The following is a 50,654-nucleotide window of genomic DNA, read 5'->3' on the forward strand; positions in this document are numbered from 1 at the left end:
GATGCCAAGTTGCGGGCTAGGTTCGAGCCCATAACGGCAAGACCAACGACACCAATATTTGCTTTGTCTGACATGAAATTCCTTTAGAAACGGGGTGGGAAGTACTCAGGCTACGCGCGCAACAATGGGCGGAAATTTCTATTAGGTTACCCTACTTTGGCGAGCCAGAGGCTGGTATTTGGCGCAAGCTGTTAGTTTTGCCCAAGCATGCAAAAACAAACCAAATCCCTTCTGCTGGCCATTTCAATTTTGATTGTGGCGCTATTTCCAACGCCCGCTCACGCCACCGGCTGCACGCCAGAAAAGCAGCTTGCATCAAGCAATATCAAGCAGCTTCACGTTGAGGTCATCAACGCATCCAGCGGTCAAACGCTTTTCTCTAAGAACGAGCAGCAGCCAGCCAGAACCGCATCGGTCATGAAGGTGCTCACCGCCGCTGTTGCCCTAGATGTTTTGGGGCCGGACTACCGGATCACCACCAGCGTGATGGTCAGCCCAACTGAACCGGGAAAGATCTACCTGGTAGGGGCCGGAGACATCACGCTTTCGCGGATGCCGGGAAACATAACTTCTTACTATGCCAAGGCGCCAAAGCTGGACTCTATGACCAAGCAAATAGCGGCCTGGGCCAAAGCCAGCTCGGTTTCCATCTCTGCTGTCTCGGTTGACTCTTCGCTGTTTGGTGGCGATAAGGAGTGGCACCCTACCTGGAGCAAGCTCGGTTTGACCTCTGGCTACATGGCTCCGGTTTCCGCGCTGCAGATTGATGCCGCGAGACTCACCAGCACCCGCTATCCAAACAGTTGGCTAGCTCAGCGGACCGCGACTCCTGTGAAGCAAGCCGGAGACCTTTTTGTTGCATCCCTGAATAAGCAGGGCATTGCATCCGGGCTGAAAGCCACCATTGCAAAAGCACCTAGCAACTCGGTTGTTATCGCGAGCGTGCAATCACGTCCGGTTAGTGAACTTATTGCCAACATGTTGCGGGTCTCAGACAACTCCCTCGCTGAGGCATTAGGCCGGGTGGCGAGCATCAAGTACGGCCTCGATGGCAGCATGGCCTCGCTAAACACGCTCTACAAGAAAGTTCTCAAGGCCCGCGGTTTAGATGTTTCGCAGATCTCCATCGTCGATGGCTCGGGACTCTCGAAACTCAATCAGGTGCCAGCTGCATTGATAAATGACCTGCTGGTTCTGGTCAACCAAGGAGTCGGTGACTACGAAGCACTTGAGGCAGGGCTTCCCGTCTCAGGCCAGAGCGGTTCACTCAAATCTCGCTTTGCTACCGGAAGCAAGGTAGACACCAAGGGCAAGGTCTTTGCTAAAACCGGCTACATCCGCTCCGGTTATTCGCTGGCCGGATTCTTGATTGCTAAAGACGGCACCGAGCTAATCTTTACTGTTTACAACCTGGCGGATAGGGCAAACGCCAACCACCGTTTGGCAATGGACAACCTTGTTTACCGCTTCTACCAGTGTGGAGCTAGCCTCAGTAACTAACCCAGGGCTGCGCGGGTTTTATCCAGTGAGCGCATGATTTCGAGGCTAAAGGAGTGAGTGTGCTGGCGGTTCTCAATTTCACCGGCAAGCACTGAGTTTCTCACCGCTTCAATCATGTGAACGTAGCCCGCACCCTTGCGCGGTCTGGAGATGCTCTCGACTTTTGCCACATCGCTGTTTGGCTCATAGGTTTTGATCACGGCGTCGGTGGTGTGCCAGAACGCCTCGTGAATCTCAATGATTCCAAGATCACCAACCAGCCTGGCTGCCAGTCCAAGTGCTGTTGAAAGTGAGGAATTGCCTCGGCCCGTTACTCCATTTGCAAATTCAAAACTGGTCATTGCCAGCGCATCAACACCATTGGGGTAGTTATAGCCAGTGGTGGTTTGGTGTCGTATTGGGCTATCGGCAAACCAGCGATTTAGCGTTGTGGTGTAGACGCCCTGATCCAAACTCGACCCACCACCAAGTTCTTTATTGAACAATCGGTGGTTGTTGTCAAAGGTTCGCAAGAAACCAAAGTCGGCTTCGATCAAACGCAGTTGTCCAATACGACCGGACTTCACGATTTCAATGAGCTCATTGTGCAGCGGCAGGAACTTGGTCCACATCGCTTCCATGGAGAAGAGGTGCTTTTGCCGAGCAAGTGCATAAATCTCTTCGGCCTCTTCGGCCGAATTCATAAATGACTTCTCGACCAAAATGTGCTTGCCGGCCTCAAGAGCTGCCTTCGCCATCCAAAAGTGTTCGGAGTGAGGAGAGGCGATGTAGATAAGGTCAATTTCAGGGTGAGCAATTGCCTGCTCAAAGGAAAGACTCAGTGCGCTGATTCCAACTTCGGCTAGCTTCTGATCTGCTTTGGAGGAGTCTCTTGAAACCAGGGCAACCAGCTCGGTGTTTTCACTTAGGGGAAAGTCTCGAAGAATCAGATCGGCCATCAAGCCGGTACCAACCATTGCCCAGCGAATCTTTGCCATCTGTAACCAACTAACTTATTTAGGAGCCTTTGGTTACTTTATTGGACCCTGCCAGTGAGCGGGCCATCGATGGGAAAACCAACCCGTGCATTGGCCAAACGGCCCACCAGTAGATCTGACCAAATAGGCCCTTTGGAGCATAGATTGCCACCTGGGTCAAAATCGTTCCACCGGTTGCGGCATCGACTTCTAGGTCAAATTCCAACCATGCCAAACCAGGCAGTTTCATCTCGGCACGCAGTCGCAATAGCTGCTGCGGGATGACCTGCTCAACTCGCCAGAAATCCAGTGCATCGCCAACCTCTAGGTGGTTGGGGTCGCGTCTGCCTCGTCGAAGCCCAACTCCTCCCACAAGCCGGTCCATAATGCCGCGCAGTTCCCAAGCCCAGCTTGCGGTTGAGTAGCCGTTGTCGCCGCCAATTGCCTCAACCCGCTTCCAGACTTCTTCGATGGAGTCGTTGGTGTGGGAGATGCGGACATCTTTATAGAGCGAGCCACCTGCCCAATCGGGGTCGGTAGGTAGCGGTTCAGATGGGGTTCCAGGGGATGATGCATCTGACCAGCGGGTTTCCACTCTGGCCTCTTTGATCTTCACCAGCGCTAGACCAACCGCTCGTTCAAAGTTGGTGAGCCCTCCCTCAGGGTCGGGAATCAGTTTGCGAATTCGCTGGTCGGTTGCAACCACCTCGTTCTTGAGGCTGTCAACCAAGCGCCTGGCCAGGGTAATTGGAACGGGAGTCACCAACCCAACCCAACCACTTGAGAGTTTTGGAGTCAGCACAGGAAGCGGAATGATGATGCGCTTTCTAAGTCCGGCGACCTTGGCGTAAGCCTGCATCATGTCTGCGTATGTGAAAATCTCTGGGCCTGCGATTTCGTAAACGCCGGCTTGTTTAGAAGTCAGCCCGGCAGTGCCGACCAAATACCGAAGCACGTCTCTAACTGCGATTGGCTGAATGCGATTCTTGACCCACTTCGGGGTGGTCATGATCGGCAGGCGTTCGGTTAGGTAGCGCAGCATTTCAAAAGACGCCGAACCAGAACCGATTACTACTCCAGCTCTTAGTTCAAAAGTTGGAACGCCAGATTCGGCAAGAATTCGACCGGTGTCTTCTCGCGCCTGAAGGTGCGGGGAAGCTTCTTGTCCCGGGGTGATGATGCCACCGAGGTAAATGATTTTGCCGACCTTGTTTCGCTTGGCTGCATCACCAAAGACTTGCGCCATGTTGCGCTCTAGTTGCTCGAAGTCACCTTTGACCAAGAGCGCATGCAATAGGTAGTAAGCCACCGAGACCCCGGCTAGTGCCGAATCTAGCGCTGCCTCATCGTTTGCGTCACCCTCAACTACCTCTACCTGATTGATCCAGGCGTGGGTTGAGAGGCGCTGTGGATTTCTAGCCAGCACTCGAACGCGATAACCGGCTTCAAGAAGCTGAACAATTAGGCGCCCGCCGATATAGCCGGTGGCTCCGGTAACTAAACAGAGCGCGGGCTTACCGCTCTTGTCCTTAAGGATCGTAAGTCCCGCGGTAATTTCTTTTGGCATAGTGTCTAAAACCTAAGGCCTCTCAGAGCGATTCCCGGCTTTGTTCCTGATTCAGCAATTGTTCTAAATCTGTTAGCCGGCGAAGACCAGCCATGGGCTGGCTCATGCGGTGGTTGGATTTCAATCGCTCACTGTTTTTGGATAGGAAGTTCCAGTAACCGGCGGTGAATGGGCAGGCATCCTCACCAACTCGAACAGTTGGTTTGAATTTGCAAGAGCCGCAGTAGTTGCTCATCTTGTTTATGTATGCACCACCTGAGGTGTAGGGCTTGGTGGACATCTTGCCGCCATCGGCATACAGCGACATTCCAATCACGTTTGCAGGCATCACCCAAGGGGTGCCATCGGCAAAGGCATCGATAAACCAATCATTTACCGCCTTGGGGTCAAACCCGCGCTGTAGGGCGGTGTTACCCAGCACCATAAGTCTTGGAATGTGGTGGGTCCAGGCGCGTTCGTTGATATCTTTCAGCGTGCTGGAAAGACAGTTTGCGTCAATCCCCTTGGCAGTTAGGTCTTGCCAGCCCGCCGGAATTTCTGCTGTCGCTCCGAGTTCATTTAGGTTCTGGTAGTCCTGATCAAAGTGCCAGTAAAGCTGCCAAACGTAATCTCGCCAGCCGATGATTTGTCTGACAAATCCCTCAACACTTGCAAGCCGAGCAGCCCCAGATTTGTATGCATCAACCGCTGCATCGACTACTTCACGTGGCGAGAGAAGCCCAAGATTCATCGGGACCGAGAGCATCGAGTGTGCCATAGTCCAATCACGGTTATCCATCGCATCTTCGTATGGCCCAAATAGATCTAGGCGATTCGTAATGAAATCATTTAGCGCAGCCAACGCCTGTTGGCGATCCCCAGGGAAAATCCTTGGGCCATCTAATCCGATGAATGTTGCCTTGCCGCTTTTCTCAAGTGCATCAAGCTCGGCCCTGACCTGATTGTCCAACTCGTCTTCGATTGGGCGATATGGAGATGGCAGACCAAGACCTGGCTTTGGGGGAGGGAGCCTGTTCTCCTCATCAAAGTTCCACTTGCCGCCAACCGGTTCTTTGTGATCCATCAGGATGTCCAGTCGCTGACGCTGCAGGCGATAGAAATCTTCGAGACGCAATCGCCTACCAGCCTTGGAAAGGTAAGCGTTCCAGTTGTCTTGGTTTGAGCAAAAGCCTGGGTTATCTAACTTGGTTAGATTCAGCGAATCGGCTAGAGCGTCAAAGGATCGAGAAGATCCTTTGACCATGCTGGTTATCCCAGAAAAAGTCTTTAGCTCTCGATAATTTTCCAGCCGAACAGTTTCAACATTCGAAGCCTTTGCTCTTGCCAACTGCGCATAGCGAATCAGGTGAGCTTTTTGGCGATGGTAGTTGCGCTTAGAAAATTGGCTGTCGACAATCGGCAGCAGCAGTTTTTCTTCGAGTTCAAAGTGTGGTCCAAGCTGATCGGCGAGTAGCAATTGCATGGCTGGCCTTTCAGCTTGGAGTGGATTGCGAGCTTTAGGTATATGTGAATTTTGGGCTGTTTCATTTCCTAAACCAGTGGCCAAAAATTTGGTTCAAAGAGTTATTCACAAACCCACTAGCTGCCAATTGGTGTTTTTTCAAACATTGTGCGAGAGTGGGTGAACACAAAGGAGTGATACTCGTGTCACAAGTGCATAACCCAAAACACGACCCTGCTGGATACCGAGTGGTGCCTAATACCTCTCGTGAATTGAATCAAGACAGAGTTAAAGAGCTACTCGCCGCAGAGTGGGAGCTATTCAAAAAAACCACAAAACTATCTGGCAAAGAGAACGTTCAAGCCAGCAAGTCCCTACCAATGGGAGTTACATCTAGCTTCCAACACTGGGACCCCTACCCCATTTCAGTAGCAAGCGCTAAAGGCGCTTACGTCAAGGACGTCGACGGCCGCAAGCTTTTGGATCTATCCATGGGCTTTGGCGCAATGATGGTTGGACACCTTCACCCGGGTGTCGTGCGAGCGGTAAAGCGCGCACTAAACAGCGTTGGCACCTTGTTCGTTACCCCTTCTCCAACTGCAACCATCGCCGCTGAAACGTTTAAGAAGCGCTTCAACCTAGACATGATTCGCTTTACCAATTCCGGTACCGAGTCACTGATGTATGCAATTCGAACCGCACGTGCGACCAATGGCAAAAAGGCAATCATCAAACTTGAGGGTGGCTACCACGGTGGTTACGACCCACTGCAAGTTTCGGTAAAGCCAAAGCTTGAGAACATTGGTGATGGCAATGCGCCAACTCCAGATATTCCACCTGAGGTCGAGGCCGGAGAGGTGTTTGTAGTTCCTTACAACAACCTCGAATACCTCGAGAAGATCATGCGTGAAAACTCTCATAAGATCTCGGCATTTGTCCTGGAGCCGGTAATGGAGAACATCTCCATCGTGCTTCCGGACGAGGGCTACCTTCATGCCGTGAGAGCGCTTTGCGATAAGTACGACATTTGCTTGATCTTTGACGAGGTAAAGACTGGACTCACCGCTGGAGAGGCAGGAGCAGCCGGTCGAACCGGTGTCGAGCCTGACCTAATCACCTTGGCCAAGAGCATCGGCGGCGGCCTGCCGGTTGCTGCTTTCGGTGGCAAACAAAAGTACATGGACGCGGTTGTCGATGGTCGCATGGCACACTACGGAACCTACAACGGTAACCCGCTGGTTATGGCAGCTGTCATGGCGGTCGAAAAGCTAGTAACTCCGAAGGCTATGCAAAAGGCCGAGCAAATCAACGTCAATACCCTGAACAAGATCAACGCAATTATTGAAGAGTATGAGCTACCAGCTCACACCATCGGATTGGGACTAAAGGGAGCAATCACCTGGTCTAAGACTCCAGTGCGCAACTACCGCGACTTCAAAAACGTTGACTTTGGAATTGCCGAACTGAGCTGGCTCTGGGGCATCAACCGCGGCATCATAACCCCTCCGGGACTAGATGAGCAGTGGTTGGTTTCGCTAATGCACACTCAGAAGGACATGGACAAGATGGTCGAGCACTTTAGGGAGTTGGCAAAGGCCCTGCGCGCATAAACTCTTGGGGCAACCAAGGGAGTTATGTGAAACCGAAGCAACTTTTCCTAACCTTCGCTAGAGGCGAGGCCATTACCTGGACGCTGCTTATTGCCGCCCTGGTGATTCGCGCGATGGGAGATCCAATCCCAGCGATTGTCACGATTGCCGGAGGCATCCACGGAGCCGTCTTTTTGGGCTTTGCCGTAACCGCACTGTTGGTTGGCATCAACCAGCGCTGGAGCTTTGGGAAGTTGGCCCTGGCGGTGGCGCTGGCGATTGTGCCATTCGCAACCATTCCATTTGAGCGTAGGTTGGTCGCAACCTCGGCGCTTGAGGGATCTTGGAGAACTGAGTCGAGTCAAGACCCCAGAGATAAGGGTTTTATCGATCGACTATTTCGCTGGTTTATAGCTCGCCCATTTGTGCTGCTGGCAGTTTTGCTGATCGCCATTCCGGCGGTGTTCGCATTCCTATTGTTCCTAGGGCCACCAACCGAGTGGTTCAAATAGTAGTTAAAGAAAAACCCCGGGTCCTAGGACCCGGGGTTTCTTTTTAGCTTTAGTAGTTCGCGAATAGCGAAGGGAAGATGGCTCCAAAGATCAACATCGCTGGAAGCATTCCCACTAGCACTAGGGCTTGGACAACGTCCCAATCAATCTTTTTCATTGGAGTCATGAACCTTTCTATTAGTCCTTGAACTCGGTCTTTGCGAAGCTAGCGTCTTCCTCAGTGCTCTTGATGCGAGCGATGGTGAAGATAACTAGGCCGAATAGACACTTAGCCAAGATGTCAGCCACGGTGTAGCCAACCTCGCGTAGTACGAATCCACCCTCGTCGAAACCAGTTGCGTTCATGTTTGCGATGAAAGCTAGTGGGTAAACACCCCAGGTTGCTAGAAGAAGTAGACGTAGTTCCTTGATCTTGCGCTGAACAGCAGCGGACTGCTTGTCTAGGGACTTGCCTAGCTCAACGAATAGTACGTACAAGATGTATAGGAATGGAAGGGTTGATAGCAGACCCCAGACCGAAGGCGCGATGCCTGCGATGTTTAGGCCTGCGTCACCTGGGTAACCAAGACCGATCATCAGTGCAGCTGCTGGTACTAGGCGAACTAGTAGTGAGCTCTGTACTGCGCGGGCTAGGCCAAGAACTGCAATGGTCTCAACCAATAGAAGTGGAACGGTTAGGAACCAGTCCACGTAGCGGTAGCCCACGTTGTAGACAGCGCCTTCAATTGCATCTGGACCGAATGCGTGCTCGAAGCTCTCAAACATTCTGAAGTAGTGGTAAGCAGCGATACCGGTTACGGTTGCCGAAACCATTACTGCCATGCGGTAACGAGGTAGTACGCGGTCCTTTGCCATCACCAAGAAGATGGTGGTGAAAAGCATCGCTGCAATACCCAAAGAGAGCATGTTGAATACGATGTTGTATCCGCCCTCGCTGATCAATGATTCCATTTCGAAAGTCCTTTCAATGACTTTTGTTTAGGTACAAGTCAGAAGTCCACTCGTCGAGCTTTGTCGGCTCAGGCGAATCGGCTACATTGCTCGACTCACAGCGATTTAACAGCATGATGGGAGTTGCTCAGCCGTAAAAAAGGTAACGTTTTGGTAACTTGTTGCGGATTTCCTTAGCCGTTGACCAGTCCGAAGGCGTTCAAAATAAACAATCCAGCCAGGAACAGCGCCATAACTATGTAGATCCATTCGATGAGCGGAGCTGGCTTTTTTGCAGCTTTGGCTGCCTTTATCGCTTTTATGCTCTTGGAAACTCTCCAGCCGAAAAACAGCACGGCGGCCACCACAAGTATTCCGTACCAAAAACTATCGAGATTCAGATTCACTGGTCTCCTAACTGATAAAAGTCAAAGGCATAAAGGCTTCGATCATTTTCATATTCGCATCTAGGGCTAAAGATACTGCCCAACCGACAGCTAGATAGAAAAGAAGTCCTAGCCAAAACTCCTATTTCACCAGGTGGACATCCGGTTTCGCGGAGAATTGAAGGTGGTTTTTCCGATGAAAATGAACAATTCGCACGTGTGTTGCTCTGCCAGCGTCAGATGATGGGGGCACGGTAGTAGTTATACAAAAGTTATCTTTTTTTGTGGGTTTCTGCCCGTTTCAACGTCTTTTTCTGAGAATTCGCTGTTACTGTCGTTGAAAATTCGCCATACAGGCAAAAACGGAGAACAACAAGGATGTTGGCAGAAGAGCGAAGACTCAAGTTAGTTGAGTGGACGCGCGTCGAGGGAAAGCTTGATGCAGGCCGCGCCGCTGTGAAACTGGATGTCGCCGTAGAGACCGTCAGAAGAGACCTAGATCTGCTTCAGCGCCGAGGGGCACTTCGTCGGGTGCACGGCGGAGCGATTTCAAACGATCGCTTTGGTCACGAGTACACGATGACCGAAAGACTCGGCCTCAACCCTGACAAAAAACGAATGGTGGCTCAGCTCGCCTCCTCATACATTCCGGAAGAAGGATGCATCTTTGTCGATGGCGGTTCTACAACCGAATGCCTTGCCCCTTACCTCAGAGATAAGCCAAAGCTAATTGTCGTTACCAACAACATCAATCTCGCCTCCAAGCTCGCAGACAGCTCGACCCAAACCGTTGTGCTGGGTGGTCGCATTCGTCCGGCAACCCACAGCTCTGTTGGGGCGAAGACCGCGTCTGAGGTCGCTGACTACAACGCCATCTTGGCCTTCATTGGAACCAACGGCGCATCGTTGGAGGGCGGAATAACAGCCTTCGACACTGATGAGTCCCAGGTGAAGAAGATCATGATGCAGCAATCCAGCGAGCGAATTCTGCTTGCGGACAGCGGAAAGTTTGGGATCGCATATCCCGCCAAGTTTGCAAATTTTGATGACTTTGACCGAGTGGTCACGAATCTGGATATTGAGCAGAAGTATCTAGATAAGTTCTCGAGTGCAGGTGTAGATGTTGTGCTCGCGTAAAGAATTCCTAACGACCCCTCACTCGGGTCTGAGGGATAGGGACGGTGGTCAAGACCTTTGGGCCTCCGAAATAGCTCCAAAAAATCGAAATCACCGACCCGTGAATACAAACCCCCTAAAGGAAGGCAGTACCCATGAGTAATTTTATCCCCGCGGGTGACGGTGGCCACACTGGCTGGCGCGCAGCGGTTCAGAAGCTAGGTGGAAACCTTGCAGGCATGGTAATCCCAAACATCGGAGCATTCATTGCTTGGGGACTCCTAACTGCACTTTTCATCCCGACCGGTTGGACACCTAACGAGCAGCTAGCTGCCATGGTCGGTCCAATGATCGTCAACCTATTGCCGATCCTCATTGGTTACACCGGTGGTCGACTTGTACACGGACAGCGTGGAGCTGTTATCGGTGCAGTGGCAACAGTTGGTGTGATTGTGGGAACTTCAATCCCAATGTTCCTAGGTGCCATGATTATTGGTCCTCTAGCTGCATGGGTTTTGAAGAAGATTGACTCAGTTCTAGACCCAGTTACCCCTCCTGGATTCGAAATGCTGATCGGCAACTTCTCACTAGGTATCTCCGGTTTGCTAATGGCAATCCTTGGATTCCTAGGAATTGGACCAAGCGTAAATGCACTTTCGGACGTCTTGGGCAAGGGCGTGCAAGCGCTTATAGACACTGGATTGTTGCCACTTGCTTCAATCTTGATTGAGCCAGCAAAGGTGCTATTCCTCAATAACGCAATCAACCACGGTGTACTTGCACCGATCGGAGTTGTTCAGTCCGAGGAGCTTGGTAAGTCAATCATGTTCATGCTTGAGACCAACCCTGGTCCTGGTCTTGGAATCTTGGTTGCCTTCTGGCTAGCTGGTCCAAAGATCCTTCGTGGTTCCGCACCTGGAGCAATCATCATCCACTTCCTTGGTGGAATCCACGAGATCTACTTCCCATACGTATTGCTTCGCCCACTAGTTATCCTTGGCGCAATTGCCGGTGGTGCTACTGGTGTTGCAATCTTCTTGGCTACCGGAGTTGGACTAGTTGCAACACCATCTCCAGGATCCATCTTCGCCTACCTTGCAGTTACCCCTCCAGGAAACCACTTCGGTGTGTTTGCAGGAATCTTGCTATCGGCAGCAGTCTCATTCGTAGTCTCCTTCTTGATCCTGAAGGCTTCAAAGGCTGGGAACGACGACCTAGACGCTGCTAGGGCAAAGAGCAAGGCAATGAAGACCGGAGCTGCTGAGTAGCGATGGCAACTATCTCCGGCGCTGACGTCAAGCACATCGTTGTTGCTTGCGAAGCTGGCATGGGTTCATCGGTAATGGTTGCGAGGATGCTTGCAAAGCAGCTGAAGCACACCGGTATCACCGTGAGCCACACCCCCGTCAATCAGCTTGCTGACGAACCTCATGACTTGGTGCTTTGTCACCGTGGTCTCGGGAGTCGCGCAAGGCAAGCTGTGCCTGGCTCGGTGGTGATCGTTTTCGACATGTTCTTGGGTGATTTCAAAATCGCGCAATTGGTGTCAGACCTATCAGAAGGTGCTGAGATCGTTGGTGACTGAGCTAATCACTCAAGCCGGAATCGTGATTGGTGCTACTGCCTCCTCTTCGGAGGAGGCAGTAGCTCAATGCGGAAAGCTCCTGGTCGAACTGGGAGCAGTAAGTCAAGAGTATGCAGATGCCATGTGGGAGAGAGAACAAATTTTTCCATCGGCTATCGGAGTAGGGTTTGCGATTCCCCACGGGACCGACGAATCCCGGAAATACGTATCAAAGGATCAGTTGGTATTTCTTCAACTCAAAACACCGATAGCTTGGGCCGAAGAAGAGGTTCGTTGTGTTTTGGGAATCGCCTCCAGAGGAGATGCCCACGTTGAGCTTTTGGGACAGCTCGCTGAGCTCCTTCAGGTGCCGGAAAATCTAGAGATTTTTTATGGTTCGGATTCAAAAGAAGAAATTCTGAAGCTAATAGCTTCAGGCGCAAGTCTCTGAAGCGTCAAGCTTAGGAAGGGAGACAAACCATGAAAGCAGTGCACTTTGGTGCCGGCAATATCGGCCGTGGCTTTATCGGAGCCGTCCTCCAAGATTCTGGTTATCACGTAGTTTTTGCAGACGTCAACGAAGATGTCATAAGTTCGCTTAATTCGGCTGGTCACTATCGAGTTATTGAGATTGGTGAGGCTGGCAGCACCTCGGACTATCGAAATTTCTCCGCCGTCAACTCCATGCTCGAACCAGAAAAGCTAAGAGACGAACTTGCAACAGCCGACTTGATTACGGCAGCTGTTGGAGTCAACATTTTGCCTCACATCGCACCCGCTATCGCGGAAGCGCTGAAGCTGCGCAAGCTAAGCGCACCAGTTTTGATAATGGCGTGCGAGAACGCGGTTAACGCGACAGACCTTTTGGCCGACGAGATTGCAAAATATGGAATCGATCAGTCCCGGGTGATTTTTTGTAACACTGCGGTAGATCGAATTGTGCCCATGCAAGACGCCAAGCTCTTTCCAGATGTTGAAGTTGAAGTGTTTTCGGAGTGGGTAATTGAAACGAAGAATCTTGAAACTCCACTCAGCATTCCCGCTGTGAAACTCGTTGCAGATCTCCAACCCTTTATTGAACGCAAGCTCTACACCGTAAATACCGGTCACTGCGCCATCGCCTACCTCGGTCAGAAGGCCGGACAGCTAACAATCGCCACAGCCCTGAAGGATCCGGAGATTGAGCGGACGGTTTCGGAAGTGCTGGAAGAGACTTCCAAGGCTTTGATAATCAAGCATGGATTCAGCGCCGCCGAGCAAAGCGAATACGTGCAAAAAACTCTAGACCGCTTGCGGAACCCATTACTTGATGACTTGATTGTTCGAGTTGGCAGAGATCCAATTCGAAAGATTTCTCGCAACGAGAGAATTATTGGACCAGCCTTAATTCTCGCAGAAGCAGGCGAGGAGCCGAAGGCCCTAATGGCCGTGCTAGAGGCAGCGTTGGAATTTGACATTCCAGAGGATCAGGCCAATTTGGATTTGCAGCAGCAACTGCTTTCGCTTACCACTGAGGATTTCGTCACCCTACACATGGGCCTTAGCCCAAGCGACGCCATCTGGACGTATGCACTTAGGGCGACCGGGGATGCCAAGAATAAGCAACGGGTTTAGGTAGCCGGGCTTCTGATTGGCAAGTTCGTTCAATTAGGCTGGAAATCCCCAAGAACAAATCGACCAGTGTGAATATCAATTACCCAGCTGACCTGCCAGTTTCACTTCTTCGCGAGGAGATTATTGAGGCGATTCAAAAAAACCAGGTTGTAGTTATTGCTGGTGCCACGGGTTCGGGTAAGACCACTCAGATTCCAAAGATGTGCTTGGAACTGGGCCGCAAATCAATTGCCCACACCCAACCCCGTCGAATTGCAGCAAGATCCGTAGCAGAGCGCATCGCCGAGGAGCTCAAGGTAGAACTTGGACAAGAGGTTGGATATCAGGTCCGCTTCACGGACACATCGTCTAAAAAGACCCTGGTCAAGGTGATGACCGACGGCATCCTGCTCAACGCGATGCAGAACGATCGAAACCTCACGCAGTACGACACGATAATCATCGACGAAGCTCACGAGCGCAGCCTAAACATTGACTTCCTGCTTGGTTACCTCAAGCAGCTGCTCCCAAAGCGCAAAGACCTCAAGGTGATCATTACCTCGGCAACCATTGACCCACAATCCTTTAGCCGGCACTTTGATGATGCCCCAATCATCGAGGCCAGCGGCCGCACCTTCCCGATAGAGGTTCGCTACCGCCCGGTGGTTTCTGAAAAGCAGGGGGAGTCTGACCCAGATGCCGAGACCACAGCTGACGATTACATCGATGGCGTTGTCTCAGCGATCAAGGAGCTTGAGCGCGAAGAGGCCGGCGATGTCTTGGTCTTTTTATCTGGAGAGTCAGAAATCCGCGATGCCCAGGACGCGATTGTTGGAGCTGCGACCGCAGGTCAGCTAACAAAGCGCATAGAGGTGCTGCCGCTTTATGGACGACTCAGCTCCGCCGAGCAGCATCGAGTCTTTGAGCCTTCAAAGTCAGCAGGTATTCAGCAGCGAGTGATCCTTGCAACAAACGTGGCAGAGACCTCGTTGACGATTCCAAACATCAAGTATGTGATCGATGCCGGAACCGCCCGCATCTCGCGCTACAGCACAAGGCTCAAGGTCCAGCGCTTACCGATTGAGGCGATTAGCCAAGCCAGCGCAAACCAGAGAGCTGGTAGAGCGGGTAGAACATCCCCTGGAACCGTAATCAGGCTTTACTCCCAGGAGGACTTCAATTCCAGACCGGAGTTCACCGACCCAGAAATCCTGCGCACCAACTTGGCATCTGTGATCCTGCAGGCTGCCAACCTTGGCCTTGGCGAACTTGGTAAGTTCCCGTTCCTGCAGGCTCCAGACAATAAGGGTGTCAAAGACGGCAACAATCTGTTGATTGAGCTTGGAGCGTTAGCCCAAGATGAGCAAGGTCAACTCGTTCTCACCGGGTTGGGCAAGCAGTTGGCTCGACTACCGATTGAACCGAGATTCGCCCGAATGCTCTTGGAGTCAGCCAAGAACAACGTCACTCGCGAGGTGATGGTGATTGTTGCGGGACTTACCATTCAGGACCCAAGAGAGCGGCCAATCGAAAAGCGTGAGAAGGCAGATTTGCTGCACGCTCGTTTCACTGACCCAACCTCAGACTTCCTAACCCTTGTCAATCTCTGGAATCACCTGGAGCAGCAACAGGGCAAGCTCTCCTCGAGCGCCTTTAGAAAACTTTGCAAAGCAGAACACCTCAACTTCCTGCGCATTCGTGAGTGGCAGGACCTTGTCAAGCAGCTCAAGCTGGTCTCTAAGCCGCTGGGCTTGGATTATGGACCAGCACGAGTGAACCCCGAGGCAATCCACAAGTCGGTGCTGGCCGGTCTATTGAGCCAGCTGGGGCTGTTGCAGGACCAAAAGCAAAAGTTTGTAAATGGCAAGCCGGTAAAGCAAAAGACATCACGAGAATACTTAGGCTCCAATGGCCGAAGGTTTGTCGTTTTCCCGGGGTCGGCGCTCGCCAAAAAACCACCCGAGGCATTGATGTCGGCGGAACTGGTCGAGACCAGCAGGCTCTTTGCTCGCATGAATGCTGAGGTCAACCCAGCTTGGGCTGCAGAGATTGCAGGAGAGCTATGCAAGCGGCAGATTTCTGAACCGCACTGGGAAAAGAAAATGGGTGCTGCAATTGCCCTTGAGAAGGTAACTCTCTTTGGCTTGGTGATCATCTCGGGTCAAAAGGTGCAGTACTCCCGCATTGACCCGTTGCACGCTAGAGAGCTGTTTATTCGCCATGCGTTAGTTGATGGTGAATGGGATTCCAAGCAAAGTTTCGAGAGAGAAAATCGCAAACTTTTGGAAGAGCTTGAGGCCGAGGCTGAGCGCGCCAGAAAACCAGAACTAATTCCGGATGAGCAAGATCAATACCGCTTTTTCAATAACCGCGTTCCGCTGGATGTTTTCTCAACCCGCTCGTTTGAGGGCTGGTGGCGCAAGGTAAGGGAAGAAAAGCCAAACCTTTTGACCATGACCCGCGAAAACCTCAAAGAGGTTGCGCTGGTAGCTCCCGATGAGAATGAATTCCCATCAAGCTGGATTACCCACGGGCATCAGTTCGACCTGCAGTATCGGTTTGCCCCAGGCGATTTAGAAGACGGCGTGACAATCAGCATTCCGGTGGAAGTTTTGCCAAGCCTTGAGTCCGCAGAGTTTGACTGGCTAGTTCCTGGTCTTCGGTTGGAACTGGTCACCGAGATGATTAGAGCGCTACCAAAAGCCATTAGAAAGTCCGTGGTGCCAGCTAACGATTGGGCAAAAAAGATTGTGGTTGAGCTTCACCCGGCAGGCGGTCTAACTGAAAACTTGGCTCGGACCATTCAATCTATGGCGGGCGTGAAGGTATCGGCATCGGACTTTGATTTGAGCAAGCTATCTGACGGCCTGAAGATGACCTACCGAGTTGTGGATCAAAAGGGTAAGGCTGTTGCAACTTCGACAGACCTGCTTGATCTTCAAAGCAAGTTCAAATCCGAAGGGCAGCGCGCCGTTGCACAGGTTGCCACTCGCCTGCACAAAGACCTCGAGCGACAAGGGCTGAAGTCCTGGGACTTCGATCAGCTCACCGACTTGGTTGAGACGGTCAGCGGCAACAGCAGCATCAAGGCCTACCCAGCCCTTGTGTTAAATGGCAAGTCGGTGGATGTAGAGGTGCTGGCAACCGAGGCTGATCGACTTGCTAGGCACCCCAGGGCAGTTGCTGAACTAGTCAGAATGGCAATACCAACCCCTGCCAAATACATTGAGGCTCATCTCAAGCAGCAGGAGAAACTTGCCCTGGCTTCCCTGCCTTACCAAGGCATTGGTGCATTTGTCGACGATGTGATCGCAGCCCTTGCCATCGAGGAGATCCAGAAAGTCAGAGCTGACGGACTGATCTTTTCTCGCAAAGAGTTTGAGGTAATCCGCGACAGCGTCCAGGCAAGGGTCTTGGAGTTTTGCTTTGAGGTTGTTGCGCTCTCCAGCGAGATTTCCGATGCTGCTCGAGAAGCGACAAAAGCTATTTCGTCAGCAAGTGCGATGGACTTTCTAAACGAACTCAGCGACGAGAAGGCACACATCGCACAGCTGCTAGCAAAGAACTTCATTTCAGCTACGCCGTCAGAGCGACTCAAGCGGTTGCCGGTTTACCTTAGGGCCATAACCATTCGGGTTACCAAGATGCAGGAGAACCCGCTCAAAGATCGCTCTGCGCAAGTTGAGCTTTCGCAAGCAATGCAGGTGTTTGCCAATGCCGGGGGAGAGTTGCCACTACCTCTTTCGGCCGCAGGGAATTTGGTGCGAGCAAGATGGTTGCTGGAAGAGCTCAGAGTTAGTTTGTTTGCTCAAACTCTGGGAACTAAAGATCCAGTATCAGTGCAGCGCATCAAGAAGGCTCTCGAGAGCTAGCTCAGCGAGATTAGATCCGCGTAACCCTGGTTCCAGTGGTCTTCAACGCCATCGGGCAGAATCAAAACTCGCTCTGGGTTTAGCGCTTCAACTGCACCCACGTCGTGGCTAACCAAAACAACGGCTCCCGTGAAAGACGCCAGTGCGCGCAAAATCTCTTCGCGGCTGGCTGGGTCCAAGTTGTTGGTTGGCTCATCCAGTAGCAAAACGTTTGCACTTGAAACAACCAAGGCTGCCAATGCCAGCCTGGTCTTCTCGCCACCGGAAAGCACACCGGCTGGTTTGGAAACATCGTCGCCGGAGAACAGGAACGAACCCAAGACCTTGCGGCAGTCGGCATCATTTAGCTGCGGTGCTGAGGACTGCATGTTCTGCAGCACGGTTTTAGTGACATCAAGGGTTTCGTGCTCCTGAGCGAAGTAGCCAATCTTGAGGCCATGGCCCGGTTCAATTTCTCCAGTGTCTGGCTTATCCACTCCCGCGAGCATGCGCAGCAGGGTGGTCTTTCCGGCACCGTTTAGTCCGATTACAACTACCTTGCTGCCACGGTCAATAGCTAGGTCAACCGCGGTGAAGATCTCGAGCGAGCCATAGCTTTTGGAGAGGTTTGATGCCATTAGAGGCGTCTTTCCACAAGGCGCTGGTTCTGGGAACTTGATCTTGGCAACCCGGTCTTGCTCGCGAACCGCATCCAGACCGCTTAGGAGCTTCTCGGCTCGACGTTGCATCTGGTGCGCAGCAGCTGCCTTGGTTGCCTTGGCACCAAATTTGGCAGCCTGAAGAGTCAAAACGGCGGCCTTCTTTTCGGCTCCCGAGCGCTCACGCTTGCGACGTTCTTCGTCTGCCTCGCGCTGCTTTAGGTAGTTCTTCCAACCCATGTTGTAGATGTCAATTACCTGACGATTGGCATCTAGGTAGAAGACTCGGTTCACGGTCTCTTCCACCAGGTCAACATCGTGGCTGATCACAATCAAGCCACCGGCGTAGTTCTTGAGGAAGTTTCTAAGCCAAACCACACGGTCGGCATCTAAGTGGTTAGTCGGCTCATCAAGCAGCATGGTTTCTGCGTTCGAGAACAGAATGCGGGCAAGTTCAATTCTTCTGCGCTGACCACCTGAGAGGGTTCCAAGTTCTTGGCTTAGGGTCTGTTCACTGATGCCAAGGTTTGATGCGATCGAGGAGGCTTCGGCCTCGGCGGCATAGCCGCCAGCAGAGTTGAATTCCTCCTCGGCGCGGGCATATTTCTTCATGGCAGCATCGTGAATCTTTGGGTCCGTGCTCGCCATGTCTAGTGTGGCCTTGAGCATGCGAGCAGAAATGTCACCAAGCCCGCGGGCATTTAGGATTCTGGTTCGCACCAATTCTTTTGGATCACCCGAACGAGGATCCTGCGGCAGGTAGCCAATTTGACCGTGCACGGACACAGTTCCGAGGGTTGGCTGACCATCTCCAGAGAGAATTTTGGTGAGGGTGGTTTTACCGGCACCGTTGCGACCTACAAGGCCGACCTTGTCACCCTTTTGGATGCGGAAATTCACGCCGGACATCAAAGTCCTGGCACCAATTTGAATTTCGAGGTCTTGAACCGCTATCAATCTAAATCTTTCCTAAGCGGCATGAATCAACAGACCGAGCAACCCAAAGTCTAATCCACTAGCTCTGCTAGCGGGAATGGCTAATCTTGACAAACTAGTTAGGTAAACCTAACCTATTCAGAGAAGTTCGTTTTAGAACTCATTTTTGATAGGAACATTTTGCGCATCAACAAGCTCTTTGCAGTCTCTCTAACCGCCCTCATTGCACTAACCGGTTGCGCAGCTGAACCGGTAACCAGCGAGCAGGATTCGATCGTGGTCTATGCCGGTCGAGACGAAGAGCTCGTGCAGCCGCTCATTGAGATGTTTGAAGAAGAATCCGGAATCCAGGTTGAGGTTCGCTACGCCAGAAGTGCTGAACTTGCGGCACAGTTGTTAGAAGAGGGAGCTAACTCCCCAGCAGATGTCTTTTTTGCCCAGGATGCCGGTGCGCTTGGAGCTGTCTCTAAGGCAGGACTTTTGACCAAGTTGCCTATAGACATTTATGACCTCGTTCCAGCTGCCTACTCGGCAGCTGATGGCATGTGGGTCGGGGTCTCAGGTCGTGTTCGAGTCATGAACTACAACCCAAAAACAGTGAATGAGCTACCGAAGTCTGTTTTCGATCTTTCTGATCCACTATGGAAGGGCAGGGTGGCAATTGCCCCTAGCAATGCCTCATTCCAGGCCTTTGTAACCGCAATGCGCGTGGTTGAAGGCGATGAGAAGACCCTCGAGTGGCTAAAGGCAATGAAGGCAAATGCTGTCATCTTTGAAAAGAATGCCGCAATCTTGGAGGCCGTCGAAGCAGGTCAGGTAGATGTTGGCCTAATCAACCACTACTACTGGTATGCCCTTGCCAAAGAGCAGGGTGTTGAGAACATGAAGTCAAAGATTGCCCAGTTTGAATCCAACGACGTTGGCAATCTAATCAACGCGGCGGGCGTTGGAATCGTCAACGACTCCAATGCGGCAAGAAAGTTCGTTGAATACCTGCTTTCAAAAACCGGCCAGACCTACTTTGCCGAGAGCACCAGAGAATACCCATTGGTTGCGGGCGTGATGCCGGTAGACGACTTGACTCCACTTACGGACATTCCATCGCCGAAGGTTGACCTCAGTGACCTCGATTCATTGGAGCGCACTCTAGAGCTGATTCGTCAAGCCGGGCTGATCTAGGCAAAAATGCAAAAGCCCCCATTCGCAATATCCGCGTTGGGGATTTTCGCTGCCTTGTCGGCTCTGTTGCCACTTGGTTACCTACTGGTTCGACTGGTCGCAGGGTTCGAAAAGGCTCTCGTAGAACTGCTGCGAGTAAGAACTCTGGAGCTTTTGGCAAACACCTTGCTGCTCACTGTTTCGGTGACAATCACAGCGATGCTTCTGGGCTTTTTGCAAGCTTGGCTAACCACCCGAACCAACTTGTTTGGAGCAGCATTTTTTGCAGTGCTCGGAACCTTGCCACTGGCGATCCCAAGCTATGTATTGGCTTTGGCATACACATCAGTCTTTCCGTCCTTCAACGGATTCTTTGCCTCTTGGATCACCTTGTCGCTAGCGAGTGCGCCATATGTCTTTCTAGCTGTTTCCGCTGCGCTGATTCGCTCAAACGTGAACCAGGAAGAAGTGGCACGATCGCTTGGGCTTACTAGCTTTCAGGTTTTGCGCAGGGTGACTTGGCCTCAGGTTCGAACGGCTGCGATGGCGTCAGGATTGTTGGTTGCGCTTTACACACTAAGTGAATTTGGTGCGGTGTCGATTCTTCGTTTTGATACTTTCACTAGGGCTATCTATAACGCCTACCGCGGATCCTTTGACCGCACTGCGGCGGCTGCTCTGGCTGTGGTGTTGGTGCTGCTAACTCTGATTGTGCTGTATTTCGAGAAGCGATATCGAACCAGCTACACCCAGGTCGAAAAGCAGTCCAGGCAACTCAAGATCCAACTCGGTCGTTGGAAGTTCTTGGCTGGGGCAGTGCTTTTGATTGTGGCAATCGGATCTAGCCTGGTGCCGATTGCGGCATTGATTTCCTGGACACTTTCCGGTGATGCATGGGATGTGTCAGAGATTCTTAGCGCCCTGTCGGCGTCTTTGGGTATGGCCGTAAGTGCGGGGCTAGTGATTGGAATCTTTGCCACCGCGATAGCGATTTGGAACGTGAGATTCCCTAGCCGGTTCGCATCAGGTGTTGAGCTCACGGTGTGGTCTTCCCATGCGCTACCTGCATTGGTGATTGCGCTATCGCTGGTCTTTTTTGGAGCGAACCTGACACCTGGTATTTATCAAACTGTTTGGCTATTGATCTTTGCCTACCTGATTTTGTTTTTGCCAAATGCGCTCTCTGTCATCACCACTCCAATCGCTCAGGTTTCAAAAGCCCAGGAGCAGGTCGCACGCTCACTCGGTCTTGGCAAGCTCGGGGCAATCTTCCGCCTGGTATTACCGATGTCTCAAGCTGGAATTTGGGCTGGAATTGCACTGGCTTCGCTTGCGGTTTTAAAGGAACTACCGGCAACCCTGCTGCTGAGGCCAAACGGAGTTGACACCCTAGCAACCGAGCTTTGGGCCGCTACCGAAACGTTGTCATACTCTCAGGCTGCGCCCTATGCGCTGCTGTTGATTATCATTGCGGGGGTGCCAGCTCTGGTGCTAAATAGCCAGGCCCGCAAATTAATTTCGGAGGTGAATGTCAAATGACTCAGCTTCAAATCAAAAACCTTTCGGTTCAATTTGGCGGGCAACAGATTCTCCATGATGTAAATCTTGCAGTTGAGCAAAAAGAATTGATTGCGGTTCTGGGTTCTAGCGGTGCTGGAAAGTCAACCTTGCTTCGCCTGATTGCAGGCTTTGAAGCACCGAGTGCTGGAGAGATTTGGCTCAGCGGTGAGAAGGTCTCAAGCGTCGATACCCTGACCGCCCCAGAACGCCGAGGCATCGGCATTGTGCCGCAGGATGCGGCACTCTTTCCTCACCTAACGGTTGCAGGCAACATCGAGTTTGGGCTCAAGGGTCTGGGCAAGGCTGAAAAGCAGGCCAGGGTCTTGGAGCTTTTGAAGCTAGTCCGAATGGAAGAGTTTGCGGATCGGAAACCAGATCAACTCTCCGGAGGTCAGGCCCAACGCGTTGCTCTCGCAAGAGCGCTTGCCAATAAGCCGGCACTTGTTTTGCTAGATGAGCCTTTCAGTGCGCTCGATGCCGAATTGCGTGAGGTGTTGCGCCTTGAGGTAAAGGCAGCCCTAAAGGCTGAAGGAGCGACAGCAATCTTGGTGACCCATGATCAGGAAGAAGCGCTTTCTTTGGCTGACCGAGTTGCGATTATGAGATCTGGGACGATCATCCAGGTTGGAACTCCAACCGAGATTTACAACGCACCAGCCGATCTAGGGATTGCAACCTTCCTGGGAGACTCTGTTTTGATTGATGGTGAGGTGGTGGATGGAAAAGTTCACACCAGCCTGGGCAAGCTCACCGCGTTGAACCACGTCGAAGACGGCCAAAAAGGTGTGGTTGCGGTTCGAAGCGAGAACTTCTACCTGCAGCCAAATCCCAATGGCGATTCAGAAGTGATTGGTCGAGTTTTCTTTGGTCACGACGCAGTGGTTGAGGTGCAGACCCCAAGTCAAAAGATTCGCGCTAGATCAAACGGGCCATTTGCGCCAGAGGTTGGAATGCGTGTGACGGTTTGGGTCCGCGGCGCTGTGAACTTCTATCCAAATACCGCGAGGAAGAATTTTCCTCTTTGACTTGCCTGTGACCTATAGGGCTCGCTACCTAGGAGACTTTGCTCTGGCGGACAGTCAGGTTCGCTCCCGATGTCTTTATGACCTGGGAGAAGAACTTGGCTGATTCCTTTGGGATTCGCTCCTGGGTCTCAAAGTCAACGTAGACGATTCCGAAGCGCTTGTCGTAACCCTCTGCCCATTCGAAGTTGTCCATCAGCGACCACTGGAAATAGCCACCAACATTGGCACCGCGACTAATGGCGTCTTGGACGTTGTAGAGGTGATCGTTTAGGTACTCGATGCGCTGTTGGTCATCAATCAGTCCACCTGCATCCGGTCCAGTTTGGTAGGCGCAGCCATTCTCGGTGATGAACATCTGTGGGACCTTGTCGCCATACTCGCGCGTCCAGCGAACCATGAGGTCGCCAATGCCATATGGCGTCACCGGCCAGCCCATGTCGGTCAGTGGCCCCTGCGACTGCGCTTCAACGGCGTAAGGAAGCAGCTGGTCAATTACTCTCGCGCGTGAGAAGTGGTCCTTTGAAACTCGGTGGCCAATGCGCGCGTTGAAGTAGTAGTTGATGCCGAGCCAGTCGTTTTCAACAACCTCAAGATCTCCCGGCTGAACCACTTTCTTTAGGTGATCGTCATAGAGTTCCCAAACAAGGGCTGGGTACTCACCGCGGAAGATGCCATCCATCCAGAACAGGTTCTGTTGGGCGTCCATTGCCTGAGCGGCACGTATTTGCTCAGGGTCAAAAATGTCATCAACGTCAGGCATGGCCTGGTTGAGAACTGGTCCAACCAACGCGGTTGGAACTACCCGCTTGATTGCCTTTAGCGCTGCATTGTGGGCCATCACGGTGTGGTGTGATGCGGCAACGGCCTGGCCAAGATCCTGAATTCCAGGGGCGTGCACACCCATGCCGTAGCCAAGCCAAGAAATCACCCAAGGTTCATTTATTGGCGAGAAGCGCTTTACGCGGTGACCAAATTCTTTGGCAACTTCCTGAGCAAAGTACTCAAAAGCCTTCACGATGTCGCGGTTTGCCCAGCCACCTTTGTCCTGCAACGCCTGCGGCAAATCCCAGTGATACAGAGTGAGTACCGGCTCGATGCCGGCCTGCTCTAGCGCGTCGATGAGCTTGTGGTAAAAAGCAAAGCCACGGTCCTCGCGAACCTCGTCCCCGTTAGGGAAAAGTCTTGGCCAAGAGATCGAGAAGCGGTAGGCCTGAGCCCCAAGAGACTTCATAAGGGCCACGTCATCGGCATAGCGGTGATAGTGATCGTTTGCGATAAGACCGTGGTCGCCGTTGTTTACTCGACCCGGCTCTTCGCAGAAGGTGTCCCAGATTGACTTACCTTTACCATCCTCATAGGCAGCGCCTTCGATTTGGTAGCTAGAGGTTGCAACACCCCAGAGGAAGTCTTTTGGAAACATGTTTTCCCTATCTTGTTTGTCTTCAAGTCTAAGGTTCAAGGAATCCCAATTCCTAACTGGAATGATTCAGCTTGAGTTCAGACAACACCCAGAAATAAGGAATAGGTTTTGGATATGGATCAATCAATAATTAGTTCATCCTTGCTAGACACCTTCGGTGGATTACCAGTCCACCCGCTCGCCGTTCACGGCGCAGTTGTGCTACTACCGCTTTCAGCTTTAGCGCTGGCAATGTTGATTTTTGTCCCGAAGTGGCGCAAAAGCTTTTTCCCACTCACCTTGATTGGTCTTAGTCTCTCGACCGTGTTCACCTACATCGCCAAAGAATCTGGCGAGGCTTTAGGTGAGAGGGTTGGAGAACCTCAGACCCACGAGGCGCTCGGAACTATTCTTTTTCCGGCATCGGTCGGGCTTCTAGCTTTAGGGGTTACGTTCTATTTTCTGCAGCGCAAGGACAGGCCTAAGTGGCAATTGCAGGCTGCAGCAGGCTTAGCGCTTGTTGGCATTATTTCGGTCTCGACCCTGACCTACTTTGTTGGTCACTCGGGAGCCGAGGCAACCTGGGCTAGCCGCATTGCCCCTTACGAGGCAGCGCCAGAAGAATCTTCGCCGAGCACCTCTTCCGAATCTGCCACTGACGGAATTACTTTGGCAGAGATCGCCAACCACGCCACCAGAGAAGACTGCTGGACCGCGATCGACACCACTGTTTATGACTTGACCCCTTACATGCAGAAGCACCCAGGTGGAGCGGGCTCACTTGCCTGGCTCTGCGGTATTGACGGCACCAGTGCATTCAAGTCCCAGCATGGTTCTGAGCAGCGCCCGGCAAGTGAGCTCACAAGCCTGGCCATCGGCGTCTATGCCGGAAATGTCACTCCGAGTGACCCGAGTGCAACTCCAACACCTGACCCGACCGCTACTCCTACCAGCCCTAGTGCTGCCGGCACCTACACCGTTGCCGAGGTTGCAAAGCACAACACTGGAAAGGATTGCTGGTCCGTTGTCAACAAAAACGTTTATGACCTAACCCCTTACGTTTCTTCTCACCCTGGTGGAGCAGGCGTCATCAAGGCGATCTGTGGCAAGGACGGCACTGCAGCTTTCTCTGGTCAACACGGTGGAGCTAAGACGCCAGCGAGCGTTCTGGCCAGCTTCAAGCTCGGTGCTCTCTCAACCACCGCTGCTTCCGGAACTCTCCCACAGGCATCCGTGCCTGCTGGTGAGGGCGAAGAAGGCGAAGAGGACGACGACGACTAAACCAGCTGTGGCTTAGTCTTTAGTCATGAGTGATCTAAATGCGGTTGGCGACCAGGACAACTGGATTTGCTGGCTTTGCGATAAGCCGGTTGACCCTGAACTTTCAGTCAACAACGACCAAGGACCCAGTGTCGATAGCTACGGTGCCATTCGAGTCAAAAAAGGCGCGGACTTCGTTGAGCGCTTAGCTCACCGTCAGTGCAACACCATGAAGGGCAAAATCTCTCCGGTCGTGCCATGGCCAAAAGAGCTCTTGGTAGTTGACCCGTCTCCAATTTTTGAGACCGTTGAAAGACTTCGCAAAAAGGGAGGTCGCGAAATCATTGCTCGCTGTCCTGACCAACAAGACGCTGAGCAAGCTTCTGAGTGGCTGCTTGATCGAATCAGCAGACTTGCTCCCGAGCTAAGCCTCAGCACTCAGATCACCGCAGGTGGCGGTCAGGTTGTACTGGCTCTCAAGCTTGGCTAACAAGCCTTCGCAATCACAGCCAATCAACATCCAGCCGCATTAGATTTAGAGCAATAGTCAGAAGGTAAAGACCGTGGAAAAGATCAAAGCATTCCTTGCCAAGTTGCCTCATCCAGTCAGGTGGGCGCTAACCATGGTTGTTGGTTTTGTGCTTTTGATTCTTGGGCTGATCATGATGGTTACCCCAGGCCCAGGGCTACTTTTTATCTTCTTTGGACTTTCGATTTTGGCACTGGAAATCGAGTGGGCAAGAGAACTGAACAAGCAAGGCCTTCAGGGGCTAGAGCGAATCGTCGCCAAGCTCAAAAGCTTTTTCACCCGTAATCGCGGCTCTAAGTAATTCGCGCCGACAGCGGCCCCTTTTTCGGCCTGCTTGCTAAAGGGTTGATTGTCGGCCCAGGGCATAGTGTTGAGCTAACTTCACTAAGGAGGCCGCCATGGCCAAGAAACAAAAAACAACTTCCCAGCACATCTCTGGGCTTCGTCGCTACAACGTAATTGCGGGATTTCTCCACCTCATCCAAGCGTTAGGTCTTGGTTATGTTTTGACCCTGCTGGATAGCCAAGTGCTGTTCCCTGCAACCATGGACTACCCAACGGGTCCTCCGGGATTTGACCTACCAACCGACCGTGTTGTCTTGTTTGAGATCAACCTCGGCGCTGGTGTGGTTGCGTTCTTAGCGCTTTCGGCACTATTTCACTTCTTGATTTCCTCACCTACGTTCTTCCCCCGCTACAAGGCTGGGCTGGAGAAGAACCACAACTACTTCCGCTGGGTTGAGTACTCACTCTCATCCTCAATCATGATTTGGTTGATTGCTCAGCTAACCGGTGTTTCTGACTTTGCAGCACTGGTTGGAATCTTTGCGGTGAATGCATCGATGATCTTCTTTGGAGCACTTCAGGAGAAGTATGAAACCCCTGGAAATGGCAAGGGATTGCCATTCATCATGGGATCCATCACCGGCATCGTTCCTTGGCTAATCATCGTGCTTTACACCCTGCAGCCGGGTTCGACCAACGCTTCAGAGGTTCCAGGATTCGTATATGGAATCATCGTTGCGCTGTTTATCTTCTTCAACACCTTCGCCTTTAATCAGGCCTTCCAATACAAGAAGATTGGCCCTTGGAAGAACTACCTATTCGGCGAGGCTACCTACATCACCTTGAGCTTGGTCGCCAAGACCTTGCTCGCCTGGCAGGTATTCTCCGGAGCGATAATTCCAGCCATAGTTGGCTAATAAATAGAGAACCCGCCAAGTGATCCTTGGCGGGTTTTCTATTTAATGAAGTCTTACTTGGTGACCAAACGAAGCGTGAGTGGGTATTTGTAGAACTCACCCTGAGCTGCCTTTAATGCGGCGATGATGTGCATGATGGTCCAGTAGATCGGTGGCACCCAAAGAAGTAGCCAACCAACAATCGAGATTGCCAAAACAACCATCACCAAAAGCATCGTGATACCAAAGTTCAAAGACTCACGAACATGGTGAGAGATGAATTGACCCTTGCCATTTAGTGCAAAGTAACCAATCACCGGAGCAAAGAACTCGAACGGGATAGCTAGGACGTGAACCAAGATCGCAAGAACCTTCTCGGTTTCGGGAGTCAGGTCTTTGCCTGCGTATGGGTTGCTGTCAGTCATTTCTCTCCTAGTTTGTTGAGTTGAACAAATTCTGTTTTGGCATTAGACCTGTCCTGTGATGACCACACCACATTACTCTTGTGAACCCGCGAAAAATAACAAATTCTGAACATTCAATAACCCTTGGAATGATTCCAAATCGACTTTGTTTTCTTAGGAATGGAAATCGATCGCAGAACTGTTGTGGCAGGAGCTTTGGCAATTTCCGCTGCAACGCTGATCGGGTTTCCCGCTCACGCGAGCGAGCTCAACCTTGGATCAAGCACCGCTATCAAGGTGGGGTCTAGCAAAGTTTTTTCTTCTGGCTCGAATCGAATCTTGGTTTATCGCCAGAGCACCTCTAAGTTCTTGGCCTACCGCGCCGTCTGCCCAATAGACGCAGCCACATTCGCTGTTAGCAACGTGAAGGGCGCTCGGGTTACTTGTCCTAAAGACAAGATCTCTTTCGGGCTCCTAAACGGCAAAGCCGTTGGCAAGGCAGTGAAGAACTTGGAGAGTATCCAGATTCGGGTGTCCAAAGGTTTTCTAATTGCAACTCTCCCAACTACCCCAATCGCTACAGCGACTCCAGCTCCGACCGAAAGCACCAAGGCCTTGATCTCGGCAGACAAGGTTCCGGTGGCATCTGGTGTTCGAGTTTCCTCAAGCGTCGGTGGCCTGCTGATTGTGCAGACTAGAGAAGGACTTTTCCTGGCATTTTCGGCATCCTGTACTCATGCAGGTTGTGAGGTCACCGACGTTACCGAGACCCAGATGATTTGCACCTGCCACGGCTCCGCGTTTTCGACCAGGGACGGCTCGGTTCTTCAAGGTCCTGCCCGAACGGGGTTGGCTCAGTTCGAGATTGTCAACCGCGACGGATTCTTGTTTTTGGTCTAGCGCAAAGCGCTTCCTTGGAATTGTTTGCAATCTGTGACATTTGTTGGGAACGGTATTGCTGTCCAACCTGTTCTCTACTCAATGGAATTCAAACTAAAGAGCAACTCAGAGTTTGCACAGGTCTATAAAGAGGCCAAGGCCATCGCCCCTGAGGCATTTGGGCAGTCATCGCTAAACAACCTGATTGACGGCCAGTGGGTCTCAATCGGCCAGGCCCAATCCCACTTCACTGCGGTTGACGGTCAGCAGATCATCGGCCCAACCATGCTCAATCTCGAGCAGGTTCAGCACGCGGTCGATCAAGCTGGGAAGCAAGATGTCGAATGGTCTAAGACCCCGCTCGAGGAGCGCAAGGCCAGGGTTGCCAAGGCTATCGAACTGCTGCGCGAGCACAGGGACGCCATCGCCAGGCTAATCATTTGGGAAATCGGTAAGCCTTGGAAGTTAGCTTGTGCAGATGTGGATCGCGCCATCGAGGGCGTCGAGTGGTACCTCGGTGAAATTGATCGCCAGATGCACGGTAGGACTCCACTACCTGGACCTATCTCCAACATCGCAAGCTGGAACTACCCGCTGAGCGTTTTGGTTCACGCAGAACTGGTTCAGCTATTGGCAGGTAACGCAGTTATCGCGAAGACTCCAACCCAGGGCGGTTTTCACGCTCTCACCCTCTCTCACGCACTTATGGCGAGAGCGGGACTGCCGGTGACACTGATTTCTGGTTCCGGTGCAGAATTGGCGCCAGCTTTGGTTAGCTCAGATTCCTTGGGAGCTCTTGCTTTTGTGGGCGGTCGAAACAATGGTCGTGCTGCAGCGAGCTCACTGACATCACTTGCAACCAGACACATTCTGGAGCAGGAGGGCTTGAACTCCTGGGGAGTATGGAACTACTCAAACTGGAGCGAGCTATCTGCGCACCTGGCGAAGGGTTTTGAATACGCCAAGCAGCGCTGCACCGCTTATCCGCGCTATGTGGTTCAACGTGAACTATTTCCAGAATTCCTAGAGATGTACACCGCGATGCTTGGGTCTTTGAAGTTCGGTCACCCGTTGGCAGTTGAAGACCCGAACGATGACTACCCAGATCTCCATTTTGGACCAGTTATTTCTGGCAAAAAGGCTGGAGAGTTGCAGCAGGCTTACCGCGAGGCGGTTGAGCGAGGCGGCATTCCACTAATCCGCGGCTCTTTGGATCGCGGCAGATTCTTAACCGGCCAAGATCGTTCCGCGTATGTTGCACCGATGACGGTGCTAGACCCACCAAAGGCCTGGTCAATCCACCACTCTGAGCCTTTTGGTCCGCTGGACTCAATTGTTTTGGTCGACACCGAGGCCGAGCTTATTTCGGCGATGAATGTGTCTAACGGAAATCTAGTGAGCTCAGTAGCTACCGATGACCTTGCCTTTGCGGAGCGAGTCAAAGAAGAATCTCAGGCATTCAAGTTCGGCGTGAACAAGCCAAGGTCGCGCGGAGATAAGGCAGAGGTCTTCGGAGGGCGTGGAGCCAGCTGGAGAGGCTGCTTTGTTGGTGGCGATTTGCTGGTGCAGTCAGTCACCGAGGGCGATGGACCGCTTTATGGAAACTTCGCCGACGGTTCTAGGTATCCAGCAGTCGTCTAATAACTGCCAGCTCAAGTTCCATTCCTCTATATTCGAGGAATGGAACTTACTACCTGCCTTTGGTTTAACGGCAATGCCCGAGAGGCCGCAACCTTCTACACCAGCATTTTCCCGGATAGCAGCATCTCTAATAACTGGCTAGCGCCGGTTGAGACTCCGGGCAATCGGCAAGGTGAAGAAGTCGTGGTGAACTTCAAGATATTCGGCAAACCATTCATCGGCCTAAACGGTGGCCCGCAGTTTCCTCACACCCAAGCAATCTCATTTCAGATTCCCTGCCAGGACCAAGCAGAGATCGACAAGTATTGGAAACTACTCACCGCCGATGGCGGTAAGGAGAGTCAGTGCGGTTGGCTCTGGGACAAATTTGGTGTTTCTTGGCAGGTCACCTCGCCAAAGATGAATGACTTCCTAGCCGGTTCGGATGCCGCTGGCAGTCAGCGAGCCACAATGGTGATGTTGGCGATGAGGAAGATCGACCTTGCCGCCATGGAGAGCGCCTATCGAGGAACACACAGCTCTTAGATAAGACAAAACCCTCTGATTTCTCAGAGGGTTTTTCACTGTCTCATTAGTGAACAAGCGTTTTCACACTGCGCGGAGAATAGGTGGAACGCACTGTTGGGCTCCTTTCACTTTAAATAAAGGCTTTTTTGATTTCTAAATCATCTTCTACGCCACCTTTCTACGCCATCTGTTTTGTGAATGTTAGTTATTGACCAATCGTTCACTTATTGCTATTCTTGTTCCATGGCAAGACCAAGAGCATTTGATGAGACTGTCGTTTTCTCTCAAGCACGCACCCTGTTCGCGAATCAGGGCTACAACGGGACATCGATTGACGATCTAGTCAAGGCAACTGGATTGCTCCGCGGCAGTCTGTACAAGGCGTTCGGCTCCAAGCGAAACCTTTTCGAACTACTGCTTGCCGAGGTGTCGGCCAACTTTGAAAAGAGTACGGAAAATCTGGACCTTCTTACAGTCGCGTTGAAGGACCTCGCCTATGACGATGCGCAGATAAGGCGACTTTGTTTGACCATTGTTGGCAAAGAGGGTGCTGCCTTCTCAACTCTGCTCGGCACAAACCTTTTGGCAAAAATGAAGGAGATATAAAATGGCCATTGTCACAATCAAAAACGACAGCCTCCACGTCTCGATTGGAGCCTTTGAGGCGGTGCAAGCACTGCAAGTTAGTTTTGCCGTGCCCCTATCTTCTGTAATGGGCGCAACCGAAGACCCGAACTTCATCAGCGCGGGAGGCCTCGGATTCAGGAGTCCAGGAACCGGCCTGCCAGGAGTCATCGCAAGGGGAACATTTAGGAAGCCTGGAGAAAAAACTCTTTCACTCTGGGGTCGAAATCAAGAAATAGTCGTGATTCAGCTCATCAATCACAAATGGGACCGGCTCGTCGTCGGCTGTGACGATGCCAAGTCCCTAGTCACGTTGATCAATCAAGCGCTTTCCAAATAGAAAACGCCCCAGAGAAATCCGGGGCGTTTTCAGCGGAGAATGGGGGATTCGAACAGCCCCTACCGCTTGTACTTAGAAGGAATTTAGGGGAATTCGGGGCATTTTCGGTCCTCCAATGAGACTCACTTGCACAACACTTGCACATCAATGACCTTCTTGGGCCGTTAGTGTCCGCACAACTATTTGCACAAACAATCCTTTTGATATCACCCGGCAAACAGTTTGATAAACGTTCTAGACTTGGGCGTGTCACCAGCGTTTTGGTTTTCCAATTCGGACTAGGTTGACATCGCTCGGTCGCTCACTGGTCGGACCCTTAGATGGGTGCCAGGTAGACAGTATCGGAACTACCACCGTTAAGACCGTTCTAGTTGCGCAAATTCGGGACGCGCCCCCTCCAGAACAATTTTTTTCAAGGACTTAAACTATGAATTCAACTATTTTTGCGGGGGCAGTTAACCTCGCCAGCAACTTCGACTGGGAGGTCCTCCCTGTCCACGGCATAAATGATCGGGGGCAGTGTACCTGCGGCAAAAACCACAGCGATCCGAAAGAGGTCGGCAAGCACCCGGCCGTTACCTCTTGGAACACAGAAGCTACTACTGATACCGACAAGATCAATAAGTGGTGGGAGGATAACCCTGACTATAACGTCGGTGTTTTCTGCAAAGGCTCAGGGTTCTTCGTTATTGATATAGACCCTCGAAACGGTGGAGATGACTCGTTCTTGAAGTTGGAAGAGCGAGCCGCAGGAAACCTACCTCCCACCGTTGAGGCAATCACCGGAGAATACGTCGTAAAAGGTAGAACCGTCAGAGGTCGACACCTAATCTATAAGTGCCACCCCAATGAGAAGTTCATCGGAAACTTCAATAAAGAAGGCCTGCCTGGCATCGACATCAAGCACAACGGGTACATTCTTGTTACTCCGTCTCGCCACTTCTCGGGAGTTTGCTACGAGTGGAAGCCAGGGCACGCCCCCTGGGAGATGGAAATTGCAGAAGCACCAGAAGAGCTGCTAGGAACTTTGCGTGCCAAAGGCCTCAAGACAGGGAGTAGCTCTGCGGGTACAAAGTATCGCTCGGCTGACTTAGAGGTCTTTTCCCACCTTGAAATCATGGGTGAGCGTGTGGACATTGAAAAACTGTTCGAAGAGGGCATCGACGAGGGCAGTCGAGCAACACTGGTGTACAGACTAAGTTGTGCGCTGGCCAACAGAATGGGTACGGATTCCCTGAATGCAACCGCCATAGAAACGATGATGATCCGCCTCAATCACGAGAACATCCGACCCCCTATGGAGCTTGAGGGCAGTAATGGCCTCTTGATGCACGTTCGCCGTGGGATTGAGTTCGTAAAAAACAATCCGTTAGGCCTCGAATTACTGAGCTCGTTAGCTCCGAGCTTGACCGACACAACCGATGCGCGTATTGCGGACTGGCTCAAACTGGAACTAGGGCAGGATTACTGTTGGACACGCTTTCACGGCTGGCTTGCCTACTCAGATGGCGTTTGGGCTTCAGTCAGCGAGGAAGCAATCATTGAGGTTATTCGACTGAGGTTCTTGAAGCTCGCTAGAGAGTTAGATGGGGCAAAACTCGGAGGTCTCCAAGATCAAGTCCGACGGCTGCAGGCTCACTCTAGGATCAAGTCAGCAGAGAGACTAGCCCGTGGCCCACTAGAGCGCGACCCAAGTCTCTTCGACAACCAGAAAGATCTGTTTCCCGCGCAAAACGGAGTTATTGATCTTCGGTCCAAAGCGCTGCTACCCCACTCGCCGGACTACCTGTTCACGCGAAAAAGTCCAGTTAGTTACAAACCTGGTGCAGTTCACCAAGATTGGAACACAGCCCTCAGTTGCGTGACTCCTAATGTCAGGGAGTTTCTTCAGTCCTTCCTTGGTCAGGCTCTCACGGGATACCCAAACGGAAGCGACCTGTCCGTCGTTGCCCAGGGTATCGGTAGTAACGGAAAGTCATTGGTCTTTGGAGCAGTCATGAATGTTTTCGGACCTTTTGGAGTAATCCTGTCGGAGAAAGTGTTGGCCGGGACTGGCGATGAGCACACAACCGAGTTGGCAGATCTTATGGGCATGCGTCTAACCCTGCTCGAAGAGTTTCCATCAAATCGGCCGCTCAACACAAACCGACTTAAGATGCTTGTCGGAACTCAGAAGATCACCGCTCGAAAAATGAGGCGTGACAACGTTTCATTTGTGATGGTAGCCAGCCTGGTAATTACAACCAACGACGACATAATTCTTAGTAGCTCAGGCAGAAGTGTGTGGCGCAGGCTAGTGCAGATTCCTTTTCCTTACTCCTACGTGGCAAATCCAGTAGCTTCAACCGATCGGCCCATCGAGTACGGACTTCGCGAGCGCGTATTGTCAGGTGAATCTGGTCAACTCGAAGCGGCCCTGTCGTGGTTGGTAGACGGGGCGCATGCTTGGTATTCAAACGGGCGGAAACTGAGTCCATTGTCACTTGATCCTAAGGAGAGCCCTGGCACGGAGCTTCTTGATAATCCGGTGGGAAAGTTCCTTTCAGACCAGCTGACTGTGGACCCAAAGAGCTTGGTCTTAACCTCAGAGCTTCACGAGCTCTACCTGGAAAACAACCTTGGTTCAGTTGAGTATGGTGATCTTGCAAGATTTGTGATGGCCGCAAAAGACTCAAGGTTTGTCGACGTCAACAATCTGACCTTCGCAAAAGTCAGGCTGGCTAACAAGTCAGTATCGACAAGGAAAGCTGAAAACACCGAACTCACATCTCAACTGTCATGCCTACTAGGGGTGGCGTTCAAATAAGTGTGCGGGGTGAGCCAGGTCTCTAAGTATTTGTTGAGAAAGTTTTTTATTTTCCGCAGAACCCAGGACTCCTGGCTCACCCGTCTCAGTTTCCGGGGCACTGACTTGGGTAACTTTTAGTACCTTCACCTCAAAAGTTGTTGATCTATAACAACGCCCTGTCAAATGTACATAACCGGCGCTCGCAGACTACTGCTTTTGGTTTCGCAATTGTCGAGTTGACGCAGTCTCTCTAGACGCGGGCAACCCAATCACTTGCGAGATCTGTTTCAGGTGGAAGTTTGTATTGTTTCGTGACCAACCGGTGAACTCCATGATTACCTGCCGCGGAGCTCCCCACGACAGATGGTGGAACCAGTACAGCTGCGCAAGCCGAGAGTACTGATCTTGTTTCCCCTGGGGAGGAAATTTCTCGAACGACTCCTTAGAAGTCCACAATTCGGAATCAGGTATCGCATGAGCTGCCACCGCACTTACAAGTTCCGGAAGTTTGATTTTTATCAAATGCGTCGCATTCAGTCCGCCCTCGTGACTCATCGAGAGTTGGGTAACCCGCAGCCGGTCGCCATCCCAAACACCGCCAATCTCCAAAGAAGGCAGGTCGGCCGTCGTCACGCTGTAGAGAAAATTTGATGGCACTTGAAGTGGCTGGATCACACCAGAGGTTGGCCCAACGGTCAAGTATTTGGCTGGATCTGCCAGGCGGGTGACAACAGCATCTTGATCAATCATGTAGCAATCATCGCACTTTTTTTGAAATAGGGACCATAAATCCCGAAAAGTCGTGCTAGACTGGTACTAACCTTAAAAAGAGTGCGAGTGAGGAACTATGACGCTAGATGAACTTCGGGTTTACCCCAAAGCAGTTTTGACCATCCAGGAGGTGGCAGGAATTTTACGCGTTGATCGAAAGACCATCGGCCGAGCTGTGCGCGAGAAGCGCTTACCTGTTTTGCCATTGGGTGGCCGAAAGAAGCTGATTCTTAAAGATGCCCTTATCCAGCTTTTGGACAGACAAGCGGGGGAGGGTCGAGATGACTAAGCGCCTTGAAGGCAGAGGCACTGTCTTTAGCTACAAAGCCCCCGGTGGGACAGTGTTGTATCGCTGGCAGGCAACTGTGCCGGCTGATCCTGAATTACCAAGTGGCCCTCTCAAGCGAATCTCCAAGAGCGGATACACCTCAAAGAAGCTGGCAGAGCAGGAGCTCGCAACTGCAATGGCACGAACAACGATGGGAGCCCCAGCGCTTGAGTCAAAAACTCGTTTCTCAGCATTTGCAGAGCAGTGGCTGCAGGAGCTGGATGTTGCTGGCTCAACTCTCATGGGGTACCGCAAGATTGTACGAACGCACCTGAAACCCTTCTTCGGCAATCGCGTGATGGCAGAGATTCAACCGGCTGAGGTTCGTCACCTGTACTCAAAGCTGAGAACTTCAGGTCGAAAAGACTCAAAAGCATTTGGCGATTCCTTGTCGGAGACAACTGTCTCCAAGATCCACTTAGTGCTGGCCGCCATCTTTGAGTCAGCCAAGGAACTAGGGCTGATCTTCAACAACCCAGCCAAGCACCGCACAGTAAAAGCACCAAAGCAGGGTAGACGCACTCGCTCTATAACCGCATCAGAGGAGATACTCACCAAGGATCAGCTAAACGACCTTTTGAACTGGATCAGTTCGGAGACAGAAGATGATCTCTACCCGATGTGGCTTCTCATCTCGATGACCGGAATGCGAAGGAGCGAAGCAGTTGCTCTGAAGTGGTCCGACCTAAACTTCGCCACAGCAACCTTGGCTATTCGTCGAGCAGCGGACGTCTCTGCATCGCGTGCGGTGAAGTCTACAAAGACTTACAAATCTCGGTCAGTGATGATTGACGCCATGACCTTGGAGGTTCTGTCCGAATACAAGAAGTTGCGAGCTCTTCTGGGTCAGGAGTTTGTCGCCAACGAGGCATTTATCTTTTCAACCCTGAACAACGAGCTAAGAATCCCGAACGACGTAACTGCACGATGGTCAAGACTCGTCGCTAAAGCTCAGGCAAACATTGGTGATCTCCCCTCGATTACCTTGAAGGGGCTTCGTCACACCCACGCAACTCTGTTGCTTCAGTCCGGCGTAAACCCAAAGGTTGTCCAGGAGAGACTAGGACACTCTGACATCAGCACAACTTTGAACATTTACACTCACGTCACCCCAACCATTCAGAGTGAAGCGCTGCAGCGTTTCACCGAATGGCTGAACTAGTGCGGCATGAGCGGTAACCTGAAAAAAATGACGAGTTTTTCCGGTTTTAGGCAAGACGGAGTCAAAGCCAAGCTTCCTGAGCAAATATTGCACTCCGTTGATTTCATGTCGACTGAATTAGCGAATGCAAATTGGGCGAGAGTGACTGAAGATCTGAATTATGCAAACTTTCACTTAGTTAACAGAGATCAGATAAATCTTGGCCAACTTCGAGCATTTAGAAAAGGGAAAGACAGCCTCTTTGTCATCAAATTGCTGGGCACACCAAATCTGGAAACGGGACTTTTGGACCGCATTTCGGAAATTCATGGATGGGAGCAAGGTTTACTCAAAGGCTTCGAGTTCTTCAGATGGCTTAGAACCACAAGGCATCGTAGGTTAGCTGAACAGGTAGCTCTTTTTCTAGACCCACTTGACGCGCAATTGCTAAAGAGCGGCACGTTTACCAAACCCAATTAGGTCGAGAGCGCAAAGCAGCCTGTTTTTCAGGGGACAGTTTGTCAAAATTCAAACGTTGCGTTCTGAGCCAAGCACCTATGCCAACTCCATCTATCACTATTTCCCGTCCTTCGCGACCAGCAAAGGATAATTCTGGGTTCTGCGCAAAAATCTCATACGCAAGTTGCCAATCATCTTCTTTGGGATTCCAAGTCCATCCAGGGAGATTTTCCAGCGAGCGAACTTTCACGTCGTCTAGTTCGTCCTTGTGTTTCCTCTGATAACTAACCCATGTTCCTAATGGTTGGCCCAAATGGGTAACACCTTGAGGAACTCTTGCGGTTCCGTGTACCGCGCAGAAGTCACGAAGAGTTTCGAACCTCTCCAACCACCTGGACTCAAGAGGGTCCCAGGTCCAACCGTGGAGCTGCTCTAATTCCGCACGCTGAGATTCTTCAAGCTCCCATCGTTTGGATCGAATGTACTTAACCCACATCCCGAGCTCAAAGCCCCTGAACTGCTGGCTCTTTGGAATATTAGAGGTGCCATTCTCAGACACATATGACTGTAAAAGGCCTATTTTGCGATTCCATTCGGAATGTTTTTGAAACTCAGCAATCGACATCAGGCGAGACGATTCCGTAGTTGTCGCACTCGACTCATTTATGGCTCTGCCACTAATACGGTTCCATCCCGGTAAGTTGGCCAAGAGTGTCTTCTTGTCTTCTTCGAGATCCGCAAAGCGACGACGTTGGCGATCCAACCATGCCCCCACTGCGAGCCCTCTGTACTTGACAGATAGCTTGGGAAGCTCTCCCTCGGACTCAACTAAGAACTGCCTAAGGAGTTCAAATTTGCCATACCAATTGTCAGACGAATCCCATGTCCAATTTGGCAAGGACTCTAGGCGAGAAATGCGATTCGGATCTAGGGACCCCCTATTTTTCTTCTGACGAAGCTGCCATTCCCCGAGTCTTTTTCCTTCAAATATCAGACTAGAAGTGACGGAACAATCTGGGTTGTTGACAATCCAACGCTCCAGACTCTTAAAGTTATCTTCCCAGTCGCCTTCAAGGGGTGACCAGGTCCAATCGGGTAGCGATTCCAGATTCTCGATTTTTAGGTTATCGAGCTTTTCACGCTTTCCCCTGAGCTGGGCAAGCCAAGCCCCTAATCTGACTCCTTTATATGTAGTGTTGGCGGGAACTCTTGACGATCCAAATTCCTGAACATATTGCTTTAGTAGGGCGAACTTGGCTTCCCAGTTGTGATCCAGTGGTGCCCAATTCCACCCAGGTAGGGACTCAAGTTTTCCCCTCTGTTCCTGATTCAGGCGGGTAAAGCGATGTTTCCGTTGATAAGTCAGCCATTCTCGAATTTGAGAACGTTGGGGTTCTGTCACCGATTTGAGCGTCAAATCGGATCCATTCAGGAGAATGGTTCTTAGTTCAACGAAACGAGACTCCCACTGATCCTGGAAAGGATTCCACTGCCAGCCCGGGAGGGCATCCAGTTGGGCTCTTCTCTCCGACGTCAGCCTGTGACTCTTGTTTCGATGGAGTCGGATCCAATTGAAAAGATTAACTCCGTCTACCTTATAGTTTCGCGGAACCGTTGAGCTGCCTCCGCTTTCAAGATGCTTTCGAAGTGCAGCGATACCTGCCTCCCATGCTGCATCAAAGGGGTCCCAAGTCCAACCTGTCAGGTTCTCCAGTGACTTACACCTGTCGTCCCGCAGTTGGCCTTTCGAATACAAAGCTCGTTGGGTTGACATCCAGGTATAAAGTGTCGTTAAATCGTTGTCTTTCGAATCGCTCGGTACTTTGATGTGGCCGTTTAGCTGGAAGAATCTCTGTAGGCGGCCAAAATTCTCGTCCCAACTTTGGCTCGCACCACGAATTAGGAAAGTTTGAATTTTCTCAGCAAATTCGCTTGGAATTTCGCTGGGAAGGTCAAGGGTGATTCGAGCCGGAAACCCATTGTCCGTCGTTTGAAGCGCCCCGAGTTTCCGTCTGGCTGAGTCAAGCTCTATTACCAGACCTTCATCATGGGCACGGAGAGCATTTATGACCTCAATTACCGCCTTGAATCGGCCAGCAGGAATCTCACCTGAGCTGATCTCAGATTCGCTAACAAATATTGGTACGACGATATACCCAATGTCCTTATTCTTGGCACCCCTCCGAATCACCCTCCCAATCGCTTGAACTATGTCAATTTGACTGGATTTTGGATCAATGAAGGCAATTCCATCAAGATTCGGGACGTCGACCCCCTCGGTCAAACATCTTGCATTGCTGACTAGCCCAAATTCTGTGCTCTTGAGAGTTGCTAATTTTGAGAGAGTCTGTTTTCTTCTGGCCGACGTATCTGAACCAGTTAAGCAGGTAGAGAGAGACAAATCACCAGTCGCAAAGTACATCGGGTACTCATGGAATAAATCAGAGTGTGTCTCTGCGAAGTCTTGCGCCCTACTGATTCTGGAGTGGAAACTAATCAGGCTCCGGATTCCATAGTCCCTCATTGCCTTTGCCAGCCCAAAATGAGAGGCTAGAAGCTCCCCATCGATTATTGATTCTGCTGCTGAAAACAATCTCCGCTCATGAATCGCGCCGAGCACCTGAGAATCCGTTACAGCAGAAATAATCAATCTATAGTCAGCCAACCGGCCGTCTCTGATTGCAGAAGCAAAACTGTAGGAGTAAGAAACTTTCCCAAATATCTCTGTGTCTGACATTGACACGACTTCGTTGGATTCACCATCTGACCCACTTACGTTGTGAGGCACGAAGTACTTTGGAGTTGCTGTCATGAAGAGATAGCGACTTTTTGTCAGCGACTCGTCTTTGAGTACTCTTCCGAAGGAGTTGGTTTTTGCTCCAACCAACCTATGCGCCTCATCGCAGATAACCATGTCAATTTTTGATTCAACGCTACCGATGGCGGCGGAAATTGCCTCGAAAGACTGGTATGTGGAGAAGATAACCTTTGTGCCGTCCTGTGCCAGAAACTTGGCTATCTCCAAGCTGTCGGTGGTGACGGGAAACGGAAGCTCTACCGTTCTGTGACTGGGCTGATCGATGACCACTGTTTCATCTGAGCAAACCGCAAGCGATTGGAAGTCCTTTTCCCTGTCTTTAAGCCAGTCGAGTCGAGTTTGTTGCAGAAGCAAAAGGGAAGGAACGAGTACCAGGGTGCAACTTGAATTTAATTTCTCGGCAATACGTTGCGCAGTTAGTGTTTTACCGGACCCGCAAGCCATTATCAGTTGAGTGCGTGACGCGCCTTCGAGGTAAGAATTTGTTACCCCTTGGACTGCAGCGGCTTGATGAGGTAAAAGCACTTTAGGTTGTACCTGAGGAATATTTTTGTGACGCGTGAGGAATTCACCCCAAATTTCTGATTGGCTCAAACCTTCAAAGTCCAAAAGCACTACAGGCTTCTCTTGACTCTGCAAGGCCCGAAGGGCATTAGGAGATATTGATGTAGTTGTCGTGATGAGCAATCGCCTCTGAAAAATGGAGGTGTTGGATGCAGATAGGAATTTGTCTATTTCCGATTTAGGAAGGGATCGGTCCTGACTCCAGTTCTTGACCTGTATAGCCCAATTGTTTCCGAATCTGTCACGTGCGGTCAGATCTATCCCGATGTCAACCCCGTCTCGGAGCTCAGATCGTTCCCAGAGCGAGACACTCTGTGGCACCATCAAAGATCCCCAATAAGAATCCTTAGTTAGCCACCACTCGATAGCATGCTCGAAAGCTAAACCCTTGCCCTTCGGGGATGCTGTCAGTTCTGACAGAAACTCATCGAATCTCAAAAATGCACCCCCAAGCGAAAACTTCATCACTACAAATCAAGAGTCTATGCCGAAGGTATGACCTTATTGAATTAGCGTTGCTGTTGAAGCGAGCGCGGTGCTTTATGCAAGAACGGGGGGGCTTTTGAGTCGAATATTGGTGATCACTGGTAACGGCCTCAGTGTTGCCGCTAATCCAAAACTCGAACTCTCTAAATTGACTCAGGAGATCCTTTCCAGGCTGCAAAACCGAAGAACTGCTGGAGCAGAATACGCCAGCGCATTGCTAGCCATAGCAAAGCGCCACTCAAACTCGTCGGAGGCTAATTTCGAGGAGCTAGTTGGTGCCCTGCACCATCAAAATGCCTCTCTAGCAACTCTTCAAGATTTGGCTTCAGTCGTAAAGTCTGGGGACGAGGGCCTTCTTCAGGCGATAAGCGAGACAAACTCATTTGTAAATCGAATGAGCGAAATTGGGATAGCGGTCATCCTGCAGACTATTGATGAATTCGCATCAAATGTCGGATCGGGAATTCAAATCGTAGATGCTTTTCTAAGTACCCTCATGGACACAAACTTCGACAAAATCGACATCGCAAATCTGAATTATGACTCAATACTTCTGACAGCTCTTGTCTCAAATTATCGGCAGCAATTGTTGGACATGGGTGATGGTAGTTTGCCGGTATCAGTCCGTCTCAGGGTGGGAAATTCTCGACTGGCCGGGTACTTGTTGAGAAATGACTGGGAAAATGCGCCTGACCGCCGCATTAGATTGATTCACCTTCACGGATCAACTCTTTTTTGGCGTGCACTCGGTAAGTCTGAAGTTGTTAAGATTCGAAATGCAGATCTCCGAGGGCTCCAACTCTTCGACAAAGTGCTTGCCAAAACTATCAATGCCAAGCCTGTGGTGGTGCTGACCAACACTTCCGATAAGAGTGAATTGATCAAGGAGGAGCCATTCAAGTTTGCCTATCAAACATTTGAGAAGTCACTAGAGGAGGCGAGCCATATACTGATAATTGGCTATTCCTTCAGAGATACTGAGTTGAACAAAAAACTCGCGTTGGAGGTTCTGGGAAGGGGCACTGAAGTGAAAATTCTGGTCGTGACAAAAGGTCGGCAAATTAGCCCGAAGTACATCAGGGACGCGTTATCCAGATCATTACACAACAAGGTAACTCTTAATTTGAACCTAACGATTATCGGAAAAGGAATCCGCGCAATGCCACACTCTGAGAAGTGGCACTCCTTCAAGTCTGGGATTTAGAACGAGCTTCGGACTGGCACAGGCCCATGCCTCAGCATCTTATGCTCCTATTCAATTTTGATGGGCGCTTCCACTAGCAGAACTCCAAGGCCGCCCAGTTGCAAGGATCCAAGGAGGGGATATTGGTTCCAGACCTCGTCACCCGTGGATAGGCGAAATGGTCTCAAAAATCCATCCAGGCTTTGGCCAGACTCTGAAATTACCTTCACAGGGGTGGTGAGATTCTTTGCGGAGGAATCAAGGGGCCTCCCCATGTCGTCTACCAATCGCACATTTTGTAGCAAGTTACCCTCGACGTCATAGGGGAAGATGTTGGTCACAGGAAAGCCGTTGTAAATGAGGCCGGTGGTTCGAAGCGCAGGGTTGCCATTCACCAGCTCGTCGATCGTCGTAACTACGCCGTATGTGATGCCCTGAAACATAATCACCATCGGAATGAATGTCGTTAGCACCGCAAGTGCTCTAACACGACGCAGGAGTGGCCCAAAGTTTACGGATCCCACCCATACCGAACCAAGGATTATCGCAGTCCACAAAAGCCACTCTTCAAGATTGGAGGGAACTCCGAAGTAATGGGTGTCGCCAAGGATGTAGAGCTGGATGAAGCCAAAGGTGCTGATACCGATTGCTATCCAGAACAGCGGCTTGAACGGTCTCAGGAAATTCCGCACGGCTTTTACAACTGGGCTAGCGTCAAGTCGCTCTTGAATTCCCGCAACAAAGTCCTTGAAAACTCTTTTTTGAGGCGCCACAGGATCCAAGCCAGCTGCTTGACGCAAATCATTTGCATACTCCAGTGAGTTAGGTAGAGAAAGCTCTCCGCTTTCATCCTCGGCACGTGCCTCTAGGTTTTCCCTAACCTCTCGGAGGATGTCTTCCCTAAGCTCCGGTCCTAGGTCCTGAAGGTAATTTTGAATTTCAGAAATGAACTTTTCCACTAGGCGGTTTTGAACTTTGTTGGTCATTTTGTAGCCCCCTTCTTGTTTTCTAGCGTTGACTCCGCGAGGAGTGATGTCATGGTCTTAGAGAAATCTGTCCAGGTCTTTTCGGCGCTCGCGAGCTCAATCTGACCCGGCTTTGTAATCGAGTAGTACTTCCTATTTGGGCCATCCTCAGACTCCATGAAGTAGCTCTTTAGTGAGCCTGAACCCTCCAGTCTGCGGAGGGTGCCATAGACCGAAGCATCCCCAATTTCAGTGAAGCCAGAGTCCCTGAGTCGCTTTGCAATCTCATACCCGTACTGGTCCTCGACGCTGATCACGGCAAGAATCGCTAGATCCAAGGCTCCCTTGAGTAGCTGTGTAGTGTCCAAAGAACACCTCCTATGTAATCAAGAGTATTGTGTAATACAGAGTAGTGTCAAGTGAGGTCCGCGTGTCGCGGAATAAGATTTCACCAAGGGGGAAAATGACAACTGGCAGACCTGAGTCGCACCTGCTGCGTGAGCTTCATGTGTTTGCAAGTGCGGTGGTGGTGCTCGTCGGATTTTTGGCTGATCCGTTCATCGTTCAAAAGATCGGACCAATCCAGGTAATTCAATCCTTTGGCATCCTTTTCGTGGCAGGGGCAATAGCTTTTTGGGCTATTGGCTTGATCCTGACTAAAAAGCTCCCCGTTGTGATCAACGTCTGGTCTGTCATCGTTTCGGCTACCGCAAACATGGCAGCGGTTGGCGGATCTTTTCTTGCCTTCAGAATTTGGTACAACAAGTGGCCCTTCAATCTTGAGCCTGTTGAACCCACCGGCTTTGAGGGTCCTGGAGCGCCCCTCTTCATACTGCTTGTGCTCCTAGCCTTCTCGGGATTGGTTTGGCTCCTTGGCCTCCTCGCAGTAGGGGCAACAACAGTCAATCAGGATCTGAAACTAATTGATTGAACTTGGGTCCAGGTGCCATAGTGCGAAATCCAATTTTACCGGCCCAGTTTATGAAAGCCGCAGTTCGTTGGCTTGCAGAATTTCACAAAGTTTCCCAGCAGCTTCACTTGCCCGAACCAACGAGCTTTGAAGTCCTTGCCCCTTAGCGAGCCAGCCGCAAAGGATGCCCGCAAATCTATCTCCCGCACCTGTTGTGTCTTTTATGCTTGACGCTTTCCAGGCTGGCACGAGACCAGAGAAAAGGGGGCCGGCAAAAACTGAACCTTCCGATCCCATAGTTATCACTACAGTCCTATTCTTGGTTGCCAAGTTGTTTGCAACTTCAGTTGCATCAGCCGGGGAGAGGATTTCTCTTCCTGTTAACTCTGAAGCCTCGTGCTTGTTCAGAAGCAGTACAGCGCAGGATTCGATTAGGGAGCTGTCCCCTTCGCGCATCGGAGAGGGGTTCAGGGCAACGCGAATGTTCAATTCCTGGCAGAGCGTCATCACCCTGCTGTTGGCTTTGGAGGAAATTTCGCCTTGAAGCATAACGAGCGGAGGTGCGTGTTTTTTGATACTGCCTTCTAGGAAGTCGAGGGTCAGCATTTGGTTTGCCCCTGGATTTACAATTACGAAATTTTCTCCGGTATGGGAAACGCAAATCCACGCTGAACCAGTTGAATGGGAAGACGGCTGAATCTCGAGAGTCAGGTTGGATAAGTGGCGGGTCGCTTGCTTAATGGAGTCAATGTCATTTGGGTTGGCAGAGCAAACAAGTACAACTCGGGCTCCAGTCATGGCGGCCGCCAGGGCCTGGTTTAGACCCTTCCCCCCAAGCGACACCCTATTCTCATCGCTAGTGCAGGTTTCACCCGGGTTCGGAAAGTGATCTACATAGGTTGTTGTGTCGATGTTGACCGATCCAACTACCAAGATGTCGACCGAGCCTTCGTTCGCTGAGTCTGGAAATTGTGACCTGTTCGTTACCAATAGTGCTCCATTCTCCAACTGCTTGACATTCCAATTAGTCTAGACTCAACACGAATTGCCCAACACGTGTTGACGTAATTTACTAAGAGTAACTTTAAACGAAAGGTAATCATGAAACCAAAGCTTGCCGCCTCGGGATTGAAGTCAGCCGCGATAACCGCACTGATTACCCTATTGGCTGGTTGCACTGCTCCGATGGCTGACGTTGATGCGCAAGGCGAAGGCAATGCCGCGCAGGGCGAAGTCATAACCATGTGGCGTCCGATCACCTCAGATGCCGAGCAAACCTACATCCAGGAGAATTTTGTGGATGCCTACAACGCCACTAATCCGGTAAACCCTGTCGAAGTTAGCTACCGAGACTGGAACACCGCCGCACAGCTTCAGCAGGCTTCTGTTGCAGCAGGTGAAGGCCCCGACATCATCTACACAGCGGGTCCCTCAAACGCCCTTGCTTACATTCAAGCTGGACAGCTGTTGCCTCTCAATAAGTACGCGGAGGAATTTGGCTGGAATGACAAGATTCAACCTTGGGCACTAGAAACAGGTTATTCAGAAGCGAATCTTTATCTGATACCAGAGACCTACGAGACAATGTTGATGCTCTACAGCCCGGAGACTTTTGAGGCAAATGGTTGGTCCGTGGCATCAAATCGTTCAGACTTTGACACCTTTGTACAACAGTCACAGGATGCAGGAATGACTGCCATTGCGACCGGTAACAAGAGCTGGGCACCCACCACCGAACACTTGCTCAGTGTTGTTCTTAATAACGTTGCCGGACCAGAAGCGGTCTATGAGGCTCTGTCTGGAAATAAGTCCTGGACTGATCCTGAGTTTGTGGACGCAATCACAACTATGAAGGGCTGGTTCGACTCAAAGGCGATGGGCGGCGGGTCGGAAATGTACTTCTCAACAACGGTTGAAGAGTTGTACAACTCGATTGCCACTGATACCGCTAGTACCTACTGGACCGGTTCATGGGCGTTCAACAACGTCGGAGAGTACTTTCCTGAAGATGGACAGGGAAAGTCGTGGGACTGGTCTCTAGTGCCACCGCTGTCAGACCGGGTTTCTGAGCCACCAGTTTCGATCGGGATTGGAAGAACAATCGCCGTGAACGCTGCCACCAAGAATCCGGATGGTGCAGCGGCCTACATAAACTGGCTCATCCAGAATCCGAAGGCTCAGCTGGCCAAGACAGCAGCTATCGGTGTGGCACCTATGCCGCTGATGTTCGATGCTGCCGATTTCCCAGCCGACATTGATCCGCGTGTTGCCAGTCTGTATCAGACGATTGCCGATGCAAAAACCATTGGGTACCTAACTTGGACCTTCTGGCCCCCAAAGAGCAATAGATACCTATATGAAGAGATGGATAAAGTCATCGTCGGAGACCTCTCCGTTGAAGACTACCTGGCTGGCCTCGATGCGCTCTTTGCGCAAGAGCTTGCTGAGGGCTTAGTGCCACCAAGGCCTAACCCGAGTAACTAATCGATCCTTAGGGGCCACGTGAGTCCAATCCTCTTGGGTTGGACTCACAGGGCCATGGAGCAAAAACATGCAAAAGAAACAAATTCGAATCGGTTGGTTCTATCTGCTACCGCTGCTTACAGTCAATGGTGTAGTGGTATTCCTGCCAGCCGTGAGCAATGTATTCCTATCCTTCACTTCCTGGTCTGGACTTGGACAACCGAAATGGATCGGAATCGATAACTACATCCGTCTACTCCAAGATGATGTGGTTCATCAGGCCATTCTCAGGAACCTCGTGTGGACACTCATTTTTCTAATAGTGCCAATGGGGCTCGCGCTATTCGGCGCTTACTTGGTCCTTCGAGCGCCAGCAGCGGGGACCTTTTTTCGGTTGGTATTTTTTACCCCGTACATTGTTTCGACTGTGGTGTCTGCCTCAGTTTGGAGTTTTCTTTACTCACCAACGCTCGGTCTTTCCCCACTTCTTTTTGGGGCCGGAGCGGACACACCAAACCTATTGGGCAATGGGGACACCGCTCTTTATGCAGTCGCATTGGCAAACATTTGGCAGTGGTGGGGCTTTCTGATGATGGTCTTTTTTGCTGCCATGCAATCTGTCAATCCAAGCCTTTACGAGGCAGCCGAACTTGATGGTGCTGGCGCCTTCCGAAAACTGATTAGCGTCACACTCCCAGCAATTCGACCAACGATCATGTTTCTTGCGCTCATGACCGTGATCTGGTCATTTCTCATTTTTGATTACATCTTCATCATGACCGGGGGCGGTCCTGCGGGAAAGACCGAAGTGTTGGGGACCCTTCTCTACAAATCGGCCTTTTGGTCGCGAGAAGCTGGTTATGCCGCGTCCATCGGAGTCCTCATGGGGCTAATCAGCCTTTTTGTAGTTGGTATCTATTTGTCGCTCAGAAAGAGGCTCAAGTGGGAAATTTAAAAACAAAAAGGAAGACCCTGAGTCCAAAAAATACCCTCATCGAGGTTGCACGTTTCACGGTTCTGGGTTTGTTAGCTGTCTTTTCAGCTGTGCCATTGCTGGTTACTGTATGGAATTCGCTAAAGACTCAAGTGGAGATTGCAAATAACCCGCTGGGTCTTCCATCGGACCCCAAGTGGCAAAATTATCTTGATGCCTGGACCGTGGGGAATTTCGGTACAGGTTTCGCAAGTTCGGTGGCGGTGGTGGTCGGCAGTGTATTGCTGATCGCGATTGTTTCAACCATGGCCGCCTATGCGCTCTCAAGGTTGGATTTTCCAAAATCCGGAACTTTGATTCTGTATCTATTGGTGCTGAACTCACTGCCAATCCAACTATTTCTCGTTCCGCTGTTTTTCGTTTGGTCCAGACTTGGTCTTTATGACACTCATCTAGGGCTGGTAATTATCTACACTGCCGTGAACGCTCCATTTGCGACTCTCTTACTGCGATCATTCATGATTGGCATTCCGAGAGACTACGAGGATGCAGCCAGAGTTGATGGCGCTGGTGAATTCAAGGTCTTTTTGTCTGTGACGCTACCCCTCGTCTGGAGTGGGATATTAACCATTTCATTGGTGGCATGTCTAGCTGTTTACAACGAGTTCTTCCTTGCATTGATGTTCATTCAAAGCCCGGAACTTATGCCAATTTCAACCAGCCTTTTCAATTTCCGGAATGGGTTCAGCACAAATTTCCCGCTTCAAGCAGCTGCCGGGATGATGATGCTGGCCCCCATGATGCTGGCCTTTCTGGTTCTTCACAAACGATTTGTCAGCGGAATCACTTCCAGCGGATTAGCGGGGTCGTAAGTTTTGATGTATCCATCTTTTCGAGTGTTACGCAAAAATTTTGAGGCACTTGTCAGCTCAAAATCACTTTCGGGTTACGATGTTTCAGGGCTATTGGAGAAGTTGCAGAGCACCCCTGACGATTACCAAAAACTTTTTCAGCTTGGGCAAGAGATAGAACAGCGCCCGCTAAGGGAATCCTGGAAGTACGTCGAACCTAACGCTCTTGATTTGATTCTCCAGCAGAGTAGTTTCGTAAGTTCGGCGCCGGTTCCAGCTTTGTTGGCATCTGACGTTTTTCACCGGGCGAGGGCAGGTTTTCTGTCTTCTGTTGTGGGGTGCGTTTTAGGTAAGCCAGTTGAAGTTCATCTTGATTCAAAATCCCTCATCAACGCTTTGGAAAAGTCGAACCAGTTCCCAATTCAGGGTTACATTTCAAAAACAATTGTGGAGAACGGCGGATTGGATTTCCTGCATAAAGACGCCCCGGTTTCGTTTGCAGAGAACCTCCGAAACGTTCCACCAGATGATGACATCAACTACACCCTCGTCGGCCTTGTTCTTCTTGAAAAGTTCGGACCCGACTTCGCGCAATCCGATCTTGCAGCAATCTGGCGGGATTCACTTCCGCTTGGATTTACCTGGGGGCCGGAAAGGCTTTTTCTGAGTCGCTACGCAATGGAGATGGGGCTCGACGACAATCCTCAAATTGAAGTAGCTGGTTTTGCAGACTCGCTTAATCCAGGTTCTGAACTTTGTGGCGCATTGATCCGATCGCATATCTATGGATATGCATCCCCCGGAGACCCACTTCAGGCGGCAAGCCTGGCCTGGCGGGATGCGACGATGACTCATAGGGGAAATGGTGTGTATGGATCAATGTATCTTGCCTCGGCAATAGCCATAGCCTTTGTTGAAAAGAACCCTGAGGCAATATTCCGCCGCGCTTTAGAGTTCATCCCTCAGAAGTCACGTTTACATGAGGCGATCGCATACGCTATCGACTCCGTCATGAATTCGCCAACTTGGGAATCTGCCTATGAGTTGATTCATGGGAGGTATGGAGACTTCGGTCATTGCAAAATTTTCCAGGAAATTGGAACAGTTGTTAACTCAGTTTGCTTCGCTGGCAGTATTTCAGAAGGGTTGAAAATTCAGTTATACCAAGGCAACGACACAGATAGTTTTGGTTCTGCAGCAGGTGCAATCCTTGGCGTTTATTTCGGCGAAGGGAATTTGGAAGAGAGCTGGATCTCCCCCTTTCAGGACAAACTACATAGCGCGCTTGCGGGTTTTCATGATCTTTCCCTGGACTCCGTTGCCTGGAGAGTGGGAAAAGTGGCGACTCTAGGGCTTGATGTAGACTAAGCAACAAGACCTAACTGATTATCCAATTAGTTTCATAGAGGTGGGCAATTGGTAAAGCGCGCAGACGTTGCTGCCTTGGCCGGAGTATCGCCGTCGGTAGTCAGCTACGTGCTAAACGGAGGCCCGCGTCACGTCTCAGAGCCCACTCGATTAAATGTACTTGCCGCGGTAAAACAGCTCGGCTACACGCCGAATGCTCTTGCTGCTGGCCTAAGGCGAGGGGCAACAAAGACAATCGGAATGATAATGCCCTCGCCGGTCAACCCTTATCTAGCTGAACTTGCTGATCAAATCGAAGAACAAGCAGCGGAACTCGGATATTCGATTCAAATTTCCATATCCCGCAATGATCGTGAACAGGATATCGGAAGCATTCGTGGGCTTCTTGATCGTCAGGTGGATGGATTGATAGTTCTGTCGACCTCCGCCTTCGAGTCTCTGCAAGCCCTAGGAAGAGACCAAGTTCCTATCGTGGTAATTGACCATATTTCCGAGCGGTCGAGAGTTTCGAGTGTTCACGTGAATAACGAACTCGAATCAAGGAAAGCGGTTCACTATCTTCACCAGCTCGGTCACGAAACAATCGCATGCCTATCTGGTCCACAGGAAGTTCCAACCAGTGACGAGCGTATTTCCGGTTGGCGTTTAGCCCAGCAGGAATCTGGGTTTAGTGATTCTGATTCCCTCATTGTGAGAGCTCCCTATACGGCCCAGGGGGGCTGGGACGCAACGGCAGAACTTATTGATATGACGAATTTGAAACCCACCGCTGTTTTCGTTGCTTCGGATGCTCAGGCTCAAGGATTACTTGCTGCACTCTCGGAGAGGGGTATTTCAGTACCCTCCGAAATGTCAGTCATAAGCTTTGATGGCAGTGCTACCTCTCGCTTCACCTCTCCGCCCTTGACTGTAGTGATGCAGCCTGCTCAAGAAATTGTTGAGATTGCCCTAAATGAGCTTCTTAGGAAGATTGCTGAGCCGAACTCCGAACCTGCGCACATTGTCATGAACTGTCAACTCATTGAACGAGCTAGCACGGCAGCACCTGCTAGATAAGTTGGGTGATCAAAATCTGAGGCCTTCAGACTTTGGATCAACAATCGACTACATTTCGCAATTTAGGGTGTCCACGAACATGTCTCAACGGTCTTTGTTTCACTGCAGTTACGGCGCCTGAAATACACATTTCTATTCTGAACCGACCCGTTTCTGGCCTGGTTTGCAAATCCAGGCAACACAAAATCTTGGGAAATCCGGAGAGCAACAGCAGATCAGGTTCGGCTATCCACATCGAAGCAAGCAAGTCGTCCAATACTTGAGCCGACACCAGTGCAAACCTAGTAACCATTTGCACACACACTTGCACAATCAAACAAAAACTCCCTCTCAGAAGTGCCTTCTCAGGCTCTAAATCAAGGGAGTTGCTGGCGGAGAATGGGGGATTCGAACCCCCGAGGGCTTGCACCCAACCAACTTTCCAAGCTGGCGCCATAGGCCACTAGGCGAATTCTCCGAGGG

46 protein-coding genes and 1 tRNA gene are annotated in these 50,654 nt (G+C 51.1%); 32 read left to right on the forward strand and 15 right to left on the reverse strand.

The window, feature by feature from the left end; genetic code table 11:
- Positions 1–74 (reverse strand): NAD(P)-binding domain-containing protein (locus AC128V_RS00315; protein ID WP_482762733.1); only part of this gene is annotated, 74 nt, incomplete at its 3' end.
- A 133-nt stretch (positions 75–207) separates the two neighbouring features.
- Between AC128V_RS00315 and AC128V_RS00320 the strand changes: the two genes are divergently transcribed.
- Positions 208–1,500 carry a D-alanyl-D-alanine carboxypeptidase/D-alanyl-D-alanine-endopeptidase gene (locus AC128V_RS00320; RefSeq protein ID WP_482762689.1) on the forward strand — a complete coding sequence of 431 codons (1,293 nt, stop codon included), beginning with the start codon at positions 208–210 and terminating at the stop codon, positions 1,498–1,500.
- On the opposite strand, the gene AC128V_RS00325 is transcribed toward AC128V_RS00320, so the two are convergent.
- From AC128V_RS00325 to AC128V_RS00335, 3 genes are read right to left on the reverse strand one after another with little or no spacing between them, the layout of a single operon-like run.
- Entirely contained in the window at positions 1,497–2,477 is a 981-nt protein-coding gene (locus AC128V_RS00325; protein WP_482762690.1) for a Gfo/Idh/MocA family protein, read from the reverse strand. The genes AC128V_RS00320 and AC128V_RS00325 overlap by 4 nt on opposite strands.
- A gap of 19 nt (positions 2,478–2,496) precedes the next feature.
- Positions 2,497–4,023, reverse strand: a complete 1,527-nt coding sequence (locus AC128V_RS00330; protein ID WP_482762691.1) for an SDR family oxidoreductase — start codon at positions 4,021–4,023, stop codon at positions 2,497–2,499.
- A gap of 22 nt (positions 4,024–4,045) precedes the next feature.
- The gene (locus AC128V_RS00335; RefSeq protein WP_482762692.1) at positions 4,046–5,485 is read right to left on the reverse strand and encodes a cryptochrome/photolyase family protein; all 1,440 of its coding nucleotides are present in this window, start codon (positions 5,483–5,485) and stop codon (positions 4,046–4,048) included.
- 191 nt (positions 5,486–5,676) lie between these two features.
- On the opposite strand from AC128V_RS00335, the gene AC128V_RS00340 reads away from it, so the two are divergent.
- Both AC128V_RS00340 and AC128V_RS00345 read left to right on the forward strand, forming a co-directional pair.
- Entirely contained in the window at positions 5,677–7,074 is a 1,398-nt protein-coding gene (locus AC128V_RS00340) for an aspartate aminotransferase family protein (RefSeq protein WP_482762693.1), read from the forward strand.
- A gap of 26 nt (positions 7,075–7,100) precedes the next feature.
- On the forward strand, positions 7,101–7,565 hold the full coding sequence (locus tag AC128V_RS00345; RefSeq protein WP_482762694.1) for a DUF3817 domain-containing protein: 465 nt from the start codon (positions 7,101–7,103) through the stop codon (positions 7,563–7,565).
- A gap of 177 nt (positions 7,566–7,742) precedes the next feature.
- On the opposite strand, the gene AC128V_RS00350 is transcribed toward AC128V_RS00345, so the two are convergent.
- Positions 7,743–8,516 (reverse strand): bacteriorhodopsin-like, encoded by a 774-nt coding sequence (locus AC128V_RS00350; protein ID WP_482762695.1) that lies wholly within the window; start codon positions 8,514–8,516, stop codon positions 7,743–7,745.
- Positions 8,517–8,689: 173 nt separating this feature from the next.
- Positions 8,690–8,902 carry a hypothetical protein gene (locus AC128V_RS00355; RefSeq protein WP_482762696.1) on the reverse strand — a complete coding sequence of 71 codons (213 nt, stop codon included), beginning with the start codon at positions 8,900–8,902 and terminating at the stop codon, positions 8,690–8,692.
- A gap of 357 nt (positions 8,903–9,259) precedes the next feature.
- Here AC128V_RS00355 and AC128V_RS00360 point away from each other — a divergent pair, with 357 nt between their 5' ends.
- The 6 genes from AC128V_RS00360 (at position 9,260) to hrpA (ending at position 17,026) form a co-directional block, all read left to right on the forward strand.
- Positions 9,260–10,018 carry a DeoR/GlpR family DNA-binding transcription regulator gene (locus AC128V_RS00360; protein ID WP_482762697.1) on the forward strand — a complete coding sequence of 253 codons (759 nt, stop codon included), beginning with the start codon at positions 9,260–9,262 and terminating at the stop codon, positions 10,016–10,018.
- Positions 10,019–10,152: 134 nt separating this feature from the next.
- Positions 10,153–11,265 (forward strand): mannitol-specific PTS transporter subunit IIC, encoded by a 1,113-nt coding sequence (mtlA, locus tag AC128V_RS00365; RefSeq protein WP_482762698.1) that lies wholly within the window; start codon positions 10,153–10,155, stop codon positions 11,263–11,265.
- A gap of 2 nt (positions 11,266–11,267) precedes the next feature.
- Positions 11,268–11,582 carry a PTS lactose transporter subunit IIB gene (locus AC128V_RS00370; protein WP_482762699.1) on the forward strand — a complete coding sequence of 105 codons (315 nt, stop codon included), beginning with the start codon at positions 11,268–11,270 and terminating at the stop codon, positions 11,580–11,582.
- Positions 11,575–12,012: a PTS mannitol transporter subunit IIA gene (locus AC128V_RS00375; RefSeq protein ID WP_482762700.1), complete on the forward strand. Its 438-nt coding sequence runs from the start codon at positions 11,575–11,577 to the stop codon at positions 12,010–12,012. Before AC128V_RS00370 ends, AC128V_RS00375 begins: the two co-directional genes overlap by 8 nt.
- Before the next feature lie 29 nt (positions 12,013–12,041).
- Positions 12,042–13,175, forward strand: coding sequence for a mannitol-1-phosphate 5-dehydrogenase (locus tag AC128V_RS00380; protein WP_482762701.1), 1,134 nt, complete (start codon positions 12,042–12,044; stop codon positions 13,173–13,175).
- A 32-nt stretch (positions 13,176–13,207) separates the two neighbouring features.
- Positions 13,208–17,026, forward strand: a complete 3,819-nt coding sequence (gene hrpA, locus AC128V_RS00385) for an ATP-dependent RNA helicase HrpA (RefSeq protein ID WP_482762734.1) — start codon at positions 13,208–13,210, stop codon at positions 17,024–17,026.
- Here hrpA and AC128V_RS00390 read toward each other — a convergent pair.
- Positions 17,023–18,621 carry an ABC-F family ATP-binding cassette domain-containing protein gene (locus AC128V_RS00390; protein WP_482762702.1) on the reverse strand — a complete coding sequence of 533 codons (1,599 nt, stop codon included), beginning with the start codon at positions 18,619–18,621 and terminating at the stop codon, positions 17,023–17,025. The two genes, hrpA and AC128V_RS00390, sit on opposite strands and share 4 nt — an antisense overlap.
- Before the next feature lie 159 nt (positions 18,622–18,780).
- Between AC128V_RS00390 and AC128V_RS00395 the strand changes: the two genes are divergently transcribed.
- The 3 genes from AC128V_RS00395 to AC128V_RS00405 are packed head-to-tail and all read left to right on the forward strand — an operon-like array spanning position 18,781 to position 22,343.
- Entirely contained in the window at positions 18,781–19,779 is a 999-nt protein-coding gene (locus AC128V_RS00395) for an iron ABC transporter substrate-binding protein (RefSeq protein ID WP_482762703.1), read from the forward strand.
- 6 nt (positions 19,780–19,785) lie between these two features.
- A complete protein-coding gene (locus AC128V_RS00400) occupies positions 19,786–21,297 on the forward strand; it encodes an ABC transporter permease (protein WP_482762704.1) in 1,512 nt (503 codons plus the stop codon).
- The gene (locus AC128V_RS00405; protein WP_482762705.1) at positions 21,294–22,343 is read left to right on the forward strand and encodes an ABC transporter ATP-binding protein; all 1,050 of its coding nucleotides are present in this window, start codon (positions 21,294–21,296) and stop codon (positions 22,341–22,343) included. Before AC128V_RS00400 ends, AC128V_RS00405 begins: the two co-directional genes overlap by 4 nt.
- Before the next feature lie 28 nt (positions 22,344–22,371).
- Here AC128V_RS00405 and AC128V_RS00410 read toward each other — a convergent pair whose 3' ends face one another.
- Positions 22,372–23,763, reverse strand: a complete 1,392-nt coding sequence (locus AC128V_RS00410; RefSeq protein ID WP_482762706.1) for a GH1 family beta-glucosidase — start codon at positions 23,761–23,763, stop codon at positions 22,372–22,374.
- Positions 23,764–23,877: 114 nt separating this feature from the next.
- Between AC128V_RS00410 and AC128V_RS00415 the strand changes: the two genes are divergently transcribed.
- The 4 genes from AC128V_RS00415 to heR all read left to right on the forward strand — a co-directional run bounded on the left by AC128V_RS00415 (position 23,878) and on the right by heR (position 26,733).
- The gene (locus AC128V_RS00415; protein WP_482762707.1) at positions 23,878–25,023 is read left to right on the forward strand and encodes a cytochrome b5 domain-containing protein; all 1,146 of its coding nucleotides are present in this window, start codon (positions 23,878–23,880) and stop codon (positions 25,021–25,023) included.
- A gap of 25 nt (positions 25,024–25,048) precedes the next feature.
- Positions 25,049–25,492, forward strand: coding sequence for a hypothetical protein (locus tag AC128V_RS00420; protein WP_482762708.1), 444 nt, complete (start codon positions 25,049–25,051; stop codon positions 25,490–25,492).
- 73 nt (positions 25,493–25,565) lie between these two features.
- Positions 25,566–25,832 carry a PGPGW domain-containing protein gene (locus AC128V_RS00425; RefSeq protein WP_482762709.1) on the forward strand — a complete coding sequence of 89 codons (267 nt, stop codon included), beginning with the start codon at positions 25,566–25,568 and terminating at the stop codon, positions 25,830–25,832.
- Positions 25,833–25,929: 97 nt separating this feature from the next.
- Positions 25,930–26,733 (forward strand): heliorhodopsin HeR, encoded by an 804-nt coding sequence (heR, locus tag AC128V_RS00430; protein WP_482762710.1) that lies wholly within the window; start codon positions 25,930–25,932, stop codon positions 26,731–26,733.
- Positions 26,734–26,786: 53 nt separating this feature from the next.
- Here the strand turns inward: heR and AC128V_RS00435 are convergent, their stop codons facing one another.
- On the reverse strand, positions 26,787–27,137 hold the full coding sequence (locus tag AC128V_RS00435) for a DUF4870 domain-containing protein (RefSeq protein WP_482762711.1): 351 nt from the start codon (positions 27,135–27,137) through the stop codon (positions 26,787–26,789).
- A 159-nt stretch (positions 27,138–27,296) separates the two neighbouring features.
- On the opposite strand from AC128V_RS00435, the gene AC128V_RS00440 reads away from it, so the two are divergent.
- From AC128V_RS00440 to AC128V_RS00465, 6 genes are all read left to right on the forward strand, one after another.
- Complete coding sequence (locus AC128V_RS00440; protein WP_482762712.1) at positions 27,297–28,016, forward strand: Rieske 2Fe-2S domain-containing protein; 720 nt, start codon at positions 27,297–27,299, stop codon at positions 28,014–28,016.
- A gap of 81 nt (positions 28,017–28,097) precedes the next feature.
- A complete protein-coding gene (locus AC128V_RS00445) occupies positions 28,098–29,636 on the forward strand; it encodes an aldehyde dehydrogenase family protein (RefSeq protein WP_482762713.1) in 1,539 nt (512 codons plus the stop codon).
- Between the two features lie 39 nt (positions 29,637–29,675).
- Entirely contained in the window at positions 29,676–30,161 is a 486-nt protein-coding gene (locus tag AC128V_RS00450) for a VOC family protein (protein ID WP_482762714.1), read from the forward strand.
- Positions 30,162–30,386: 225 nt separating this feature from the next.
- Complete coding sequence (locus tag AC128V_RS00455; protein WP_482762715.1) at positions 30,387–30,749, forward strand: helix-turn-helix domain-containing protein; 363 nt, start codon at positions 30,387–30,389, stop codon at positions 30,747–30,749.
- A 1-nt stretch (position 30,750) separates the two neighbouring features.
- Positions 30,751–31,107 (forward strand): hypothetical protein, encoded by a 357-nt coding sequence (locus AC128V_RS00460; RefSeq protein ID WP_482762716.1) that lies wholly within the window; start codon positions 30,751–30,753, stop codon positions 31,105–31,107.
- 427 nt (positions 31,108–31,534) lie between these two features.
- Positions 31,535–33,913 carry a bifunctional DNA primase/polymerase gene (locus tag AC128V_RS00465; RefSeq protein WP_482762717.1) on the forward strand — a complete coding sequence of 793 codons (2,379 nt, stop codon included), beginning with the start codon at positions 31,535–31,537 and terminating at the stop codon, positions 33,911–33,913.
- 189 nt (positions 33,914–34,102) lie between these two features.
- On the opposite strand, the gene AC128V_RS00470 is transcribed toward AC128V_RS00465, so the two are convergent.
- Positions 34,103–34,645, reverse strand: a complete 543-nt coding sequence (locus AC128V_RS00470; RefSeq protein WP_482762718.1) for a hypothetical protein — start codon at positions 34,643–34,645, stop codon at positions 34,103–34,105.
- A gap of 97 nt (positions 34,646–34,742) precedes the next feature.
- Here AC128V_RS00470 and AC128V_RS00475 point away from each other — a divergent pair, with 97 nt between their 5' ends.
- Genes AC128V_RS00475 through AC128V_RS00485 form a run of 3 tightly spaced genes read left to right on the forward strand, consistent with a single transcriptional unit; the run spans position 34,743 to position 36,615 of the window.
- On the forward strand, positions 34,743–34,955 hold the full coding sequence (locus tag AC128V_RS00475; protein ID WP_482762719.1) for a helix-turn-helix domain-containing protein: 213 nt from the start codon (positions 34,743–34,745) through the stop codon (positions 34,953–34,955).
- Complete coding sequence (locus AC128V_RS00480) at positions 34,948–36,156, forward strand: tyrosine-type recombinase/integrase (RefSeq protein WP_482762720.1); 1,209 nt, start codon at positions 34,948–34,950, stop codon at positions 36,154–36,156. Before AC128V_RS00475 ends, AC128V_RS00480 begins: the two co-directional genes overlap by 8 nt.
- Before the next feature lie 6 nt (positions 36,157–36,162).
- Positions 36,163–36,615: a hypothetical protein gene (locus AC128V_RS00485; protein ID WP_482762721.1), complete on the forward strand. Its 453-nt coding sequence runs from the start codon at positions 36,163–36,165 to the stop codon at positions 36,613–36,615.
- Here the strand turns inward: AC128V_RS00485 and AC128V_RS00490 are convergent.
- A complete protein-coding gene (locus AC128V_RS00490) occupies positions 36,599–40,441 on the reverse strand; it encodes a DEAD/DEAH box helicase (RefSeq protein ID WP_482762722.1) in 3,843 nt (1,280 codons plus the stop codon). The two genes, AC128V_RS00485 and AC128V_RS00490, sit on opposite strands and share 17 nt — an antisense overlap.
- Positions 40,442–40,553: 112 nt before the next feature.
- Here AC128V_RS00490 and AC128V_RS00495 point away from each other — a divergent pair, with 112 nt between their 5' ends.
- On the forward strand, positions 40,554–41,666 hold the full coding sequence (locus AC128V_RS00495) for an SIR2 family protein (protein ID WP_482762723.1): 1,113 nt from the start codon (positions 40,554–40,556) through the stop codon (positions 41,664–41,666).
- 47 nt (positions 41,667–41,713) lie between these two features.
- On the opposite strand, the gene AC128V_RS00500 is transcribed toward AC128V_RS00495, so the two are convergent.
- Positions 41,714–42,631 (reverse strand): hypothetical protein, encoded by a 918-nt coding sequence (locus AC128V_RS00500; RefSeq protein WP_482762724.1) that lies wholly within the window; start codon positions 42,629–42,631, stop codon positions 41,714–41,716.
- Positions 42,628–42,978, reverse strand: a complete 351-nt coding sequence (locus AC128V_RS00505; RefSeq protein ID WP_482762725.1) for a PadR family transcriptional regulator — start codon at positions 42,976–42,978, stop codon at positions 42,628–42,630. Before AC128V_RS00505 ends, AC128V_RS00500 begins: the two co-directional genes overlap by 4 nt.
- 95 nt (positions 42,979–43,073) lie before the next feature.
- Between AC128V_RS00505 and AC128V_RS00510 the strand changes: the two genes are divergently transcribed.
- Positions 43,074–43,541, forward strand: coding sequence for a hypothetical protein (locus tag AC128V_RS00510; protein WP_482762726.1), 468 nt, complete (start codon positions 43,074–43,076; stop codon positions 43,539–43,541).
- A 48-nt stretch (positions 43,542–43,589) separates the two neighbouring features.
- Here AC128V_RS00510 and AC128V_RS00515 read toward each other — a convergent pair whose 3' ends face one another.
- Entirely contained in the window at positions 43,590–44,528 is a 939-nt protein-coding gene (locus AC128V_RS00515) for a ribokinase (protein ID WP_482762727.1), read from the reverse strand.
- A 93-nt stretch (positions 44,529–44,621) separates the two neighbouring features.
- On the opposite strand from AC128V_RS00515, the gene AC128V_RS00520 reads away from it, so the two are divergent.
- The 5 genes from AC128V_RS00520 to AC128V_RS00540 all read left to right on the forward strand — a co-directional run bounded on the left by AC128V_RS00520 (position 44,622) and on the right by AC128V_RS00540 (position 50,192).
- Positions 44,622–46,004, forward strand: coding sequence for an ABC transporter substrate-binding protein (locus AC128V_RS00520; protein ID WP_482762728.1), 1,383 nt, complete (start codon positions 44,622–44,624; stop codon positions 46,002–46,004).
- A gap of 67 nt (positions 46,005–46,071) precedes the next feature.
- Positions 46,072–46,938 carry a carbohydrate ABC transporter permease gene (locus tag AC128V_RS00525; protein ID WP_482762729.1) on the forward strand — a complete coding sequence of 289 codons (867 nt, stop codon included), beginning with the start codon at positions 46,072–46,074 and terminating at the stop codon, positions 46,936–46,938.
- A complete protein-coding gene (locus AC128V_RS00530; RefSeq protein ID WP_482762730.1) occupies positions 46,926–47,789 on the forward strand; it encodes a carbohydrate ABC transporter permease in 864 nt (287 codons plus the stop codon). Before AC128V_RS00525 ends, AC128V_RS00530 begins: the two co-directional genes overlap by 13 nt.
- 6 nt (positions 47,790–47,795) lie before the next feature.
- Positions 47,796–49,136, forward strand: coding sequence for an ADP-ribosylglycohydrolase family protein (locus AC128V_RS00535; protein WP_482762731.1), 1,341 nt, complete (start codon positions 47,796–47,798; stop codon positions 49,134–49,136).
- 48 nt (positions 49,137–49,184) lie between these two features.
- Complete coding sequence (locus AC128V_RS00540; RefSeq protein WP_482762732.1) at positions 49,185–50,192, forward strand: LacI family DNA-binding transcriptional regulator; 1,008 nt, start codon at positions 49,185–49,187, stop codon at positions 50,190–50,192.
- 369 nt (positions 50,193–50,561) lie between these two features.
- On the opposite strand, the gene AC128V_RS00545 is transcribed toward AC128V_RS00540, so the two are convergent.
- A tRNA-Ser gene (locus AC128V_RS00545) sits at positions 50,562–50,649 on the reverse strand.
- Positions 50,650–50,654 lie beyond the last annotated feature (5 nt).

This window comes from Aquiluna sp., assembly GCF_965064355.1.

Bases quoted from the DNA above. Each gene is read 5' to 3' on its own strand.
- AC128V_RS00475 (WP_482762719.1), top strand. From the start codon at position 34,743: ATGACGCTAGATGAACTTCGGGTTTACCCCAAAGCAGTTTTGACCATC.
- AC128V_RS00525 (WP_482762729.1), top strand. From the start codon at position 46,072: ATGCAAAAGAAACAAATTCGAATCGGTTGGTTCTATCTGCTACCGCTG.
- AC128V_RS00440 (WP_482762712.1), top strand. From the start codon at position 27,297: ATGGAAATCGATCGCAGAACTGTTGTGGCAGGAGCTTTGGCAATTTCC.
- AC128V_RS00335 (WP_482762692.1), bottom strand. From the start codon at position 5,485: ATGCAATTGCTACTCGCCGATCAGCTTGGACCACACTTTGAACTCGAA.
- AC128V_RS00370 (WP_482762699.1), top strand. From the start codon at position 11,268: ATGGCAACTATCTCCGGCGCTGACGTCAAGCACATCGTTGTTGCTTGC.
- AC128V_RS00325 (WP_482762690.1), bottom strand. From the start codon at position 2,477: ATGGCAAAGATTCGCTGGGCAATGGTTGGTACCGGCTTGATGGCCGAT.
- heR (WP_482762710.1), top strand. From the start codon at position 25,930: ATGGCCAAGAAACAAAAAACAACTTCCCAGCACATCTCTGGGCTTCGT.
- AC128V_RS00510 (WP_482762726.1), top strand. From the start codon at position 43,074: ATGACAACTGGCAGACCTGAGTCGCACCTGCTGCGTGAGCTTCATGTG.
- AC128V_RS00460 (WP_482762716.1), top strand. From the start codon at position 30,751: ATGGCCATTGTCACAATCAAAAACGACAGCCTCCACGTCTCGATTGGA.
- AC128V_RS00490 (WP_482762722.1), bottom strand. From the start codon at position 40,441: ATGAAGTTTTCGCTTGGGGGTGCATTTTTGAGATTCGATGAGTTTCTG.
- AC128V_RS00320 (WP_482762689.1), top strand. From the start codon at position 208: ATGCAAAAACAAACCAAATCCCTTCTGCTGGCCATTTCAATTTTGATT.
- AC128V_RS00350 (WP_482762695.1), bottom strand. From the start codon at position 8,516: ATGGAATCATTGATCAGCGAGGGCGGATACAACATCGTATTCAACATG.
- AC128V_RS00485 (WP_482762721.1), top strand. From the start codon at position 36,163: ATGAGCGGTAACCTGAAAAAAATGACGAGTTTTTCCGGTTTTAGGCAA.
- AC128V_RS00400 (WP_482762704.1), top strand. From the start codon at position 19,786: ATGCAAAAGCCCCCATTCGCAATATCCGCGTTGGGGATTTTCGCTGCC.
- AC128V_RS00535 (WP_482762731.1), top strand. From the start codon at position 47,796: ATGTATCCATCTTTTCGAGTGTTACGCAAAAATTTTGAGGCACTTGTC.
- mtlA (WP_482762698.1), top strand. From the start codon at position 10,153: ATGAGTAATTTTATCCCCGCGGGTGACGGTGGCCACACTGGCTGGCGC.
- AC128V_RS00445 (WP_482762713.1), top strand. From the start codon at position 28,098: ATGGAATTCAAACTAAAGAGCAACTCAGAGTTTGCACAGGTCTATAAA.
- AC128V_RS00520 (WP_482762728.1), top strand. From the start codon at position 44,622: ATGAAACCAAAGCTTGCCGCCTCGGGATTGAAGTCAGCCGCGATAACC.
- AC128V_RS00420 (WP_482762708.1), top strand. From the start codon at position 25,049: ATGAGTGATCTAAATGCGGTTGGCGACCAGGACAACTGGATTTGCTGG.
- AC128V_RS00470 (WP_482762718.1), bottom strand. From the start codon at position 34,645: ATGATTGATCAAGATGCTGTTGTCACCCGCCTGGCAGATCCAGCCAAA.
- AC128V_RS00455 (WP_482762715.1), top strand. From the start codon at position 30,387: ATGGCAAGACCAAGAGCATTTGATGAGACTGTCGTTTTCTCTCAAGCA.
- AC128V_RS00500 (WP_482762724.1), bottom strand. From the start codon at position 42,631: ATGACCAACAAAGTTCAAAACCGCCTAGTGGAAAAGTTCATTTCTGAA.
- AC128V_RS00480 (WP_482762720.1), top strand. From the start codon at position 34,948: ATGACTAAGCGCCTTGAAGGCAGAGGCACTGTCTTTAGCTACAAAGCC.
- AC128V_RS00450 (WP_482762714.1), top strand. From the start codon at position 29,676: ATGGAACTTACTACCTGCCTTTGGTTTAACGGCAATGCCCGAGAGGCC.
- AC128V_RS00465 (WP_482762717.1), top strand. From the start codon at position 31,535: ATGAATTCAACTATTTTTGCGGGGGCAGTTAACCTCGCCAGCAACTTC.
- AC128V_RS00405 (WP_482762705.1), top strand. From the start codon at position 21,294: ATGACTCAGCTTCAAATCAAAAACCTTTCGGTTCAATTTGGCGGGCAA.
- AC128V_RS00410 (WP_482762706.1), bottom strand. From the start codon at position 23,763: ATGTTTCCAAAAGACTTCCTCTGGGGTGTTGCAACCTCTAGCTACCAA.
- AC128V_RS00415 (WP_482762707.1), top strand. From the start codon at position 23,878: ATGGATCAATCAATAATTAGTTCATCCTTGCTAGACACCTTCGGTGGA.
- AC128V_RS00360 (WP_482762697.1), top strand. From the start codon at position 9,260: ATGTTGGCAGAAGAGCGAAGACTCAAGTTAGTTGAGTGGACGCGCGTC.
- AC128V_RS00330 (WP_482762691.1), bottom strand. From the start codon at position 4,023: ATGCCAAAAGAAATTACCGCGGGACTTACGATCCTTAAGGACAAGAGC.
- AC128V_RS00380 (WP_482762701.1), top strand. From the start codon at position 12,042: ATGAAAGCAGTGCACTTTGGTGCCGGCAATATCGGCCGTGGCTTTATC.
- AC128V_RS00435 (WP_482762711.1), bottom strand. From the start codon at position 27,137: ATGACTGACAGCAACCCATACGCAGGCAAAGACCTGACTCCCGAAACC.